Origin of the sequence: Marinomonas rhizomae, from assembly GCF_024397855.1 — a bacterium.
Lineage (GTDB): Bacteria > Pseudomonadota > Gammaproteobacteria > Pseudomonadales > Marinomonadaceae > Marinomonas > Marinomonas rhizomae_A.
This window is the reverse complement of record NZ_CP073343.1, coordinates 2,191,518-2,249,188: the sequence shown is the minus strand read 5'-3', so window position 1 is coordinate 2,249,188 and position 57,671 is coordinate 2,191,518. Positions and strand designations below refer to the sequence as shown.

Annotated in this window: 47 protein-coding genes and 8 tRNA genes (2 of these 55 cut by a window edge); 29 read left to right on the top strand and 26 right to left on the bottom strand. The window is 42.6% G+C overall.

The features are described from left to right. The 5 genes from KDW99_RS10690 to KDW99_RS10670 all read left to right on the top strand — a co-directional run. Nucleotides 1-71, top strand: the 3' end of a protein-coding gene (locus KDW99_RS10690) for a response regulator (RefSeq protein WP_255829273.1). The gene continues 595 nt to the left of window position 1, outside the view; the window shows 71 of its 666 coding nt (coding positions 596-666); its start codon lies beyond the left edge, outside the window; its stop codon occupies nucleotides 69-71. A gap of 61 nt (nucleotides 72-132) precedes the next feature. Beyond that, nucleotides 133-1,446 carry an ATP-binding protein gene (locus tag KDW99_RS10685; protein WP_255824722.1) on the top strand — a complete coding sequence of 438 codons (1,314 nt, stop codon included), beginning with the start codon at nucleotides 133-135 and terminating at the stop codon, nucleotides 1,444-1,446. Between the two features lie 187 nt (nucleotides 1,447-1,633). Then, a complete protein-coding gene (locus KDW99_RS10680; RefSeq protein WP_255824720.1) occupies nucleotides 1,634-2,347 on the top strand; it encodes a ZIP family metal transporter in 714 nt (237 codons plus the stop codon). Between the two features lie 74 nt (nucleotides 2,348-2,421). Then, complete coding sequence (locus tag KDW99_RS10675; RefSeq protein ID WP_255824718.1) at nucleotides 2,422-3,594, top strand: benzoate/H(+) symporter BenE family transporter; 1,173 nt, start codon at nucleotides 2,422-2,424, stop codon at nucleotides 3,592-3,594. Between the two features lie 11 nt (nucleotides 3,595-3,605). Next, on the top strand, nucleotides 3,606-4,229 hold the full coding sequence (locus tag KDW99_RS10670) for a GntR family transcriptional regulator (RefSeq protein ID WP_255824716.1): 624 nt from the start codon (nucleotides 3,606-3,608) through the stop codon (nucleotides 4,227-4,229). Between the two features lie 13 nt (nucleotides 4,230-4,242). Here the strand turns inward: KDW99_RS10670 and KDW99_RS10665 are convergent, their stop codons facing one another. From KDW99_RS10665 to nadC, 12 genes are all read right to left on the bottom strand, one after another. After that, entirely contained in the window at nucleotides 4,243-4,926 is a 684-nt protein-coding gene (locus KDW99_RS10665; protein WP_255824714.1) for a sensor histidine kinase, read from the bottom strand. 1 nt (nucleotide 4,927) lies between these two features. Then, nucleotides 4,928-6,139 carry a tetratricopeptide repeat-containing response regulator gene (locus KDW99_RS10660; protein ID WP_255824712.1) on the bottom strand — a complete coding sequence of 404 codons (1,212 nt, stop codon included), beginning with the start codon at nucleotides 6,137-6,139 and terminating at the stop codon, nucleotides 4,928-4,930. Nucleotides 6,140-6,165: 26 nt separating this feature from the next. Continuing rightward, nucleotides 6,166-6,390, bottom strand: coding sequence for a DNA gyrase inhibitor YacG (gene yacG, locus KDW99_RS10655; protein ID WP_255824710.1), 225 nt, complete (start codon nucleotides 6,388-6,390; stop codon nucleotides 6,166-6,168). Next, nucleotides 6,384-6,989, bottom strand: coding sequence for a dephospho-CoA kinase (coaE, locus tag KDW99_RS10650; RefSeq protein ID WP_255824708.1), 606 nt, complete (start codon nucleotides 6,987-6,989; stop codon nucleotides 6,384-6,386). The genes yacG and coaE overlap by 7 nt, the downstream gene beginning before the upstream one ends. Further along, nucleotides 6,986-7,777 (bottom strand): prepilin peptidase, encoded by a 792-nt coding sequence (locus tag KDW99_RS10645; protein WP_255824706.1) that lies wholly within the window; start codon nucleotides 7,775-7,777, stop codon nucleotides 6,986-6,988. Before KDW99_RS10645 ends, coaE begins: the two co-directional genes overlap by 4 nt. Next, entirely contained in the window at nucleotides 7,778-8,929 is a 1,152-nt protein-coding gene (locus KDW99_RS10640) for a type II secretion system F family protein (protein ID WP_255824704.1), read from the bottom strand. It abuts the gene before it with no gap. After that, nucleotides 8,829-9,779 (bottom strand): GspE/PulE family protein, encoded by a 951-nt coding sequence (locus tag KDW99_RS10635; protein ID WP_255824703.1) that lies wholly within the window; start codon nucleotides 9,777-9,779, stop codon nucleotides 8,829-8,831. The genes KDW99_RS10640 and KDW99_RS10635 overlap by 101 nt, the downstream gene beginning before the upstream one ends. Continuing rightward, the gene (locus KDW99_RS10630; RefSeq protein ID WP_255824701.1) at nucleotides 9,776-10,228 is read right to left on the bottom strand and encodes a type IV pilin protein; all 453 of its coding nucleotides are present in this window, start codon (nucleotides 10,226-10,228) and stop codon (nucleotides 9,776-9,778) included. The genes KDW99_RS10635 and KDW99_RS10630 overlap by 4 nt, the downstream gene beginning before the upstream one ends. Nucleotides 10,229-10,300: 72 nt before the next feature. Next, nucleotides 10,301-10,678: a hypothetical protein gene (locus tag KDW99_RS10625; protein ID WP_255824699.1), complete on the bottom strand. Its 378-nt coding sequence runs from the start codon at nucleotides 10,676-10,678 to the stop codon at nucleotides 10,301-10,303. 171 nt (nucleotides 10,679-10,849) lie between these two features. Continuing rightward, nucleotides 10,850-12,949: a phosphate acetyltransferase gene (gene pta / locus KDW99_RS10620; protein ID WP_255824697.1), complete on the bottom strand. Its 2,100-nt coding sequence runs from the start codon at nucleotides 12,947-12,949 to the stop codon at nucleotides 10,850-10,852. Between the two features lie 46 nt (nucleotides 12,950-12,995). Then, nucleotides 12,996-14,186 carry an acetate/propionate family kinase gene (locus KDW99_RS10615; RefSeq protein WP_255824695.1) on the bottom strand — a complete coding sequence of 397 codons (1,191 nt, stop codon included), beginning with the start codon at nucleotides 14,184-14,186 and terminating at the stop codon, nucleotides 12,996-12,998. Nucleotides 14,187-14,188: 2 nt separating this feature from the next. After that, nucleotides 14,189-15,037 (bottom strand): carboxylating nicotinate-nucleotide diphosphorylase, encoded by an 849-nt coding sequence (gene nadC / locus KDW99_RS10610; RefSeq protein ID WP_255824693.1) that lies wholly within the window; start codon nucleotides 15,035-15,037, stop codon nucleotides 14,189-14,191. A gap of 954 nt (nucleotides 15,038-15,991) precedes the next feature. Here nadC and aceE point away from each other — a divergent pair. Further along, the gene (gene aceE, locus KDW99_RS10605) at nucleotides 15,992-18,658 is read left to right on the top strand and encodes a pyruvate dehydrogenase (acetyl-transferring), homodimeric type (RefSeq protein WP_255824691.1); all 2,667 of its coding nucleotides are present in this window, start codon (nucleotides 15,992-15,994) and stop codon (nucleotides 18,656-18,658) included. Between the two features lie 96 nt (nucleotides 18,659-18,754). Beyond that, entirely contained in the window at nucleotides 18,755-20,677 is a 1,923-nt protein-coding gene (gene aceF, locus KDW99_RS10600) for a dihydrolipoyllysine-residue acetyltransferase (RefSeq protein WP_255824689.1), read from the top strand. Between the two features lie 85 nt (nucleotides 20,678-20,762). Here aceF and KDW99_RS10595 read toward each other — a convergent pair whose 3' ends face one another. Together KDW99_RS10595 and rne are read right to left on the bottom strand one after the other, a co-directional pair. Continuing rightward, nucleotides 20,763-22,415, bottom strand: a complete 1,653-nt coding sequence (locus KDW99_RS10595; RefSeq protein ID WP_255824687.1) for a SulP family inorganic anion transporter — start codon at nucleotides 22,413-22,415, stop codon at nucleotides 20,763-20,765. A gap of 124 nt (nucleotides 22,416-22,539) precedes the next feature. Then, nucleotides 22,540-25,746, bottom strand: a complete 3,207-nt coding sequence (rne, locus tag KDW99_RS10590) for a ribonuclease E (RefSeq protein ID WP_255824685.1) — start codon at nucleotides 25,744-25,746, stop codon at nucleotides 22,540-22,542. Between the two features lie 470 nt (nucleotides 25,747-26,216). Here rne and rluC point away from each other — a divergent pair, with 470 nt between their 5' ends. After that, nucleotides 26,217-27,188, top strand: coding sequence for a 23S rRNA pseudouridine(955/2504/2580) synthase RluC (gene rluC / locus KDW99_RS10585; protein WP_255824683.1), 972 nt, complete (start codon nucleotides 26,217-26,219; stop codon nucleotides 27,186-27,188). 219 nt (nucleotides 27,189-27,407) lie between these two features. Here the strand turns inward: rluC and KDW99_RS10580 are convergent, their stop codons facing one another. Together KDW99_RS10580 and KDW99_RS10575 are read right to left on the bottom strand one after the other, a co-directional pair. Then, complete coding sequence (locus tag KDW99_RS10580; protein WP_255824681.1) at nucleotides 27,408-29,306, bottom strand: HAMP domain-containing methyl-accepting chemotaxis protein; 1,899 nt, start codon at nucleotides 29,304-29,306, stop codon at nucleotides 27,408-27,410. Nucleotides 29,307-29,496: 190 nt separating this feature from the next. Beyond that, nucleotides 29,497-30,321, bottom strand: a complete 825-nt coding sequence (locus KDW99_RS10575; protein ID WP_255824679.1) for an AraC family transcriptional regulator — start codon at nucleotides 30,319-30,321, stop codon at nucleotides 29,497-29,499. Nucleotides 30,322-30,421: 100 nt separating this feature from the next. On the opposite strand from KDW99_RS10575, the gene KDW99_RS10570 reads away from it, so the two are divergent. Next, a complete protein-coding gene (locus tag KDW99_RS10570) occupies nucleotides 30,422-31,042 on the top strand; it encodes a LysE family translocator (RefSeq protein WP_255824677.1) in 621 nt (206 codons plus the stop codon). A 141-nt stretch (nucleotides 31,043-31,183) separates the two neighbouring features. Here the strand turns inward: KDW99_RS10570 and KDW99_RS10565 are convergent, their stop codons facing one another. Further along, nucleotides 31,184-31,369: a hypothetical protein gene (locus KDW99_RS10565; RefSeq protein WP_255824675.1), complete on the bottom strand. Its 186-nt coding sequence runs from the start codon at nucleotides 31,367-31,369 to the stop codon at nucleotides 31,184-31,186. Between the two features lie 153 nt (nucleotides 31,370-31,522). Between KDW99_RS10565 and KDW99_RS10560 the strand changes: the two genes are divergently transcribed. The 3 genes from KDW99_RS10560 to KDW99_RS10550 all read left to right on the top strand — a co-directional run bounded on the left by KDW99_RS10560 (nucleotide 31,523) and on the right by KDW99_RS10550 (nucleotide 33,599). Then, nucleotides 31,523-32,119: a DJ-1/PfpI family protein gene (locus KDW99_RS10560; protein ID WP_255824673.1), complete on the top strand. Its 597-nt coding sequence runs from the start codon at nucleotides 31,523-31,525 to the stop codon at nucleotides 32,117-32,119. Nucleotides 32,120-32,326: 207 nt separating this feature from the next. Then, nucleotides 32,327-32,794, top strand: coding sequence for a hypothetical protein (locus tag KDW99_RS10555; RefSeq protein WP_255824672.1), 468 nt, complete (start codon nucleotides 32,327-32,329; stop codon nucleotides 32,792-32,794). A 46-nt stretch (nucleotides 32,795-32,840) separates the two neighbouring features. Further along, on the top strand, nucleotides 32,841-33,599 hold the full coding sequence (locus KDW99_RS10550) for a CLCA_X family protein (protein ID WP_255824670.1): 759 nt from the start codon (nucleotides 32,841-32,843) through the stop codon (nucleotides 33,597-33,599). Here the strand turns inward: KDW99_RS10550 and KDW99_RS10545 are convergent. Then, entirely contained in the window at nucleotides 33,582-34,757 is a 1,176-nt protein-coding gene (locus tag KDW99_RS10545) for an MFS transporter (protein WP_255824668.1), read from the bottom strand. The two genes, KDW99_RS10550 and KDW99_RS10545, sit on opposite strands and share 18 nt — an antisense overlap. Before the next feature lie 93 nt (nucleotides 34,758-34,850). On the opposite strand from KDW99_RS10545, the gene KDW99_RS10540 reads away from it, so the two are divergent. Then, nucleotides 34,851-35,750, top strand: a complete 900-nt coding sequence (locus tag KDW99_RS10540; RefSeq protein ID WP_255824666.1) for a LysR family transcriptional regulator — start codon at nucleotides 34,851-34,853, stop codon at nucleotides 35,748-35,750. A gap of 154 nt (nucleotides 35,751-35,904) precedes the next feature. On the opposite strand, the gene gcvP is transcribed toward KDW99_RS10540, so the two are convergent. From gcvP to glyA, 3 genes are all read right to left on the bottom strand, one after another. After that, nucleotides 35,905-38,769, bottom strand: coding sequence for an aminomethyl-transferring glycine dehydrogenase (gcvP, locus tag KDW99_RS10535; protein ID WP_255824664.1), 2,865 nt, complete (start codon nucleotides 38,767-38,769; stop codon nucleotides 35,905-35,907). 75 nt (nucleotides 38,770-38,844) lie between these two features. Next, nucleotides 38,845-39,228, bottom strand: a complete 384-nt coding sequence (gene gcvH / locus KDW99_RS10530) for a glycine cleavage system protein GcvH (RefSeq protein ID WP_114412507.1) — start codon at nucleotides 39,226-39,228, stop codon at nucleotides 38,845-38,847. Nucleotides 39,229-39,286: 58 nt separating this feature from the next. Next, nucleotides 39,287-40,564 (bottom strand): serine hydroxymethyltransferase, encoded by a 1,278-nt coding sequence (gene glyA / locus KDW99_RS10525; protein WP_255824660.1) that lies wholly within the window; start codon nucleotides 40,562-40,564, stop codon nucleotides 39,287-39,289. Nucleotides 40,565-40,936: 372 nt separating this feature from the next. Here glyA and gcvT point away from each other — a divergent pair, with 372 nt between their 5' ends. From gcvT to KDW99_RS10505, 4 genes are all read left to right on the top strand, one after another. Beyond that, complete coding sequence (gene gcvT / locus KDW99_RS10520) at nucleotides 40,937-42,037, top strand: glycine cleavage system aminomethyltransferase GcvT (RefSeq protein ID WP_255824659.1); 1,101 nt, start codon at nucleotides 40,937-40,939, stop codon at nucleotides 42,035-42,037. 150 nt (nucleotides 42,038-42,187) lie between these two features. Then, the gene (locus KDW99_RS10515) at nucleotides 42,188-42,727 is read left to right on the top strand and encodes an elongation factor P hydroxylase (RefSeq protein WP_255824657.1); all 540 of its coding nucleotides are present in this window, start codon (nucleotides 42,188-42,190) and stop codon (nucleotides 42,725-42,727) included. Next, a complete protein-coding gene (locus KDW99_RS10510) occupies nucleotides 42,708-43,850 on the top strand; it encodes a 4-phosphoerythronate dehydrogenase (RefSeq protein WP_255824655.1) in 1,143 nt (380 codons plus the stop codon). Before KDW99_RS10515 ends, KDW99_RS10510 begins: the two co-directional genes overlap by 20 nt. A gap of 16 nt (nucleotides 43,851-43,866) precedes the next feature. Next, the gene (locus KDW99_RS10505) at nucleotides 43,867-44,589 is read left to right on the top strand and encodes a flagellar brake protein (RefSeq protein WP_255824653.1); all 723 of its coding nucleotides are present in this window, start codon (nucleotides 43,867-43,869) and stop codon (nucleotides 44,587-44,589) included. Nucleotides 44,590-44,663: 74 nt separating this feature from the next. Here KDW99_RS10505 and KDW99_RS10500 read toward each other — a convergent pair whose 3' ends face one another. Next, nucleotides 44,664-46,064 carry an NAD(P)(+) transhydrogenase (Re/Si-specific) subunit beta gene (locus tag KDW99_RS10500; RefSeq protein ID WP_255824651.1) on the bottom strand — a complete coding sequence of 467 codons (1,401 nt, stop codon included), beginning with the start codon at nucleotides 46,062-46,064 and terminating at the stop codon, nucleotides 44,664-44,666. Between the two features lie 10 nt (nucleotides 46,065-46,074). Continuing rightward, on the bottom strand, nucleotides 46,075-47,643 hold the full coding sequence (locus KDW99_RS10495; RefSeq protein WP_255824649.1) for a Re/Si-specific NAD(P)(+) transhydrogenase subunit alpha: 1,569 nt from the start codon (nucleotides 47,641-47,643) through the stop codon (nucleotides 46,075-46,077). Nucleotides 47,644-48,166: 523 nt separating this feature from the next. On the opposite strand from KDW99_RS10495, the gene KDW99_RS10490 reads away from it, so the two are divergent. The 4 genes from KDW99_RS10490 (at nucleotide 48,167) to KDW99_RS10475 (ending at nucleotide 53,457) form a co-directional block, all read left to right on the top strand. Beyond that, nucleotides 48,167-48,664 (top strand): formate dehydrogenase subunit gamma, encoded by a 498-nt coding sequence (locus KDW99_RS10490; protein ID WP_255824647.1) that lies wholly within the window; start codon nucleotides 48,167-48,169, stop codon nucleotides 48,662-48,664. Further along, complete coding sequence (locus KDW99_RS10485; protein WP_255824646.1) at nucleotides 48,664-50,238, top strand: formate dehydrogenase beta subunit; 1,575 nt, start codon at nucleotides 48,664-48,666, stop codon at nucleotides 50,236-50,238. Before KDW99_RS10490 ends, KDW99_RS10485 begins: the two co-directional genes overlap by 1 nt. A gap of 1 nt (nucleotide 50,239) precedes the next feature. Further along, nucleotides 50,240-53,110 (top strand): formate dehydrogenase subunit alpha, encoded by a 2,871-nt coding sequence (gene fdhF / locus KDW99_RS10480; RefSeq protein ID WP_255824644.1) that lies wholly within the window; start codon nucleotides 50,240-50,242, stop codon nucleotides 53,108-53,110. 113 nt (nucleotides 53,111-53,223) lie between these two features. After that, nucleotides 53,224-53,457 carry a formate dehydrogenase subunit delta gene (locus tag KDW99_RS10475; protein ID WP_255824642.1) on the top strand — a complete coding sequence of 78 codons (234 nt, stop codon included), beginning with the start codon at nucleotides 53,224-53,226 and terminating at the stop codon, nucleotides 53,455-53,457. Nucleotides 53,458-53,551: 94 nt separating this feature from the next. Here KDW99_RS10475 and htpX read toward each other — a convergent pair whose 3' ends face one another. The 3 genes from htpX to KDW99_RS10460 all read right to left on the bottom strand — a co-directional run bounded on the left by htpX (nucleotide 53,552) and on the right by KDW99_RS10460 (nucleotide 56,511). After that, nucleotides 53,552-54,433, bottom strand: coding sequence for a protease HtpX (htpX, locus tag KDW99_RS10470; protein WP_255824641.1), 882 nt, complete (start codon nucleotides 54,431-54,433; stop codon nucleotides 53,552-53,554). Nucleotides 54,434-54,496: 63 nt separating this feature from the next. Beyond that, the gene (locus KDW99_RS10465; protein ID WP_304941357.1) at nucleotides 54,497-55,714 is read right to left on the bottom strand and encodes a pyridoxal phosphate-dependent aminotransferase; all 1,218 of its coding nucleotides are present in this window, start codon (nucleotides 55,712-55,714) and stop codon (nucleotides 54,497-54,499) included. Nucleotides 55,715-55,941: 227 nt separating this feature from the next. Next, nucleotides 55,942-56,511, bottom strand: a complete 570-nt coding sequence (locus KDW99_RS10460) for a YajG family lipoprotein (protein WP_255824637.1) — start codon at nucleotides 56,509-56,511, stop codon at nucleotides 55,942-55,944. Nucleotides 56,512-56,641: 130 nt separating this feature from the next. Between KDW99_RS10460 and KDW99_RS10455 the strand changes: the two genes are divergently transcribed. From KDW99_RS10455 to KDW99_RS10420, 8 genes are all read left to right on the top strand, one after another. Then, nucleotides 56,642-56,717, top strand: a tRNA-Glu gene (locus tag KDW99_RS10455). A gap of 60 nt (nucleotides 56,718-56,777) precedes the next feature. Continuing rightward, a tRNA-Gly gene (locus KDW99_RS10450) sits at nucleotides 56,778-56,852 on the top strand. A 55-nt stretch (nucleotides 56,853-56,907) separates the two neighbouring features. Next, nucleotides 56,908-56,983: transfer RNA gene (locus tag KDW99_RS10445), tRNA-Glu, on the top strand. A gap of 83 nt (nucleotides 56,984-57,066) precedes the next feature. After that, nucleotides 57,067-57,141, top strand: a tRNA-Gly gene (locus KDW99_RS10440). A 55-nt stretch (nucleotides 57,142-57,196) separates the two neighbouring features. Further along, nucleotides 57,197-57,272: transfer RNA gene (locus KDW99_RS10435), tRNA-Glu, on the top strand. Between the two features lie 83 nt (nucleotides 57,273-57,355). Further along, nucleotides 57,356-57,430 (top strand) — tRNA-Gly (locus KDW99_RS10430). A 55-nt stretch (nucleotides 57,431-57,485) separates the two neighbouring features. Beyond that, nucleotides 57,486-57,561: transfer RNA gene (locus tag KDW99_RS10425), tRNA-Glu, on the top strand. Between the two features lie 83 nt (nucleotides 57,562-57,644). Next, nucleotides 57,645-57,671: transfer RNA gene (locus tag KDW99_RS10420), tRNA-Gly, on the top strand; it runs 48 nt beyond the window's last position.

The window sequence follows — 57,671 nt, the reverse complement described above, 5'->3', positions numbered from 1 at the left end:
AAAAACTCTTCCCAGAACTAGTTCGCACCATACGAGGCATTGGCTATGTGGTCGATCAAGAATTGGGCTAACGAAAAACTATTAAGTTCAATTCGTCGTAGAACCCTTTTTTTTGTAATGTGTATTTTTACCATGACAAGTATTCTTATCATGGTGATTGGTTTGCTATTTGCCAATCATGAAGTCGAAGAGTTATTTGATGCCAGACTGGCCCAACAAGCCCGTTTATTATTGACGTTGTCTGACAATATTGAAAAGCTTGGTTCGAGTAAAAATACGATATCACCGTTATTAATTGATGAAGCAAATACTGATGAATCAGTTGGCCATAAATACGAAAGTAAAATTTTCTATCAGATTTGGAGTGGTGATAAATTAAAAATAGCCTCTGATTCAATGATGCTGTCTTTTCAAAAAGAAGATGCATCAGGTTATGGGGACGCAATGGCCGATCAGTATCAATGGCGTACTTTTACCTTGAACCAACTGTCTGGAAATACCAAGGTTATTGTTGCAGAACGTGCTGATGTAAGAGGAGAGATTTCAGATCAAATTGTTTTCCAAACGCTTTTTCCTGAAATATTAGCTTGGCCCATTTTGGCTGTTCTTGTTTGGGCAGCTGTAGGGTTTGGGCTTGAGCCACTTCAACAACTTGCTCAGCGAATTCAAAAGATAGCCCCAACCAAGTTAGAACCCATCGAGATGTCTTATGTACCAGAAGAGTTGGCACCTGTTAAAACCGCATTGAATGGCTTGCTTTTAGAAATTGATGTATTGATGGAAAGAGAAAAGCGTTGGATAGCCGATGCGGCTCATGAACTAAGGACGCCATTAAGCATTCTACGAGTTCATGCTGAAAATGCGGCGTCGGCTGAAAATGATCAAGAGCGTAATCAATCGTTAACTCAGCTCACATCTGGCGTTGATAGATCCACTCGAATTGTTTCTCAGTTACTTGCACTTGCGCGTTTAGAGCATCAGAAAAAAGTCACAAGTGAAGAGGTCGATGTAATTGCGATTAGCCGATCCATGATTGCGGATATCCTTCCATTAGCTTGGAAGAATAATGTAGAGATTAGCTTAGATGTCGATGATAACTTACCTTGGTATTGTTATGTAGAGCCTAATCACATTGAGATATTACTGCAAAATTTGATGAGTAATGCGATTAAGTTTTCGCCTAAAGGCTCAACTATTCAAGTAATTTGGACGCAGACGGCGAATTTAGTTGAATTAAAAGTCCTAGATGCAGGCAAGGGTGTTAGTCAAGAAGAAAAACAGAGACTCAGTGAGCGATTTTTTCGGTCTGGTGAAGTTGAAGGTGCTGGTCTTGGGCTGTCTATCGTTAAAAATATTGTCGATAAGTATCAGGGTTCACTTTCGTTTGAAGACGCCATTCATCAAGGCTTTCTAGTGCGCGTTATAATGCCAATTAGAAAGATATAAGAAGTAAAAATTATTTTTTTAAGCTTATTTTTAGATTCAATACCAGATAACGTCTGGCATTTGATTTTGGCGGATTATAACGCCGTAAGTGTTAGTCAGCATACTTAGTGAAGTCTTACCTATTAGTCATGACAAGTAACGCTCTCAACACAGATAATCACATTATATCTTTTGGAGTATTGGTTTAATGGCACCTTTGTATAGCGTTATATTTCTAACTTTATGTGCTGGCTTAGCAATGCCATTAGGGGCTTTGATTGCCAATTTTGAGCGTATAAAGCCTCAGTGGTTAGAAACAGAATTAATGCATGGCATTACGGCCTTTGGCGGCGGTGCTTTGTTGTCGGCGATTGCTTTGGTTCTTGTTCCAGAAGGTATTTCTCAATTTTCTCCCTGGTCTGCAGCGGTATTATTTTTATCCGGTGGCGTGGCGTTTATGTGGCTTGATATTTGGTTATCTAAACAGCAGACCTCTATGAGTCAATTAGTCGCTATGCTAGCAGATTTTATTCCTGAGTCTCTGGCGTTGGGTGCTGCGTTTGCTTTAGGTACTATTAACGGCGTGTTGCTTGCAGGGCTGATTGCTATGCAAAACCTTCCTGAAGGTTTTAATGCTTTTCGTGAATTAAAAGCGTCATCACCTTATCGTTCACGGACAATTATTTTGTTGTTTGTGTTGCTTGCTTTGTGCGGACCGATAGCGGGTGTTATTGCGCATCTTTGGTTAGCTGAATGGCCTGTTATTATATCTGCTGTGATGTTGTTCGCATCGGGCGGTATTTTATATGCTGTATTCCAAGACATTGCTCCGCGAGTTGCCTTAGAGAAGCATTGGATGCCACCAATGGGGGCCGTAATGGGTTTTGTACTTGGTTTGGTTGGTTATATGTTAGTACATTAGTAAAAAATGTATACAAAAATAGTTGTTATGAAATATAGTGAGTGCTCTTTTTAAACCATACAGGTAGTAGGGTTGTGCTCAGAATAGTAAAAGATTTTAGTTTAAGTGCACTTGTTGCAGGATTTGTGGCCGTGCTTATAGGTTTTGCAAGCTCCGTTGCAATTGTATTTCAGGCCGCTCAAGCGGCTGGCGCTGATTCTAACATCATAGTGTCTTGGATTATGGCGTTAGGGCTTGGTATGGGGGCAACCTGCTTCTTCCTTTCTTTGTGGTACCGATCTCCTGTTATCACGGCTTGGTCTACGCCTGGCGCCGCATTGTTAGCGACGAGCCTAGGAACAATCAGTTATGCCGAGGCGATAGGTGTGTTCGTTTTTGCTGGCATACTCACTTTGCTAACCGGTGTTTCTGGGCTATTTGACAAAGTCATGCGTTTGGTTCCTTTACCCCTAGCTTGTGCCATGTTGGCTGGAGTACTTTTCAAGTTTGGGCTTTCTATTTTCGATTCTATGATGAGTGATGTTTTCCTTGTCGGAATAATGTTGATGACATATTTGGTGAGCAAACGGCTTTTACCTCGCTATGCTGTGTTGTTTGTCTTGGTTGCTGGTGTTGCATTTGTACTGGCTAGATCCGATGGCCAGTTAATGTCTGATGTTCCTTTCTCACTTGGCGCGTTTGTATGGGTTTGGCCTGAATGGAATATTGGTGCATTAATTGGTATTGGTATTCCGTTATATATTGTGACTATGACCTCTCAGAATATTCCAGGTGTAGCTGTGATGCGCAGTAGTGGCTACCAAACTCCTGTATCTCCACTCATTAGCTGGACAGGTTTTACTTCTATTATGTTGGCACCTTTAGGTGGCTTCGCTTTCAATTTAGCCGCGATTACGGCGGCTATTTGTTCTGGTGAAGAATGTCACAAAGACCCTAAGCGACGATATATAGCGGGATTATCTGCAGGCGTGTTTTATTGGTTTGCTGGTTTAGCTGGCACATCAGTAGTTGCTTTATTTTCGATTTTTCCTGCAACCATGATTGCGGCTTTAGCGGGTATTGCCTTACTAGGAACCATTGGTATGAATTTGAAAAATGCGATGGCGGATGATTCTAATCGAGAAGCGGCATTGATTACTTTTTTAGTAACAGTTTCTGGTGTGTCATTTGGTGGTATTGCGTCAGCTTTTTGGGGCATTTTGTTTGGTGTTATTTGTCTGTTGATAGGCAATATTAAGTTCAGATAAGAAGGTTCTTTATGGACATTAGCCATAGTATCAAAGAAGACATTTTAAAAAATCAGCTGCCAAGAGGTGTTCCTTTACGACAAGCGAACCTGTCAACTCGATATGGTGTGAGCAGAATTCCTATTAGGGATGCATTGCAGGTTTTGAAGTCTGAAGGTTGGCTTGTTTTACATGGTAAAGCTGGGGTTATGATTCCTGATTTGAATTGGAAGGAAGCAGAAGATCTTTATTTGATGCGAGCTGAATTAGAATGTTTGTTGTTTGAAAGGGCATTTGATCACATCGGTAAAGGTGATCTAGTTGAGGCTAGGCACTTCTTAGAGGAGCTAAATAAAGAGAGTTTAACATTGGTCTATAAAGGCGAGCTTAATTGGTTATTCCATCAAGTTTTGTACAGATCAGCTGAACGACCAACGTTGCAACGGGTAGTGGAAGGTCTTAATAAACAGGCAGTACGCTATCTCGGCTTTCAGTATGGACCATTAGGCTATCGAGATACTAGTCAGGCTCAGCATGAGCAGCTACTTTCATTAATTGAGTCAAAAGAAAAGAAGGCTGCACTCATTTTTCTGAGGCAGCATATAGAAAATGCAGGAATATTGTTAACTAAGTATTTAAAAAAACTGAATTTATAAGAGAACTTGCAAACTACAATGTTAAGTTGATCGGTTGGGGGAGACAAACGGTTAGGCTGGCCCCACCTAGGGTAGAAGAAGACTCTTTTTTAATAAACCCTCTGATATCATTAACGATATGTGCAGTGGCTGATAACTCAGCAAAATACAAACCTAAGCCAGTATTACCTTCTGGAAATTCCTCCGGCTGATCGTCAGTATCAATCTGTTTAAAACCATCGCCATCATCTTCAATTGATATAATTAGGAATCCATTCTCCATTTTTGCATTAATGAGGATTTTTGATTTTGCAAATCGTAGAGCATTATATACAGCAGTACTAACGACCGCTGTCATTAATCGTTCATCAAAAATCCCCGTTAGCTGTGCATCGCAGTTATATTCTAAATCTAGACTTTTTGCATTGGCGGACGGCTGCAAAGCAAATACTTGGTCATCTAAAAACTCATCCAGTAAAAAGGTGTCTACATGTAAGTCATAACCATCAGATGCTAGGCGGTAAAGGTATAAATATTCAACCCATTCATCATTGAGCTTTTTGAGAGACTCTTCAATCAAGACGATTCTTTTCAGGTTCGAATCGCTTTTACTTGTTGAATCTTTAAGACCTTGTAGCTGATAAAGTAACGTACCTACTTGGTTTTTACTTTCATGAATGGCGCTGGCCAAGATAGTGCTGATGTCGATTTTTTCCATCTTAGCCTCCAAATGCTTTTGTGTAATTTGCGCTTTGTTCTTTAGTTGGTGCTGTGGCACTTGCGGTTTTTACTTCGCTAAGCCAGCCTTCAAAAATTTGCTTAGCTGTGAGTGGATCATTATCAGCTAAATAAATGTCGATTTCGTAGCTATAGGCTTTTGATTTGTTGGTTGGGTCTTCAAAGAAAGACTCATGAACTTTTTTGAGGGTACTCTCAAAGTTATCTCGTTGTCTTGGTAAAAGTGGGCCGTTGTCAGAGATTCTAGCAAGAGATTCTAAATGCTTTAAGTAAACATCGGCGGTGTTGTAACATGAAAATTTCGCTAAAAATACAGCTCTGCGAAATGACATTTCTGCAGTCATGCTGTCGCCAATGGACAAACTTATGTTTCCTAGCTCCATTTGACGGAGAATATTTTTTGGTGAACGACCAATTGCTTCAACTAGTGTAGCTTGCGCTTCCTCAGGTTTATCTTGGAGAACTTGGATTTTGGCAAGCCAATCATAAGCACTCACAAAAAAACGGTTATCAAGCATTAGTTGACGAAAGTGTAGTTCGGCTTTTTCCAATTCTCCCATTAAAAAATAGGATTTGGCTTTGCCAAACAATGCCCAAGGCATTTTTCTGCTTTTAAGGGTTTTATTGAACAACGACAACGCTTTTTTATATTGTTCAATCTCTAAAAGACTTTCTCCAATTATTCTTTCGCATTTGCCTATGAGGGAAGGGTATTTTTTCATTACCCCTTTAGCTGCCTTAATTGCATCTTCAAAATTATTTGCATCAAGGGCAGCGTTCACGTCATAAAGCCTGTCTTTTGTCTCTAATAGCTTGCTAAGGCGTCGTTGAAGAACAGCTTGAGAAAAAGGTTTTGTAATATAGCCATCCGGCTGATATTCAATGGCTCCCATCACCATTTCAATGGACGTTTCTGCTGTTACCATTAAATAAGTGGCGGTATTTGGAATGAGTTTTGAGTGTCTGACTTCTTCTAAAAGCTGCTGACCGTCTTTGCCATTTCCGAGATTGTAATCGGATAGAATGACATCAAAGGATTTGTTCCTCAGAAGTTCGATGGCGGTTTCTGCTTTCATAGCAATATCTATCGAAGTAAAGCCAAAATCAGTCAGCATTTTTCGCTGCATGATTCTTGCTTCCGCCATATCTTCTATGAGTAGAGCTTTTTTCTTCGAAAAATCTTGTTGAGCCATAAATAATTACATTCCATATTAAGCAATTATAAAAAGGATTTATTTGGATCTATTACTAGATCTTCTGAAAAAATTTCATCCTCTTCAGAGGTTTGCTGTGGAATAGAATAAGATTCACTTGCCCAAGCACCCAAATCAATCAATTTACATCTTGGGCTGCAAAAAGGGCGATCTGGATTCTCTTTAGACCAAGGCGATTTTTTTTGACAAGTAGGGCAGGCAACCAAGGTTGCAGTATTACTATTTAACATGATTGTGACTCTAAAATTTTTTTGTGCAATTTGAAGACTTTAGCATTCATTTCATCAATATTACCAGAATTTTCCAAGACAAGATCGGCTCTCTTAATGCGTTCGCTATTGCTGAGTTGCGTCGCCATAATTTTACCTGCATTTTCTCTACTAATGTTGTCTCTACTCATGACGCGTTGTAGTTGTATGCTTTCAGGGACATCAATTGCTATAACGAGATCACATATAGCGTCTTGGTTTGTTTCAAACAGTAAAGGATGAACAAGCAATGCATAGGGTGAGGTAATGCTACTTAATTGCACTGATATTTCTTTTCGAATTGCAGGGTGAGTTAGTCCTTCAAGCCAGGACCTTTCTTCTGGATTGTCAAAAATAATACTGCGTAGGGATTTACGATTAAGGTTACCATCGTCCAAGAGTATGCTATCACCGTAACGCTGGTGGATTTGATCCAAGCAAGTTGAACCTAATTGGACAACAAGTCGCGCCACGTCATCGGCATCAACGCTTTGAATGCCTATGTTATTGAAGTATTTTGTAATTGTGCTTTTGCCAGAGCCTATGCCACCAGCAAGACCGATTATAGTTGGAGTTGTCATAGACTAAAATAAAACACCATCATGGCTGAAAATATAAGAAATGGGCCAAATGCCATGTACTTAGCTCTACTTCTGTTAATTAATACAGTGTATAGGATTCCACTTAAACTTGCACAAAGTAACAAGGGGGCTAAGCCTGAAAATCCTAACCATGCAGCGAGCGCGGCTATAATTTTCGCATCACCTAATCCTATCCCTTCTTGATTTCTGAACGTTAAATAAAACCAACGTAGAACATAGATAAGTCCATAGCCGATGATCATACCTAAGACACTGCTTTCTATTCTATTAGTAGGAAGATTAATTAAGAGCGCACAAGCTAATGCTATGGTGCTGCATTCATCAGGTATTAATTGATGTTCAAGATCAATTACTGCTGCCGTTATTAAAACACTCACCAATAGTGTATGCAGTATAAGCTGATAGGTATCGTCAAAGATAAAGAGTAACGGGAAGCTGCCTATTAGGTGAAGGAATTCTATGGCGGGATAGCGATATGAAATTCTAGATTGGCAGTAACGGCATTTTCCTTTAAGCATTATGTAGCTAAGTAGTGGTATAAGGTCTTGCCAAGACAGCGGGAAGTGGCAATCAAAACAGAAGGAGCGGTTATTATTTATGTTAGCTGGAAGGTGTTTACTAAAAGGAAGTTGCAATAAAGCATGCGCTTCCTTTTCCCATAAATAGATATTCTTAATCGGCCACCTTACTGTAAATGCAGCAGCATAACTGCCAATACTCAAGACCACTAATGTATATAAAAACCAATTGATTGAAGTGAGCCACATCTAGGACATCTCAATGAGTGGTGCATATAGTGCAATGAGTGCTGAGGCAACAAATCCACCTGCAATCATAAGGCAAGCGGCCGGGACCAATTTTTCAAGCAGAGCAATGAATTTTTGCCAACGTTTTGTGTGTTCATTTTCTGCAAGCAAAAGCGCTCTTTCTATATCCCCGTCCTGCTCAGCAGAATGAAGTGCAATAGCGGATTCATTAGGGAACCACTCGACTGGGAAGCTATTAGCGTAATTTTTACCGAGACGTAGGGTGTAATAGACTTGGTAAATATCTTTTTTAATAGGTGGATGCTGGAAGTACTCAGGCATAGTTTTCAACGCATGCTGCAATGTAATGCCTGCTTTTCTTGTTGTGCTTAATAAAGAAAAGAGTTTGGTTAATCGGAAGGTCCCACTGTATTTTTCAAGCCAATAGCAAGCCTGTCCTTGATATAAACTTCGTATGATGATGAGTTGAACGACGCTGCAAGCAAAGTAAATGCTCATATGCTTGATTAGCTCAAAAAGATAATTTTCATCGGTGCTCTTTTGCATTAGTTGATTGGCTATAAGAATAATGAGAGCAATCTGAATGATACTAAAAGGGTAAATAATGGCCTTTAATAAACGTTGGGAGCAATCTAGTAGAGTATTAAGTTGTGTGATTGACATGTTTAAACTTTTTTCACAGTCTTCTCTCGAACCCTGCGAGTTAAGGAGCTGGCAATAGGGAGCAGCAGAAGGCTTTACCAGCTTGCTTAATACGTCGTTGAAAATTGCCCCATTTTCTAATTCACTTAATATGACTTTGCTGGTAGTAGCGATTTTTTGATGGGTAGAAGAAAGTGCAAAATGAGAAATGGCTTGATTAAGTTGAAGCCCAGACTGCAAGGCACTCTGGATTTCAGTATAAAATGTCTGTAATGATTTATAGTCTAGCTCTTTGGGTTTCCATTCAGAAATGCTTACATACCAGCAGCCGCGGTTTATATAGCCAAATAATGCTCTGCTTTCAGAGGGTTCATAGCGGTAGTCTGTTTTGCCATTTTGATGTTGGATTTTATACCAAGGCATTTTGTGCCTCGCTGTTCTGATGGGAAAAAGCTTTCCATAAGGCAGGGGATGAAATAAGCGTATCGTAATCTCTTGGAAGCAATTCATTCCAAAGAGGTTGTAACCCGTTGAATATTGGCTGCTGCGATGAAATTTTATAATGCATGGATTGATGAATTATAAGTTTTAAGGAACTAACTAAAGAGAAAAAATCTACCTGCCAGCCATGACAACGATGCATGGCGTCAAGCGCTGAGTTTGTGTGTAATGTTGCTAAGACAAGGTGACCTGTCAGTGCCGCATTTACCGCAAGATTTGCTGTAACGGCATCCCGCACCTCTCCCACCATGATTACATCTGGATCTTGTCTTAAGAATGACTTTAAAAGAGAAGCGGAATCTAAGCCAATGGCCGGATTGGGTTCGCATTGAAATAAGCCTGGGATTTCGTATTCGACCGGGTCTTCGATGGTGAAAATCGTCTTTTTGCCATTGTTTAAGGTATCAAGGCATGAATACAGAGTGGTGCTTTTTCCAGCTCCAGTCGCGCCACAAACTAAAATTAAGCCGCTGGGAGTGTTTAATGTCGATGTTAGTGTTTTTAGCAGAGATGACTGTATGCCGATCTCATCCAATGCTAAACGGTTCTTTTCTGGCAAGAGCCTTAAGGCAATTTTTTCGCCCTTAATAGTTGATATAATGCTGACGCGAATAAAAGTGCTACGGCTTCTTTCTTCAAAAAGAAATTGGCCTTCTTGAGTTCGCCTTGTTTCAGATAAGTCTAGGTTGGCGCGCATTTTTATGCGGTTGAGTAAATTTGCTCCTTGCGTTAACTCGGTCACTTTATGAAGTAATCCATAGCAGCGTTGATATATTTTTATGCCAAGGCTTGAGTGTTCTATGTGAATGTCGGTAGCTCTATTGCTAACCGCATTGGAGATTATCTCTTCTAAAGTCATTCGTCCTCTCCAGCTAGGCTTTCACATTGAAGCGGGAGGATGTTGCTTTCCAAGTCAGAAAGACATGTCCAATTCCTATTTTCATCGCGAGAGTACTTCAGGTATTGGTTTTCACTAATGCCGGTGCTGTTGTTTAGGGCGAGAACAAGATCACCCATGCTTTTGTTTTGGCTCTGGACAGAAATGGATTTTGCAATGGAATCATCTGCTGGGGATTGTTTTATTAAGTTGAATTCTGTTTCGCTAGGAAAAGAGCCATGTAGAAGAATGAATTCTTCAACAAGTGCCTGATGTTGGGTGGCTAAATTTTGTGCCTCTATCAATTTTGCTTTGGCAATTTGACGAGTAAATGTAGGGGCTGAAAGGCTTGCTAAAATAGAAATAATAGCGATTACAACCATTAACTCTAGTAGCGTAAAACCACGTATGGTTAGACGGGTAAGTAACATTCTTCACTCCTTGAAGATTTTAAAATTGATGGCATCCTGCCGATATACTCAAATTAACGAGTATTTATTAGATTAAACAATTTGGTCGAGAAAGTCTCCTGTAGGCGTTTTTTCCTGGTAATTACTCGTTTTATGATCATTGTTTGATGAATGCATAGTGAGTTCTTCGTCATCTTCAATGAACTCTTCATCTAAAAGATCGAGTAATAGGTCTTGTTTTTTTGGGTCTTCAATTTCTTCAAATTTCTTCTGCTTTCTTTGGGACAGTGCTTGGCCCTGTTCTGAAATTGTGACAACAAGATCGCTGGATGCTTTGGCATTTCGAGCATTAAGAGCCGCCATGTTTGTATCTTCATCAGAGCGTAAATCAAACGTCGTGTAACCAGGAGTGTTTGTACTCGTGAGGGTATGATTTGAAAGTGCTATAGAATGAGGAAGGCTACCAGACATGCAGATCACCAACTTAACGTTTGTTAACAAAGGTTAATAAATATTAGATGGCATTGTATTAGTTGTCCACTACCCAGATAAATTTCGTTGAAGAAAATGTTTTTATAAGAGATAACCCGTCTTCGCTTGCTAATAAGTGAAGACGGGTTAGTGGTTAGTTAGGTCGATGATTTAATGGCTAGTTAATTGGCCTGACTGGATAGCTGTAATGGCTATAGTGTAGACAATATCGTCTACCAATGCGCCACGAGATAAATCGTTAACCGGTTTACGAATACCCTGTAGCATAGGACCAATACTCACAACATCCGCGCTTCTCTGTACGGCCTTGTATGTAGTGTTACCTGTATTTAAATCAGGGAAAATAAATACAGTCGCTTTGCCCGCCACTTTACTGTTTGGCGCTTTCTGCTTAGCTACTTTTTCCATGATGGCAGCGTCATACTGAAGAGGGCCGTCAATTAACAGGTCAGGTCGAAGGTTCTGGGCAATCGTTGTTGCTTCTCGTACTTTATCGACGTCGTTACCCGTTCCAGAGCCACCAGTACTGTAACTAATCATGGCGACTTTTGGCGTAATACCAAAAGCAGCGGCTGAATCGGCACTTTGAATCGCAATTTCTGCTAGCTGCTCAGCGCTCGGGTCTGGGTTTATTGCGCAATCACCATAGACCAGAACTTGATCTGGCAAACACATGAAGAAAATTGACGAGACAAGGTTTGAGTTCGGAGATGTTTTGATCAGTTGAAGGGCTGGACGAATAGTGTTTGCTGTGGTGTGAACAGCACCAGACACCAAGCCATCAACATCGCCAACTTGAAGCATCATGGTGCCTAAAACCACATTGTCTTCAAGTTGCTCGCGAGCCACTATATCAGTTAGTCCGCGAGCCTTTCTTAACTCAACCATTGGTGCAACATAGCGTTCACGAATGCTGCTTGGGTCGAGTATTTCGACCCCATGACTTAGCTCAATGCCATTGTTTTGAGCTATACGAAGAATTTCGGTTTCATTACCTAAAAGAGTACAACGAGCAATACCGCGCTCAGCACAAATAGACGCAGCCTGAATGGTACGTATCTCTTCACCTTCGGGAAGAATGATACGTTTATTCAATGAGCGAGCAAGCTCAATCAAGCGGAATCGGAATGCAGGAGGGGACAGTTTTCTCTCTTCTTGGTTCAATGCAAAAGAATTGATCCAATCGTGATCGATACAACGGGCGATGTGCTCTTTTACCATCAAGACGCGTTCTTTATCATCAAGTGGAATTTCTTGGTTGAAAGACTGCATGTTAATGACGGTTTCCCAGCTGTTGGATTCAACAGAGAGAACAGGCAAGCCTTTTGCCATTGCTTTACCGCAAAGTGCCATTAAAGCTTCGCTCGGCTGATAGCCGCCAGTGACCACTAAGGCTGCAATCTTGATATCGTTTAATGCAGCAATGGCGGTCGCCATGATGATGTCAGTACGATCGCCTGGAGTGAAAACCAATACTCCAGGTCGCAAGGCTTCAAGCATGTTTTCAACGCCGCGAGCACAAAGTGTATAAGATTGCACTCGACGAGATTCGATTTCACCAGCGTTGATGATTCGAGCACCAAGAAAATCAGCGACATCTTTGACACGAGGGTAAGTTAACTCGTCTGCTTTTGGAATTTGACCTAGTAGACTAAAGTTACGTTTGAAGATTCCTCTCTGTGCAAATAAATCTCCATAGGATTTAACGCCTAATGAGCCTGGTGTTGTTTTGTTTAATATACACCCAATCACATCATTGGCTTTAATTCCGCCATAAGAACCTGCCGCAATTTCAACATGGTGTTCAAGCTCGTTAACTCGCATGTTGTTCGGCGCTGTCACTAAAACCAAACCAGCATCAAGTGTACGAGCAATGGCTTTGTTTAGTCTTGTTGCATAAGGATGGCCTGCAATTTGAGCAAGACCTTCTACAATAACCGTTGAATCTGGCTCGACACTGGCTTGGAATCGACCAACAATTTCTTCCATCAGTTCATCAATATTGTCGTTATACAAATAACGCTCTGCTTCATGAAGCGGAATTGGCTCGGCTGGTGTAAGAGTAGAGCCTTGAGCAACCATGGCGGTTGACTTGTCAGGACCCTTGTCGCCTGGTTGAGGCTGGGCGATTGGCTTGAAAAAACTGGCCTTTAACCCTTGCTGCTCAAGCGCACGGACAAGACCGACAGAAACAGATGTTAATCCTACACCAGGGCCTGTAGGGACGGTCATGAGTACATTTATTGACATATCTGATGAATCCTAATTTAGTCCATTATGGGGTGTATGGTTTTGGTTATTGCTGAATTAAACTTATAGTATCCAGGGCAATCATTAGCTCTTCATTGGTCGGGATAACCCAAATGTTGGTGTTACTGCCTTTTGCACTAATGTTTAACGTCTCGCCACGAGGAGCATTATCATTCGCTTCTGAGTCTATACGGATATTCAGTGCTTTCAAATGATTGCAAATAGCTTGACGTAAATAGCTTGAATTTTCACCGATGCCGCCAGTAAATACCAAGTGATCAATACTTTCTAAAGAGGTTGCTACACTTGCTAAGTGCTTCGCTGTTCGCGCTGCAAACATATCTAAAGCCAATTTTGCTCTTTGATCTCCAGATTCCATGGCTTCTTCCAATGTTCGGCAGTCATTCGAAATTTCAGAGACACCGAGTAAGCCACTTTTTTTGTTAAGAATTTCAAGGGCTGCATTGGCAGAGATATTATCAGCTTGGCTAATGAAAGACAGAAGGCTTGGATCTAGGCTTCCAGAACGGGTTCCCATCATTAGACCTTCTAATGGTGTGATGCCCATACTGGTGTCAGAAGATAGCCCTTTGTTGATAGCGCATGTGCTGGCACCATTACCAAGGTGGGCAACAAGTACACCTTGTTGATCACTGCCTTGTGCAATTTGTGCTAAACGTTGGCTAATATAGCGATAGCTGGTGCCGTGGAAACCATACTTGCGAAAATGATGCTCTCTGTAAAAATGCATGGGAATAGGGTACAAGTATTGCTCTGGCGCTAGAGTTTGATGAAACGCAGTATCAAACACCGCAACTTGTGGTAATCCAGGGAAAAGTTCAAAAGCAACCTCAATCCCTTTGGCGTGAGCTGGGTTGTGGAGAGGGGCGAATTGAGCGCATTCGTTAATTCCATCAATCACATCTTGATTGATTAGAACCGATTTACTAAAGGTTTCTCCGCCATGAACTACGCGATGGCCAATTCCAGTAAGAGAGAGTTCAATGTCGGGATGGTTGCTTAGCCAATCTTTAATTTGAGCGACGGCATTTTTGTGGCTGCCATTTTCTAGTTCGATAATACGCTTTTGCCCTTCGAACTTAAACGTGATGCTGCTACCATCCGTACCAAGTCTGTCAGCAATGCCTTCAACCAGTGTTTTTTGTCCAGCGTTAGCAAGAATCGCAAATTTTAACGAAGAGCTTCCACAGTTGATGACTAAAATACTATCTTTCATAGTTATTCCTGAGATACTCGTAAAGAAAGGTCAATTGCTTGAATGTGTTTTGTTAGGGCACCGATGGAGACATAATCTACACCTGTTTCAGCCACTTGTAACAAGCGTTCTTTGTCCATGTTACCTGATGCTTCAAACTTTACTTGACCTTTAAAATCAGCAACTGCTTTGCTCATGTCTTCGTAAGAGAAATTATCTAGCATGATAATATCTGCCCCTGCAGCAACAGCCATGGAAACTTCTTCTAAGTTTTCAGTTTCGACTTCAATGGTTTTGCCAGGGGCAATTTTTTTCGCCATACTCACAGCGTTAGCAATCGACCCTGCCGCCATGATGTGATTTTCTTTGATTAGAAACGCATCGTATAAACCCATTCTGTGGTTCTTTCCACCACCAACAGCAACCGCATATTTTTGCGCTCGTCGCATGCCTGGTATGGTTTTTCTAGTGTCCAAAATGGTGAGTTGCGTGTTCGCTACAATTTGACTGTATTGATTAGTGACAGTGGCGGTATAAGAAAGTGATTGTAAAAAATTTAATGCGGTACGCTCACCCGTTAATATTGTTCTTGCATGGCCTTTGATCGTTAAAAAAGGCTTGTTGCTTTCCAGCATATCGCCTTCATTGTTATGCCATGAGAGCGTAACTCGACTGTCTAATTGAGAGAACACTTCGTTTACCCAAGCTTGACCGCATAGGACTGCTGGTTCCCGACTAATTACGGTGGCTGTTATTTCTTGATCATCAGGAATAAGTTGTGCGGTTATGTCTCCTGATCCAATGTCTTCTTTTAATGCAAACGCCACTTGCGATTGAATGTGCTCAGTTAATAGAGCGTTCAAAAGAGTCATGTACTATCCTAATCTTGCTAAGTAAATTATGGATATTGTAGCGCTATATTGGTAATGCGTCAGTGTTGATTTATTTATATTCATTGATTTGCATGATCTTTCTACATGAAAAAGAGCGACAGTGTAGCTTTTTCGCACACGCGATCAGCCTTTCACTTTAGATATACTTAGAGTGGCTGATTATTTTTCATAGTCATTGTGTCAGTTGGGTCTTGATAAGCGAATAAAATAATACGGATCATCGTTTTTTGAATGGTACTTTGGAGCGGATGCTGTGTATTCTTCATTGATTGAAGTGTGGTCGTGGATTCATGGTGTTTATACGCCTCATGATTTCTGTGAATTTTGGTGAGGCTGGCTGACGCTTTAACGCTTTTGTCTTAGGCTTTTTCACTACTTCTAAACAAATTTTAGGGTATTTAAAAGCTTCAAAAGTTCTGTGAGCACCTCAATCTTCATGTGGGTGGCTAGGCGATCTCTTGATTAGGTGTTAATCTAACGCCCAAATTAGATGCTTCTGATATGTAAAAAAGCCCTGTTTAATGTAAGGGTTTAGTAAAATATCTAGAATGCAAAAGTATTAGAAGCAGTTTATCTATGCGGTTTCTAAGTATATAGCTTTGATTTTTTACATGCATTAGTAAGGCTATATGCATGTGGAAATTTAATGTTGGGTTTGATGAACCAAACCCAAATTGGAAGCGAACTGACTAGATTTTTAGTGGTCGATGCAATGGAAATAAAATTAAAACAATAATAATTGCCATTGGAACGGATAAAAACGACGCGTTTTAAAGCTTATTAAACAGTGTGTCGTTTTATCCTAGGTCGGCTGGAACTTTGTGGCTATTCATATAAGTTCCGACGGTTCGTTTAAGTAGCCTCCAAGGCTTAAATACACATAATGTCCTTGGTAGGTTAGTATCTGTTCTAATAGCGGGAGTTATTAACACGATGACTGAGCAGCATATTCTCGAAGACATCGATCCAATTGAAACTAAAGAGTGGGTCGATGCGCTTGAGTCTGTCCTTCGCGAAGAAGGTCCTGATCGCGCGCAATACATTTTAAATCGTTTGACGAATGGAGCTTCAAAAGCAGGTTCGTCTTTACCGTCGTCTATCACGACAGCATACCGAAACACAATCGCTCCTGAAAATGAGAAGCCATTGCCGGGTGATGTATTTATGGAGCGTCGTATACGCTCTATAATACGTTGGAATGCATTGGCTATGGTAATGAAGGCAAACCGTGTTGATTCAACACTTGGTGGCCACATTACAAGCTTTTCTTCTGCGGCAACGCTTTATGATATCGGTTTTAACCACTTTTTCCGTGGTAATGACGGTAAACAGCAAGCGGATATGGTTTTTTTCCAAGGTCATATATCCCCAGGTATTTACGCTCGTTCATACATTGAAGGGCGTTTGACAGACGAGCAGCTAGATAACTTCCGTCGTGAAGTCGATGGTAAAGGTATTTCCTCTTACCCGCACCCTTGGTTGATGCCTGATTACTGGCAGTTCCCAACTGTATCTATGGGTCTTGGGCCTTTGCAGGCTATTTACCAAGCACACGTAATGAAGTATCAGCATAGCCGTGGTCTTATCGATCAAGGTGATCGTAAGGTATGGGCTTTCTTAGGTGATGGTGAGTGTGATGAGCCAGAATCCTTAGGTGCTATTGCCCTTGCTGGTCGTGAAAATCTAGACAACCTTATTTTCGTAATTAACTGTAACCTACAGCGCCTTGATGGTCCTGTACGTGGTAACAGTAAAATTGTTCAGGAACTTGAAGGTGTCTTCCGTGGTGCTGGCTGGAATGTCATTAAGTGCCTATGGGGTCGTCATTGGGATCCTCTTTTTGCGAAAGATCACAACGGTTTGCTAGTTAAACGTATGAATGAAGTTTGCGATGGCGAACTACAGAACTACAAAGCAAATGGTGGTGCTTATACTCGTGAACATTTCTTCGGCAAATATCCAGAATTGCTAGAAATGGTTAAAGACATGACTGACGATGAGATTATGAATCTTAATCGTGGCGGACATGATCCTTACAAAGTTTACGCGGCGTACTCCGAAGCAACTTCTCATAAAGGTCAACCGACTGTTATCTTGGCGCAAACCGTTAAAGGTTACGGCATGTTTAAAGCGGCTGAAGCGCAAAACACAGCGCACCAGACGAAGAAGTTGGATGAAGAATCCCTTGCTCAGTTCCGTGATAAATTCGGTATCCCAATTAGCGATGAAGAGCTAAAAGATTTACCGTACTATAAACCGGCTGAAGATAGCCCAGAAATGCAATACATGCGCTCTCGTCGCAAAGAATTGCATGGCGCTTTCCCTATCCGTAACCATGATTGCGAAGCGCTTGAAGTTCCTTCTTTGGAAGCCTTTAAGTCTCAAATCGCGGGAACGAATGGCCGTGAAATCTCTACGACTATGGCGTTTGTGCGTGCACTGAATGTTATGGTTAAAGATAAAGAAATTGGTAAACGTGTTGTGCCAATTGTTGCCGATGAAGCTCGTACCTTTGGTATGGAAGGTATGTTCCGCCAGCTGGGTATATACTCATCTGAAGGTCAGCGTTATACGCCTCATGACCATACTCAGATTATGTATTACAAAGAATCTGCTGATGGTCAAATCCTTCAAGAAGGCATCAATGAGCCAGGGGCATTCTCTGCTTGGTTAGCATTGGCTACATCTTATGCAAACAGCGCTCTTCCAATGATTCCTGTTTACATTTATTACTCAATGTTTGGTTTCCAGCGTATTGGTGACTTAGCTTGGGCGGCAGGTGATTCTCAGGCTCGTGGATTCTTGATTGGTGCTACTGCAGGTCGTACTACGCTAAATGGTGAAGGTTTGCAGCACGAAGATGGTCATTCCCATATTCAAGCAGGTCTAATTCCTAACTGTGTGTCTTATGACCCTACTTATTCATACGAAGTCGCTGTTATCATGCAAGATGGCTTACGTCGTATGTATAAAGAGAAAGAAAGTGTTTTCTATTACTTAACTGTAATGAATGAAAACTATACGCACGAAGATATGCCTGAAGGTGTTGAAGAAGGCATTATCAAGGGGATGTATAAGCTTAAGTCTCATGCTAAGAAAGCCAATAAGAAACAAGTTCAATTGCTTGGTTCTGGCGTTATTCTGCGTGAAGTTGAAGCCGCTGCAGAGATTCTATTTAATGATTTCGGTGTTAACTCTGATATATGGAGTGTAACGTCTTTCAATGAATTGCGTCGTGAAGGTCTTGATGCAAGTCGCTGGAACATGCTTCACCCTGAATCAGAAGCGCGCCTTTCTTACGTAGAGTCTTGCCTGAACGACAATGGCCCTGTGATTGCATCTACCGACCATATTAAATTGTTCGCAGATCAAATTCGTCCATTCGTAAAAGGTACTTACAATGTACTTGGTACTGATGGTTTTGGCCGCAGTGATACTCGCGCTCAATTGCGTCACTTCTTTGAAGTTAACCGTTATTGGGTAGTGGTTTCTGCTTTAAGTGCACTGGCAAAAGACGGTGTAATTGATGCATCTGTAGTTAGTGAGGCAATTGCTAAGTTTGGTCTAGATCCTGAGAAGCCAAACCCTGTAATGTGCTAATTACCTGACAAGCTAGGTATCTGGCTTAGTGTATGTTTTTAACTAAGTCAGATAAGTTTTTAAGTTTGATGCGTCTATAAGACAAAGGAGATTTCTGTGAGTACTGAAATCATTCGAGTACCGGATATTGGTGGTGCGACTGATGTCGAAATTATCGAGATCAGTATTGCGGTTGGTGACACAATTGAAGTGGATCAATCAATTATTGTTTTAGAAACAGATAAAGCTTCTATGGATGTTCCATCTTCCATGGCAGGTAAAGTAAAAAGTATTTCTGTGAAAGAAGGCGAAAAAGTTTCTGAAGGTGATGAGATTCTTATTATTGAGGTTGAAGGTGCGGAAGAGTCTGCTCCTGAGGCACCTGTAGAAGATCCTGCACCAGAGAAGTCCGCTGAGAAAGCTCCAGCTTCTTCATCTTCCAGCGAAGAAAAAGTTTCAGTGCCAGATATTGGTGGTGCAACTGACGTTGAAGTTATAGAGGTTTGTGTTGCTGAAGGTGATATGGTTGAAGAGGGTGATTCAATTATCGTTCTTGAAACTGATAAGGCTTCTATGGACATACCTTCACCATTTACAGGTAAGATCGCCAAGATTTCTATTAAAGTTGGTGACACTGTATCCGAAGGTGCTGATATTCTTGTGCTGACAACTGAGTCATCTTCAGTGGCGCCTGCCGCTAAAGAAGAAAAAGCTGAAGAGCCAAAATCATCTGCTCCTGCTGCAGCACCAGCTTCTGGTGGTGTTGAGTCGGTTAAAGTGCCTGACATTGGCGGTGCTGAAGGCGTTGAAGTTATCGAGGTTGCTGTTGCAGCCGGAGATAAAGTTCAAGAAGGTGATTCTATCATTGTTCTTGAGACTGATAAGGCCTCTATGGAGATTCCTGCGCCGAAATCAGGAACAGTGAAGTCTGTTTCTATTAAGGTTGGTGATAAGGTTTCTGAAGGTGATCTTGTTCTTGAGCTTGAAGTAGAAGGTGGTTCTGAAGTGCCTGCGCCTGCGCCGGCTGCTGAAAAAGCAACTTCTGCACCAACTGAAAAGCCTAAAGCAAGTGCCGAAAAGTCAGCTCCTGCAGTAGATCAATCTGCTGTACTGTCTGAACCTTCTAAGAAAGTTCATGCTGGTCCAGCTGTTCGTATGCTCGCTCGCGAGTTAGGTGTTGATCTGTCTCTTGTTCGTCCTACTGGCCCTCGTGGTCGTATTACGAAAGAAGATTTGCATGCTTATGTGAAAGCAGCTGTGCAAAAGGTGGCTTCTGCTCCGGCTGGTGGTGTTGCAACAGGTTCCGGTCTGCCAACTGTGCCAGATCAAGACTTTAGCAAGTTTGGTGAAGTTGACGTTGTTAAGATGAGCAAGATCCAGCGTCTAACTGCTCAGAACATGGTTCGCAACGCGCTTGTTGTGCCTCAAGTTACTCAGTTTGATAAAGCTGATATTTCTGATCTTGAAGCATTCCGTAAAGGCTTAAAAGGCGAAATGGAGAAACAAGGTGTTAAATTAACGCCGCTTCCATTCCTGATTAAAGCAGTTGCGCAAGCAATGGTTGCTAATCCAAGCTTTAATGTGTCGCTAATGGCCGATGGCGAAAGCTACGTTCAAAAGCATTATGTACACATTGGTATTGCTGTGGATTCGCCTGCTGGTTTGGTTGTTCCTGTTTTGCGTGATGCAGATAAGAAATCTGTCGTTCAAATTGCAAAAGAAGCGGGAGAGCTAATTAAGAAAGCACTAGATAAACAACTTAAGCCAGCTGACATGCAGGGTGGTTGTTTCACTATTTCTAGTTTGGGTGCAATTGGCGGAACAGGATTTACTCCTATCGTTAACTGTCCTGAAGTGGGTATTTTGGGTGTTTCTAAAGCGGACGTTGAGCCACGCTGGAATGGTAAAGAGTTTGAGCCTCGTACAATGTTGCCATTGTGCTTGTCTTACGATCACAGAGCTGTGAATGGTGGTGATGCAGGTCGCTTTATGACATTCTTAAACTCCTTGCTGAGTGATGTACGTCGCTTGTCTCTTTAATCAGATTCTTTGATTAACAGCTAAGCAAATAAAAAAGCCGCTTTATAAGCGGCTTTTTTTTATCTAATGTTTTTGCATTGCTTTATTACGAAGTGGGTAAGTTTTTAACCGCTTGCTGCAAAGCGGATTTACGAGAATCACAAAACGCATTGTGCGGCAGTCTATTTGATACGCCCAGCTTTTCAAGTCGTTCTGTGGTTTGTCCATTAGGGCTAAAGATATAAACGGCACAGTTAGCTTCTATCGCGTCTTTTATGGCGTTTTCTAGTGCAAGCCCTATGGTAAGGTCCATCATAGGAACGGCGCTCAGATCTAACACTACAGCTTTGTAGTTGTGTATGCGGTTGTGATGCTTTGCGATGGCTTTGCTTGCACCAAAAATCATTGGGCCAGATAGATAGAAAAGCAATACGTTTCCATCAGCCTGGTCTAGTAATGATTTTTCCTCTTCTGATAGTGGAATATCGTCGTCAGCATCACTGATGGCTTTTACATTCCCTGACTGTAATCGGCTGAGTTTTTCTATTGTCATGATATTGGCTATAAAAACTCCAATTCCAACCGCAACCATTAGGTCAACAAATACGGTTAGCGCCATCACTCCGTACATTATAATGGTGGGAGAAAGGGCTACTTTGTGTGCTCGTTTCAAGAAGCTCCAGTCGAGTATGTTGATCCCCACATACAAGGCAATACCAGCCAGTACAGCCATTGGAATTGGGCTAATTAAGTCAGATGCACCAAGAACAACCAATAAAAGAATTAACGCTCTTGTTATGCCTGCAAGCGGTGATTTGCCGCCAGATTGTATATTGACGACGGTTCCCATGGTTGCGCCAGCACCAGGAAGCCCACCAAGAAGGCCGGAGAAAAAATTAGCGGTGCCTTGGCCAATAAGTTCGCGATTGGAATCATGCTCTTTGCGCGTAAGGCTGTCGGCAATAACCGCTGTAAGTAAGGTGTCTATGCAGCCCAAAGTCCCCAGCACGAGGCCGTTTATGATCATTTCTATAAATACAGACTGTTCAAAGGTGGGCCAATGAATTGATGGTAGGCCAGATGGAATAACACCTATGCGGCGCACATCTGAGTCGTTAAATAATAGAATAGAAATAAGCGTGATTGCGACCAAAGCAACAAGTTGAGGAGGAACGTATCGACGCCAGTGTTTGGGAAGATAAAAAAGCACCCCCAGTGTTAGCAGCCCTAGAAATAATTCTGAGAATTTCAAGTTAACAATAAGATTGGGGAGGGCGCTTAATGTTCCTATTACTCCACCAGGTGGAGATGAGTGCCCTAGAAAAGGAGCGATTTGCAAGATAATCAATATAATGCCAATGCCAGACATAAAGCCTGAAATAACGCTGTATGGCATTAGAGTGATGTATTTGCCTAACTTTAGATAGCCTAATGTAATTTGAAACAGCCCCGCGATCATCACCACTGTAAAAGCCATGGCGACACCACCTTCCGGGCTGCTGGCCATCATGCTCGTTAGTACCGCTGTCATTATGACGGTCATTGGGCCGGTTGGTTCTGAGATTAAGCTGGTTGAGCCGCCAAATAGTGCAGCAAAAAGGCCAACTAGGATGGCTCCCCATAAGCCTGCTTCTGCACCAGCTCCTGATGCCACGCCAAATGCTAGTGCAAGTGGTAGCGAAACAATGGCTGTCGTTGCGCCACCAAATAAATCGCCCACAAGAGTCCAATCTTTAAAGCGAGAAAAATCAATGATCATTGTTTTTTTCCTGTCCGTTATTTATGTTCAAATCAATCCTTTGAAATAATCCATAGTGCTCTTGTTGCAAAAGAGCCCGCATAAATGCGGGCTCTTTGTATTATCTAAATAGACACCGCAGTGTTTATTCTACGTTAGCTTCCGAAGTTGATTCTGATTTTTCTTCTCTTGCAATTCTCGGGTCGTTTTTAACTCTTCCAGGGGATGCGCGACGACGAGATGTCGCAGCATTGCGTTTTTCTTCCTGTTCTAAGCGTAGCTTTTCTTGTTGGGCTAAAATGGCAGCAGGTAATTCTACAGGCGCTTTAGCTTCTGTATTTGCCTGTTTGGTAGCCGGTTTGCCACGTCCGCGACGAGGAGTACGAGTGGAAGGACTAGATGTCTCTTCTGATTTTACTTCTTTCGCCTCTTCTGTTTTAGCGTTTTCTTCAGTTATCTCAGAAGTGTTGTCAGTAGACTCGGTCTCTTTCTGATTTGTCGTCACTATAACAGCGTCAGCATCTTGTGTTTCAGTAGATACTTCTTCTGTCACATTGACTGGTTCTGCAGTAACAGTCTTAGCTTCTTCTGCTTCAGGTATTGGCTTATCCGTGGCATTGGCTTCTTCTGTAGCTTCTGTAGCAGTTGTTTGAGTCTCTTCTGATTTGGAAGTCATGTTTGACTCTTCTTCAGTTTGCTCTGTTGCTGCTTCAGTTGTCTGTTGCTCAATTTTTCGCATCTGAGCTTTTACAGACATCTTAGGTTTTGTTGGTTTTGCTTCAGGAGACTCGTTTTTAACGGTTTCTACTGTTGTTTCTTTTGAATCTGCAGGTGATGCTTCAACAGCTTCAACAGCTTCAACAGTTTTCTCAGTCTGAACATTTTGCTCAGTTTTGTATTTGTCTTCCGAAATGGTTTCTGTTGTCACATCTTCTTCTGATTTAACTTCACTTTCTGTTTCAGTCTGCTTAACTTCTGGAGTGGTTGGTTTTACTTCTTCAGTTTTTGCAGCTGCAGTCTCTGTCGCTTGATCATTTTCAGATTCAACATTCTCTTGTTGTGTGCTGTTTTCTTCTTTTTGTGGGCGACGCGAACGACGTGAGCGACGTGAACGACGTTGAGGTTCATCGCCATTTTCGTTGCTTTCCACTTCGGCATTTTGAGCTGCTTCTACTAGAGCGGCATCTTCTTGCTCTTGTAGTTTAGTTGCTTCCAATGCTTCGTCTTTTAATTTGCCGTTGCGGCGACGGTTGTCATTACGATCGCGTTTGCGTTCTTTGACTTCAGGAACCTCTTTCTGAGGTTGGCGAGGAGCTGCTTTTACAGCCGCTTCTTGCTTTTCAGCTCTCGGTTCTTGAGCGTCTTGCTTGTTGCCACGGTTATTACGACGGTTGTTGTTATTGCCTTTCGTGCCAGCTTCAGCCTGTTCACGGCGTGATTGACGAGTAGAGCGATTTTTTTCAGTCGTATTGCTGTCGTCACGATCCGCATTTTGATGCTTAACGTTACGTTTGTTTCTGTTTACACGCTTATCGTTAGGCTTGCTTGATGCACTAGTGTCACGATCACGGTCATTTTGTGAAGGTGTTGTAGCGCTAGTCTTGTTAACGGTTTTAGGTTTTGCTTTGGTTTGAGTCTCACCAAATAGTGCCGTCATAATACGTTTAAGCAAACTTGGCTTGCTTTGTGTATTCTGCGTGCTCTTGGTTACCTTTGGTGTCGCTACTGGTGCGGTGTGCTCTGGAGCTGGCGCTTTAGGAGCAATGCTAGTTACCGCTGCTTGTGGGCGAACATTTTCATTTGCTTTACGTGGTTCGTAAGGCGGTTGTTCAGGTGTTTCCACCAAGTTGTAGCTATTTTCGTTTTGCGTAACAACTGTGCTGTCATCGCGAATACGTTCTACTTCAAAATGCGGTGTTTCCATATGTGGATTTGGCACAAGAATAATGTGAACGCTGTTACGTTTTTCAATTTTCGCAATATTGGTACGTTTTTCATTAAGTAGGAAAGTCGCAACTGATACCGGTAATACAGCACGGATCTGAGCGGTACGTTCTTTGGAGCATTCTTCTTCAATAAGGCGAAGTACAGAAAGTGCCAGAGACTCCACGTCACGAATAAATCCTTGGCCATTACAGCGAGGACAAACGATGCCGCTGGTTTCGCCAAGAGAAGGGCGCAGACGCTGGCGTGACATTTCTAATAGGCCAAAGCGAGAAATACGACCAAGTTGAACACGAGCACGATCCGCCTCTAGAGCGTTTTTCATGCGGTTTTCAACTTCTTTTTGGTTGCGTACTGGTGTCATATCGATGAAATCGATAACAACCAATCCACCGATGTCGCGGAGACGCAATTGACGAGCTATTTCATCGGCCGCTTCTAAATTGGTCTGTAGTGCTGTTTCTTCTATATCTCCGCCTTTCGTTGCGCGGGCTGAGTTGATATCGATAGACACTAGTGCTTCTGTAGGGTCAATAACAATTGAGCCACCAGAAGGTAGGCGAACCTCACGCTGGAAAGCCGTTTCGATCTGAGTTTCGATCTGGAAGCGGTTAAACAGCGGTGTGGAGTCAGTATACATTTTAATGCGCGACTTAAAGTGCGGCATAACTTGCATAACGAAGTTTATCGCGTCTTGGTAAGCGCTTTTCTCATCAATCAATACTTCGCCAATGTCTTCGCGTAGATAATCGCGAATGGCGCGGATGACGATGTTGCTTTCTTGATAGATTAAGAAAGGAGCAGGCTTTTCAGATGCAGCCTTAGTAATAGAAGACCATAAAGTATCAAGGTAATCCAAGTCCCACTGAAGCTCTTCAGTTGAACGACCAACGCCTGCAGTACGAACAATCAATCCACCATTTTCTGGTGTGTTCAGGCCTGACATAGCTTCTTTAAGGTGTGATCTATCGTCGCCGTCGATACGACGAGATATACCGCCAGCACGTGGGTTATTAGGCATTAAAACCAAATAACGACCCGCCAAGCTAACAAAAGTAGTCAAAGCAGCGCCTTTGTTGCCACGCTCTTCTTTGTCCACTTGAACAATCACTTCTTGACCTTCACTTAACACATCTTTGATGTTAATTCGGCCTTCGTGATTGGACTTTTTGGAGAAGTAGGTTTTAGAAATTTCTTTGAGAGGTAGAAAACCGTGGCGATCTGCACCGAAGTCAACAAAAGCAGCTTCAAGACTCGGCTCAATGCGAGTGATGCGACCTTTGTATATATTCGACTTCTTCTGTTCGCGTGAACCGGATTCGATGTCTAGATCATATAGACGTTGTCCGTCTACTAGGGCGACGCGCAACTCTTCTTGTTGAGTTGCATTAATAAGCATTCTAATCATTATATGTGTGAACTCTGTGGGCTGATACGAAAGAGTCACAACAGTGATAGGGTAAACATTAATAAATCTGACTCAGAATTAGAGCAAGTCATTTAGTGTTCTCTGGCGAGAGGAGTACGCGATTCGTTTATTTATGTTAAACGCTTTTATGCGGTCGCTGCCGTGATCAATACCAAATAGTCTCTTTAACCGGTCTCGTTTCTTTGCTTTTACGAAACAACGCGAACGCGTGGCCTAGCAATTTAATGAGAGTTCCTTCCACTGAAGCGGATTTTTCCGAATCATGCGGTTTATTATTTAAGATTAACTGTTACAGAGGTAAGATAGGGGGCCAAAGTGTCGCTTCGGCAATTGTCATTCAATTCTTGCATCTTATCTTCGAGGTGTTTTGTTGCCTCTTACCCTTTGCGAATGTGAATATAACAGTAAAAACTAAGTGCTTCAATTATAAAGGAAACCAATCTTAGCTTATGTCGGACTCAGAACTAAAATCAGCAGAGCGTCCAGCGGTTCGTTACGTCACTATTGACGACAATAATACGGGTCAGCGAATTGATAATTTTTTGGTTACCTTTTTAAAGGGTGTTCCGAAAGGTAAGATTTACAACTTACTTAGGAAAGGTGAAATACGCGTTAATAAGAAGCGAACTAAGCCTGATTACCGCCTTCAAAATGAAGATGTTGTGCGTATTGCGCCGATAGTACTTGCACCAGAATCAGACAAGCCAGTTTTGTCTGATCGTTTGAAAAGCGAGATAGAATCTCGCATTGTCTATGAAGATAAAGGGTTGATCGTTGTTAACAAGCCGTCAGGCTTAGCCGTTCATGGTGGCAGTGGCTTGAGCTTCGGCTTGGTTGAAGTTATTCGCCAAATGCGGCCGTTAGAGAAGTTTATTGAGCTTGTTCATCGACTCGATCGCGATACATCGGGTCTTATCATGATCGCTAAAAAACGTGCAGTACTAAAAGAGCTGCATACGGCGTTACGTGAAAAAGAAGGTGTGCAAAAAACATATTTGGCTTTGGTTTATGGCAGCTGGCCTAAGCGAAAATTGCAAGTTAATGCGCCTTTATTAAAGAATGAACTCAAATCTGGCGAACGTGTGGTGAAGGTTCACACAGACGGTAAAGAAAGTTTAACTCGCTTTAAATTAGTTCGTCAGTTTGAAGGCTATAGTTTGGTCGAGTGTGAGCCAGTAACAGGGCGTACGCATCAGATTCGCGTTCATACGCTGCATGCGGGCTATCCGATTGTTGGTGATGATAAATACTCGCCAGCTGAATCCTTAAAAGAAACAAAAGCCCTTGGCTTTAAGCGCTTATGTCTTCATGCGACACGATTAGACATTATGTTGAATGGGGAGCGTATGCTGTTTGAGGCGCCGCTGGATAAAGAGTGGCAAGCTTTGATGAATGACAGTTTGACCGGAATTTTCCCATAGATATTTGTCGCTTTTGAATAGAAAAATAAAAAAGGCTTGCTAAGGTAGGTCTTTTTTTTCGCTTCTTGCTAGTGGGAGTTGTCTTTGCTGTTCGTTGTGGGTATCGCGGACTTTACGTGTGTGTGATTAGTAGCAACTTATTATGTAAATAAAAACAGCCACCTATAACCGTTTAGATTAGGTGGCTGTTTTAAATACTAATACATTATGATGCCATCACTAGATTTTAAAGCGATCCGTTAATGATTTGAGCTGATTGCTTAATGTTCTTAAGTTGCTGACAGCACGGACAGATTCAATAGATCCTTCGGTTGTTTGGTCTGCTAATTGACGAACATTTTCAACGCTGCGATTTATTTCATCAGATACTTGAGATTGCTCTTCAGCAGCAGTAGCTATTTGGTTATTCATATCTTGCACATAACCAACTTGCTCACTTATGTTGGCAAAAAGAGCCAATACTTCTTTTGCTTGTTCGGCATTTTTAGTAGATAAGTCTCTGCTTCTTAGCATTTTATCCAGAGATTCTTGGGCGCCATTTTGTAATTCGACAATCAAGTCCTCTATCTCTTTAGCGGAGCTTTGAGTTCTACTTGCCAGTCCGCGGACTTCGTCAGCCACTACGGCAAAGCCTCGTCCTGCTTCACCCGCTCGCGCCGCTTCGATTGCAGCGTTAAGTGCTAGTAAGTTGGTTTGTTCAGCAACGGCTTTGATAACTTCTAATACGTTACCGACATTGTCGGTGCGAGTTTTAAGTTGTTCCATTGCTTTACTTGTTACGGTCAAGTCGCTGGCTAATGATTCGATTGATGATGCTGTATCGGATACTTTCAAGTTACCTTGGTTAACGATATTGTCTGTTTTCGTGGTCGCTTCTGCTGCTGTTTCTGCGTTACGAGCTACTTCGGCAACCGTTGAGGACATTTCGTTAATAGCCGTGGCAACTTGATCCGTCTCATCTTTTTGAGACTGCATCATAGTTTGGCCTTGTTTTGAAATGGTTTCTAATTGCTCACTGGTTGAGCTTAAATTTAGAACACCATTAATGACCTCGGAAATGAGCGTATTAAGAGTACGGCTCATGGTTCCGATATTGTTATACAGTTGGCCAAGTTCGTCTTTACGGTCAGTTTTTAATATCTGGGTTAAGTCACCATTAGATATTTTTTCAACAGCGGCCTTAACGTCATTCATTGGATTGACAATCATATGGCGAATTAACAAAGCAAAGAAAATGCCTATTAGTATAGCGATGATAGTGACAGTAATTAGAACCGTTGATACTCTATCACCATCACTTTTGCTCTTTTCTTCTTGAAGTAGTGTGATTGAATCGATCTTATCATTCATCTTAGTGGACAGAGCCATTAGATTTTTTTGTGCTTTTACAAGCTCAGCATTAACCGCGGGATTTCTTTTCCCAAGGTCTTCATATTGGTTTAAAAGAGATAGGATTGCTTGTTGCTTGCTTTGAAGATCACTTGATAATTGTAGATTTTTTGTTTTGTTGATAATGGCTTGGAATCTCGTTGTAACAAGCTCTATAGGTATATTTTCTTTTTTGATGACGTGGTCATTTATCTCTGATGTCAAAGCATACCAGCTGTTTGCGACATCTAAAGCTGTATTCAAATTTTCCATGTCATTTTTCTGACGTAGCTGTTTAATGATTTGGTCATATTGGTTAAATATATTAAGGCGTATTCCAGTAGCCTCATTGTCAATCGCTTCCCAGTTTTTTCGGGCATCAGTCAGAATGGTTAATGCCTTTTTATACTCTAAAAGGTTTTGATCTGTTTGTATTACCAGCTCTCTCACATCTGAGCCATTATAGATTTTTTCACCTTCTTTCAAGAAATCGGCTAGAACTTCTGTGCGACGAACTAGTTCCTCTTTATCCTTTGAAGATCCTGACTCGACGAAAAGCACTCTGGCTCTTTGCATTTCAACAACGGCATCGTCTAAGTCATTGGACAGTCGTACTTTATCCGCTCTGTTAAGCAAAGTATTGACACCTGATATACCGACTATACCAACTATAAGCGCAAGTAATAATACAGAGCCAAAGCCTAAACCAAGTTTAGTACCTATTAGCCTATTTTCGAGAAATTTTTTCATGAGAATGCTTCCTTAGCTATTCTGAAAAGGGTTGGGACGGCTAGATTCTTCTCTTGTGTTTGTAGTTGATATAACCGTTTTCCAATGCCTATCATAACGGCTATGGTAGAGCTCAAGAAATAGTAAAACTGTGTATGAAATGTGATGTTTTTAAGTGTTTGAAATTGCGCTTATAGGAAATGGGGCATTTTTAAGCGTTAATATTTGTTTGGTACTGATAGGGTGTTGTTCCTAATGCTTTTTTGAAATGTGAGTTCATATGGCTTTGGTCAAAAAAACCACACTCCAACGCCACATTGCTTGGCTGTTCGCCACTTTTGAGTAAACATTTTGCCTTTTGTATTCGAGACTGGATTTGATATTGATGCGGTGTAATGCCAAAAGATGCTTGGAATTGACGTATGAGGTGATATTTACTCATGCCAATTACTTTCGATAGGTGTTCTAGGCTAATTTCCTTGCTGGCGTAAGCGTTAATGAACTCTTTCGCACTTAGTAATGATTTCTTTGCTTTTTTTGTTTGAATAACGGATTGATTGATTTTGCTATTGAGCGTCAATTGCATGAGAAAATTATAAACGATGGTCTCTAGGGTGAGTCTTGATGATTTATCGGAAAGAGAGCTGAATATTAAGTTAAATTGTTTGATAAGCTTTTCATCGTTAATAATCGGGTTATGGAAATAAGGCGCGTTTTTATGCTTACCTGTAAAGTCGCTTAATAGCTCATCGAATAATTCTGGAGTTGGATACATAGCTCGATATCCCCATCCATTTTGTGAGGCTGCGCTACCAGTATGGGCGGAATCAGCATTGACTATTACTAAACTGCCAGCCCCAGAGGTATGATTTTCACCTTCATTAAAAAAGCGCTGTACGCCATGTTCTATAACACCTATTGCATAACCTTCGTGCACGTGTTTTGAGAAGTGCTGGTCTTTGAAATCAGCCCGAACACATTCAATCCCTTCATAGCAATCTAGATTAAAGAAGTGTGAGCCGATTTTCGAGTTCATGATGTGTCCTGTAAATTGTTTGTGAGACATAAAAGCGCAATTTTATCCTATAAGCAAATTTCTCCAAGACGATAATGAAGGCTTATTTAAAGGAGAGTTTATGTTTGGTCTTGGTAGCGACACGGTTTTGTATTATATAGCGATTTGTTTAATTGCGGCAGGCACACCTGGCCCAGGAACCCTTGCTGTATTGAATTCTGCGTTGCTTTTTGGTGTTCGGAGAACGTTACCAGTCATGTTTGGGATTTTGTTTGGGATGGGCGTTGTGTCCGTAGCAACAGTGACAGGTTTAAGTGCTCTGATTCTGCACTCTGAACTGGCTTTTATGGTAATCAAATACATTGGTGGATTGTATATTGGCTATTTGGGTGTGCGTATTTTATGGCCTTTATTTAACAGTAAACAAGAAGCTATGAAGTCTCAAAAATCAGAGAGAAAAATGACATTCGTAACGGGTGTTATTTTGTCTATTTTTAATCCAAAAACCTTGATGTTTTTCACAGCTTTACTTCCAGCTTTTATCCACCAACATAGCAGTCTTGTATCGCAGACTTTTACTCTCACTTTAATATTATTGCTCTGTACTTTTGCTGTACATTTAGCTTATAGCAAACTCTGTACTTATGTGTCTGATTTCTTTGTTCGGCACATGAGGTGGGTGGATGCCATTACTGGTTTGATGTTTGTCTGTTTTTCGATTGTTGTTTTGTGGTTGTCTTAATAATCAGATGAAGAAAAGGGCAGTCAGATGGTTGCCCTTTTCGTTTTTACAGATTTAAAGTTTTAGCTTTTAAATCTTAGCTCTTAAACTTTAGAGATTTCTATAATGTAACCAACAGCAGCTCCGTAACGGTTTTTGTAGTTATAGCAGATGTACGGGTCTAATGTGTCTTTCACTTTCATTCAGTGCAAGCAAACCAGTTGATTCTGCGCCAGCAGGGCAATACATGATGAGAGATAGCTCTCCGCTAATTAAGCTAGCTGGGGTATGCATGTTAACGAATGCTGATTCGCTGTCGATTGCTGCCAGTATGGACTTTTTGTCCACAAGCTAGCTGGTGCTCTTATACAGCCCCCGCTTTTGGATCTTCAACATAGTTACTGGGTTGTGTTGTTTATGTATGAATAATTCAGGATAGTCACTTTGGTGTCATGAGTTAATAGAATATATTAATGATCAGGCCTCGAGGAAAATTAAATTATGAACATATCTATCTTAACTTTTGATGATTTCAACGAACTGGACTCATTTATAGCGCTTGGTATTTTGAACCGAGTGAAGAGTAAAGGTTGGAAGGTGTCCATTGCTAGCCCAACTAAACAAGTTAAGTCGATGAATGGTGTCGTGATTGAAAGGCAGGAGTCGCTTGATGGACTCGCTTCTGCCGATGCTGTCATCGTGGGAAGTGGCTTAAAAACACGAGACGTGGTGGCCGACCCATCTATTATGGCGCAATTACAACTTGATCCAAGTCGTCAGGTTATTGGTGCGCAATGCTCTGGCACCTTGGTTTTAGCTAAACTAGGTTTATTAGATGGTGTGCCTGCTTGTACAGATTTAACAACATTACCATGGGTGAGAGAAGCTGGCGTTGAGGTGCTAAATCAAGCTTTTTTTGCGAAAGGGAATGTAGCGACAGCGGGAGGCTGTTTGGCATCGCATTATCTTGCTGCATGGGTTATTGCCCGACTAGGCGGTATTGACGAAGCAAAAAATGCGATCGACTACGTTGCTCCTGTCGGTGAAAAAGAAGAATACGTAAGTCGTGTTATGCATAATATTTCACCGTACCTGTAGTGATCAGAGGCTCCAGTGCTAGGTAGATGAATCTAATGCTGTAAAGATAAGATTAAAATGTGCATCTGTGTTTTGGCTGTTGTTCTTGTTGTTTCGTCCCAATAGAATCAAATGTCACTATTATTTGTCTAGTGGTTACTTTGTACTTTGGTCGAAATTCAAAGCCACGAGATTTGATCTACATTTTTATAGAACAAGAAGGTCCGCATGAAGAAAGTTTTCTTGAAAAAACTGCAGTCTCTTACTGCGATTCTTGTGTTGAATACGGTACCTGTTAGCTTTGCACAGACTGGCGGTGTTAATTATGAAGCCGAAGTTATGCAGGCTAGGGTGCTTTCTGACGATAGAAAAAGCACGCTTAAAAGCGTAGATTCGCAAACTGATTCACTAAAGCAGCTGTATTTTGATAATTCACTGACTTACATTCAAAAGCACACGGAAAAAGCGGCTAGCTATCAGCATCAAATCGCTTTGGCGCTGGTGGAAGAGGCTTACCAGGATGATTATGACACTCTATTAGATCAGTATGAGCGTGAATTAGAAGAAGCAGCGGCACATAGTAATCCAGAAAGTATTAAGATTGCCAAGCGTAGAGTTGAAGAACAGTTGCAGGATTTGAAAGAGATGCGCCGATCAAAAATTGCAGAATTTGATCAGCAATTTGGTATAACATAAACCGTAATAGTGTTTTGAATCTAGCCTAGTCAACGAGCGATTTTGCATGTCCTTTAGCCAAGCCCCCATTAATTTCGTCATAATACGTCGGCAGTTTGATTTTCGTGGTATTGAAATGGGGCGTTGGGTAACGCCAGAAGAAAGAGATCGAGCTGCGGTGAATTTCTATCGAGCATTAGAGGATCTCATGTCTGTGCTGCAAGGTCCAGAGCTCTTGGTGTCTTTACGAGGTACTCTTGGACTTCAATATGGCAAAGGCGGAAGGCCTGGTGTGGCTGCTCACTACGTTCCTGCGACAAGACAATTATCTTTAGCGAAAAACGCCGGTGCTGGCAGTCTCGCACACGAGTGGTTTCATGCTTTTGACCATTACATGGGCGAAAAAATGTTTTACCAAATATCCTCGGCTCGTTTTGCTTCCGAAAGTTGGTTGAATGACGCTAAATTGCAATTATCCCGTAACAAACAACCTCATCCACTGAGCTTATTATTAGTCGAATGCTTTAAAGCCATTATGCTAAACGAGCAGGGAGATCAGCCAAGTGATATGTTTCAAATATCTCGCCTTACTGATCAAAAGCTAAAAGTCATCTATTACGCTAAGCCAGAAGAGATGGCTGCAAGAGCTTTCGAAGCCTTCGTTGAGGACTCAAAACCTACCAGTAGCTTTTTGGTAAAAGGAACTCGCCATTCAGAAGAGGCCAAAATAGGCCTTTATCCTCAAGGTGAACAGCGACATCGTATTAATCAAGCCTTTCAGAATTATTTCAGCTTACTTGGTCGGGCGCTATTTAGGGCAAGTTAGTCTTGCCTCTAACTTGAGTGTTGGGCTGAGTGCTAGAGTTAATAAGCCGAAAAATGCAATGGCAGCACCAACCCAAATTGTCACTGTTAGAGGGTAGTTGTATGATAATGCCATTCCAGCAATAAAGCTGCCAAACATGATACCTAACGTTATCATTGAAGCATGTAGCGTATTTACAAATGCACGTTCACCCTGAGGTAGTTCCATCAATCTGCTTACCATTGCAGGATTTAAACTTACGCCGCATAAACCAAGCAGTAATGTACATGTAACCGATATCCAAAGGTGATTGCTAAAAAGGGCAAATAAACACAAATTTATAATAAGTATTGATATTCCAGTTAATAGCGTCAGCTTTGCATCCTTGGTGGCCATTTTGGCTACTAAGCTGTTTCCAATAAGCATGATGCCACCGTATGCAAATAGAATTAGTGTGATGCTGTTCTGGGGCATTCCTGATGTTTGATTGAGAATAGGGACGATATAGCTAAACGGAGCGTATACGGCACCAATAATGCAGAAACTGGTAAAAAACACCCACCAAAGCCGAGCATCAAAGACAGCACCTAATTCTTTTCTAAGAGATTGTGGTGGTTCGGGCGAAAGATCGGGTAGGGTCAGGTATGTCAATAAAGCGCTGATACTTGCCAGACCAACAACAAGAAAAAAACTGCTTTGCCAGTTGCTGTATTCAGACACTACTTTAGCCAACGGCAAGCCTATGATGGTGCCAAGCATAATACCTGCTAATACCGTTGATATGGCGTTGAGTTTGCTATCTGAGTTGACGAGTCGAGCTGATAAGCCAATAGCAATACCAAAAAACGCACCTGAAACCATGCCTGTTATAGATCGGGCGATGACTAGTTGGCCAAAAGTATTCGAAAAACCGCCTAGCAGTTCACCTAAAATGAAGATGATGTAGAGCATCATTAAGGCTTTTTTAACGGCTAGTCTAGAAACTAAGATCGCCAATATGGGGCCACCAATAGCCATGCTGACAGCAAAAATAGAGACCAAATATCCTGCCTGAGCGATGCTGATCGTCAACGCTGCTGATAATTGTTCCATCATCCCTAATACTTGTAGTTCGCAACTGATCATAATGAAAATGCCAAAACTCAGCATATAAACACTAATGGGTAGTGGTGTTCGCATTTCTCTCTCCAACAAAGTTTTAAGTTGTGAGATTATCTTTGATGATTTAAGTTTAATAAATGTAATTAAATCATTTGAGTAATGAATAAAATCATGGAATACGATCTCAATGCCGTAAGGCAATTTATTAAAGTGGCAGAAAATCTGAGTTTTACGGTTGCCGCTCAACAATTAGATGTAACTCAATCTGGTATCTCTAGAGCAGTCAATCGGTTGGAGTCCCAGTTAGGTCTTCGCTTATTGCACCGTAATACACGTAATTTGAAATTGACGGTAGATGGCGAGTTATTTTTAAAACGTGTTAAGCCATTAGTTGGCGGCCTTGAAGAGGCGCATCAAGAGTTACTAGAGCATGGACTTGAACCTAAAGGTAGTTTGAAGATTAGTGCGCCATCAGCATTTGGCCGGGTTGTTGTTATGCCTATTGTCGCTAAATTATTGGATGAGTACCCACAGCTCACCATAGAGTTGGTATTAACTGATCGAGTGGTTGATCTGGTAGGCGAAGGGTTTGATGCTGTCATTCGTAGCGGAAATATTCTGGATAGTCGAATAATTGCGCGGCCTCTTAAGGCGGCTGATTGGGTGACGGTTGCATCACCAAAATATCTTGAATCTTATGGTTTCCCAAAGGCGTTAGAGGAATTGACTGCGCATAATTGCATGCAAGTTAGAAATCCAGCTACTGGGCAATTATTTCCTTGGACATTTCGAAATAATGAGAAGAATACTGACTTTCCCATTAGAGGAAGCTTAGTTGTTGATCATGGGGATCCTTTAGTAGAAGCCGCGTTATTGAGTATTGGTATGGCACAATTGATGACTTTCTTCGTAGAGGATTATTTGAGAGACGGGTTGCTGACGCCAGTTTTAAATGAACATGCTCGATCATCGACGCCTTTAACGCTTCTTTATCCATCTGCTCGACATCGATCTGCCAAATTAATGGTGTTTCGTGATGCGTTGCTGGCACACTGGGGAGGCCATGAATAAATAAAAATAAACTTATATAATAAATATGATCATAAAATTGTGATATTTATCTTTAGTTTGGAGTTTCCCTTGATTGCTTTGTACGTAGCTAAAAAAGGCGAATCATTGCTGATTCGCCTTTTTCGTTTCTAGTGCTTTTAAGGAGCTTCGAAGATTAGTCTTCGTAGCTCTCTATTGGTGGGCATTCGCAAAATAGGTTGCGATCGCCGTAGACGTTGTCGATACGGCCAACAGGAGGCCAGTATTTACGAGCTTTGATCCAGTTTAATGGGTAGGCGCCTTCTTTACGTGAATAAGCGTGATTCCATTCCATATCTAAAAGGCTGTCTGCTGTGTGTGGCGCATTGACTAGCGGGTTGTCTTCTAGAGGCCATTCACCGGCTTGCACCTTGCTAATTTCTTTGCGAATTTGAATCATGGAATCACAGAAGCGGTCTAGCTCTTCTAGGTTTTCTGATTCTGTTGGTTCGATCATCAATGTGCCAGCAACAGGGAAGGACATAGTGGGTGCGTGGAAGCCAAAATCCATCAAACGTTTAGCGATGTCTTCTTCGCTAATACCTGATTCCGCTTTCAATGGGCGAATATCGATAATGCATTCATGTGCAACTGTGCCATTTTTGCCAGTGTAAAGTACTGGATAGTGTTCGCCTAAGCGCTTAGCAATGTAGTTTGCATTCAAAATTGCGTTGAAGGTTGCATCACGCAAGCCTTTGTCACCCATCATTTTGATGTACATCCAAGTGATCACAAGAATACTTGCACTACCGTATGGTGCGGCTGAAACCGCGCCGTGTTGCTCAAGCATGCCCATCACAGGGGAAACCGCGTGGCCAGGTAAGAAAGGCGCAAGGTGAGATTTAACACCGATTGGGCCCATGCCTGGACCGCCACCACCATGTGGGATGCAGAATGTTTTATGTAGGTTAAGATGCGAAACGTCACCACCAAATGAGCCAGGAGGCGCAACACCCACTAGAGCGTTTAGGTTGGCACCATCAATGTACACTTGGCCACCAAATTTGTGAACAATGCCACAGACTTCACGAATGTGTTCTTCAAATACACCGTGAGTAGATGGGTATGTTGCCATGATGCAACTCAGTTCAGCAGCATGCTTTTCAGCTTTTTCAGCAAGGTCAACTAAATCAATGTTGCCGTCTTCGTCGCATTTCACGATGACAACTTTCATGCCGGCTAACGCAGCAGAAGCTGGGTTTGTTCCATGAGCTGAGCTTGGAATCAAACAGACATCACGATCATGGTCGCCGCGAGATTTGTGGTACTTATCGATAGCGATAAGGCCTGCGTACTCACCTTGTGCGCCAGAGTTTGGTTGCAAAGAAACGGTGTCATATCCCGTTGCTTTGGAAAGCATGTCGATCAGCTCTTGCAATAATGCATGATAGCCAGCAACTTGAGTGCTTGGTGCAAACGGATGAATGCGACCAAATTCAGCCCAAGTAACCGGAATCATTTCGGATGCCGCATTTAGTTTCATTGTGCAAGATCCAAGAGGGATCATGCTTTGGTTAAGCGCAATGTCTTTGACTTCCAGTTGGTGCATATAGCGCATCAATTCGGTTTCGCTGTGATGACTATTAAATACTGGGTGAGTCAGTATGTCATCTTGACGCAATAGGGCATCATCAAAGCCATAAGCGCTTTCCGTGTTTGTAATGTCTTCTAGTGATAGCTCTGCGCCGAAGCATTCAGCCAAGTCGATAAGATCATTCGGGGTGATTGTCTCGTTTAACGCGATAGACACTTGGCTGTCAGACGCTTTGTGGAAGTTCATTAACTTCTCAGCGCCTTTAGCCATGATGCTATCAGTTTGTTCACCAGTGTTAACGATAACGGTATCAAAGTAACTTGAGTTAGTGGTGAAGCCTTTTACTTGGATGGCGTTGGCAAAACAGTTGGTAAGCGCCGCAACGCGGTTCGCTATCTTTTTAAGGCCAGCAGGGCCGTGATAAACCGCGTAGAAGCCAGCCATCATCGCTAGTAGTGCTTGAGCGGTACAGATGTTCGATGTCGCTTTTTCACGGCGAATATGTTGCTCGCGTGTTTGCATTGCCATGCGTAGCGCTGGTTTGCCATGACTGTCTTTCGATACGCCGATAACACGACCTGGCATAGAGCGTTTGAATGCATCTTTGGTTGCTAGGAATGCAGCGTGTGGGCCACCAAAGCCCATTGGTACACCAAAGCGCTGAGCGGAGCCGAAAACGATATCAGCACCCATATCACCTGGTGATTTCAATAGAACAAGAGACAGTAGGTCGACGGCAATGCTGACAAGTGCGCCTTGCTCATGTGCTTGGGCAATAACAGGGGTTAAATCAGTCACTGTGCCATCAATGCCTGGGTATTGAATAATGGCGCCGAATACATCGTGTTGTGCGAAATTTGCGATATCATCAACGATGACTTCAATTTCAAGCAGTTCTGCTCGAGTTTTAACGACGTCTATTGTTTGTGGCAAGCAGTGGCTTGCAACGAATAATTTATCGCTCTTCTTGCGGTTGGAGCGTTTCATGAGTGTCATCGCTTCGGCTGCGGCCGTCGCTTCATCTAATAAAGAGGCGTTGGAAATTTCCATGCCTGTTAGGTCGATAATGACTTGTTGGAAGTTTAATAGTGCTTCCAAGCGACCTTGAGATATTTCTGGTTGGTAAGGCGTGTAAGCCGTATACCAGCCTGGGTTTTCTAGTAGGTTGCGCAGAATTGGTGAGGGCACATGTGTGTCGTGGTAACCCATGCCGATAAAAGAACGCGCTACTTTGTTTTGATTGGCGATGGCCTTTAGTTGAACAAGTGCTTCGTTTTCACTAACAGGGTTAGCTGAAAGGTCTAGATTTGCTTGACGAATGGCTTCCGGGACTGTTTTTTCGATTAGTTCTGGAAGGCTGTTGATGCCAATTGTAGATAGCATTTTTGCCTGCTCTGAAGCGTCAGGGCCAATGTGGCGAGCAATAAATTCATCACTGTTTAACAAATCGCGAATGCACGAGGTCATGGTTTAATTACCTATTAAGATTAGATCGAGGAGTTAGGCTCTCAATACGGATAGAGGGAGAGCCTAGATTTGAGGCTATTCGATTGTGGCTGAATAGCCTGCAGCATCAAGTAATTTGTCAAGGTCAGCAGGGTCGCTGAGCTTGATTTTAGCAATCCATGCATCTTTAAAAGGTGCTTCATTGATAAGCTCTGGTGAGTCATTTAGAGCTTCGTTAACTTCAATTACTTCGCCATTAACAGGGGCATAAATATCGGAAGCGGCTTTCACAGACTCAACTAAAGAGAATTGCTCTGTAGCAGTTACGTCGGCGCCAACTTCAGGTAGTTCAACGTAAACTACATCGCCTAGTAGGTCTTGTGCGTGATCGGTAATGCCAACAGTAACTGTTCCATCGCCGTTATCTAACACCCATTCATGGGAGTCAGCGTACTTTAGGTTTTCTGGGATAGTGCTCATAGTATTTATGCCTCTTTAAAAAAATACCCAAGGAGGGTTACCCCTTGGGTACGTGATCTTAGCGGTAAAGTGGGAAGCGTTTACAAAGCTCTTTAACTTCTGCAAGTACGCGAGCTTCAACTTCTGGGTTGCCTTCTGGCATCTCAACTAAACCGTCAAGTACGTCACTGATAAGATGACCTACTTTTTGGAACTCTTCAATACCAAAACCACGAGATGTTGCTGCTGGAGTACCTAGACGGATACCAGAAGTCACCATTGGTTTTTCTGTGTCGAACGGAATGCCGTTTTTGTTACATGTGATGCCAGCGCGTTCAAGAGCGGCATCGGCTGCGTTACCTTTAAGTCCTTTAGGACGAAGGTCAACTAGCATTAGATGCGTATCAGTACCACCAGTAACGATATCACAACCACGTTCAACCATTACTTCTGCAAGTGCTTTAGCGTTAGCAACGACTTGTTTAATGTAATCAGTAAACTCTGGTTTCAATGCTTCGCCGAAAGCGACTGCTTTACCAGCAATAACGTGCATCAATGGACCACCTTGGTAGCCAGGGAATACCGCAGAGTTGATTTTTTTACCAAGATCTAGATCATTGGAAAGAATCATGCCACCACGTGGGCCGCGAAGTGTTTTGTGTGTTGTTGTGGTAACAACGTGTGCATGTGGAAGTGGAGATGGGTGAACACCAGTCGCAACAAGTCCAGCAATGTGAGCCATGTCGACGAAAAGGTAAGCACCAACTTTGTCTGCAATTTCACGGAAGCGCTTGAAGTCGATTTGACGTGGAATGGCAGAACCACCCGCGATAATCATCTTTGGCTTGCACTCTAGTGCTTGCGCTTCGATAGCATCGTAATCAATCAATAATGTTTCTGGGCTAACTTCGTACTGAACAGCGTTAAACCATTTACCAGATTGAGCTGGTGCAGCGCCGTGAGTTAAGTGACCACCAGAAGACAATGACATACCCATGATAGTGTCGCCAGGCTGAAGCAGTGCTAGCATTACAGCACCGTTAGCTTGTGCGCCAGAATGAGGCTGAACGTTTACAAACTCACAGTTGAAAAGTTTTTTAGCACGGTCAATGGCAAGCTGTTCCGTTACGTCAACTGCTTCACAGCCACCGTAGTAGCGACGATGTGGGTAACCTTCTGCATATTTGTTGGTTAGTACAGAGCCTTGGGCTTCTAAAACGGCTTTTGAAGTGATGTTTTCAGAAGCAATCAATTCAATGCCAGTTTCTTGGCGTTCTTGCTCTTCAACGATTGTCGCAAAAAGTTCTTGATCTCGCTCAGCTAAAGTTTGGCTGAAAAAAGCTTCGGTATTCGCCATGGGGAAATTCCTCTTAAATAAACATGTATGCCAAAAAGACAATGAGTCGTGCGTATAATAACACTAAGGCAGTCTATGATGATGAAAAAAGATCATCTTTCTAGGAGCGTCAGTCATTGTTCGGTTTACGTCATTTTCACCTATGATAATGAAAAAGTTTCCAATTGGAAACACTAATTGGAATGGAATTTTGAAGTTTGTTTATTAATATGTTTGACCGTTCGTTTAAAAATTTCCGTCTAAAATATGAGGATTGGGTTGGAATCTGTATGAATAAATGCTGCTTAGGGCTTGTCAAGGTCGACTGAATTTGGATACTCTGTTTCCGATTGGAAACAGACACTATTACTACTTTAATAAAAGGTTTTCGTTATGAAACGTACTGCACTATGTGATCTACATGTCGCTTCTGGCGCTAGAATGGTTGAATTTGCTGGTTATGAGATGCCTGTTCAATATCCATTGGGTGTCATGAAGGAGCATTTATGGGCTCGTGAAAATGCGGGGCTGTTTGATGTGTCGCACATGGGGCAGGTAATACTTCGAGGTAAAAATGTAAAAGCTGCGCTTGAAGCCATTTTACCTGTTGATGTGCTTGGTTTGGCGGAAGGTACACAGCGTTACGGTATGTTTACCACTGATAGTGGTGGTATTACGGACGACTTAATGTTCGCTAATTGGGGCGATGAAATATTTATGGTTGTTAATGCTGGCTGTAAGGATCAAGACTTTGCTTATTTAAAGGCTACTTTGGTTGATTGTGATGTTGACGTTATAGAAGATCGTTCACTACTAGCTATTCAAGGACCAAAAGCACGTGACGTATTTGCGCGTATGGTTCCAGATGCTGCCAGTATGACATTCATGCAAAGTTTAAAACTTGAATGGCAGGGTGTTGAACTATGGGTGAGTTGTTCTGGTTATACCGGTGAAGACGGTTATGAGGTTTCTGTACCAAATGACAAAGCTCAAGCCTTTGCTGATGCTTTATTGGCGTTTGATGAGGTGGAGTGGATTGGTCTAGGTGCGCGTGACTCTTTGCGTCTGGAAGCTGGTTTGTGTTTGTATGGCCATGATATTGACACGACAACAACACCAATTGAAGCGTCGCTTAATTGGGCAATACAAAAAGTTCGTCGCTTAGAAGGTGATCGTGCAGGTGGCTTCACCGGTGCTGATATTATATTGCCACAATTTGCGAACAAACCTGCTAGAAAACGTGTTGGTTTTTTGGTTGATGGTCGAGCGCCTGTTCGTGAAGGTGTCGATATAGTTGATGCTTATGGAGAGGTTAAAGGGTCTGTAACTAGTGGTGGCTTTTCGCCAAGTCTTGCTCAACCGATTGTAATGGCTTACGTCTCAACTCAAGCTTTAGATGCTGCCGAACCTTTGTTCGCCAGTGTGAGAGGGAAGAGTATCCCATTAAAACAAGCGGCGATGCCGTTTGTACCTTCCCGTTATTATCGCGGATAATGCATTGGTGGTTTTTGAGTCTTAACCCTCAATATAGGTAAAACCACAACCACTATAGAGTTAAATATAGTGCGTTACGTGAAGCTTGATTCTTTGCGTAGCGCCTGATTATTTCTTATGTAATAATTTCTTATTTTATGAGGTCTACCGTTGGCAAGTGCAACTCAGCTCGTGGAAGCCTTCAGCGCCTGTTTCCTTTCAAGTTTTAACACCCGCCTTATTGGTGGTGCAGATGAGCCTCTTTATCTGCCAGCTGAACCAAATAGTTCGGCGACTGTGTATTTTCGTTTTGATTATCCTTCAAGTGCGCTGCATGAAGTGAGTCATTGGTGTATTGCTGGACATGAGAGGCGATTACTAGAAGATTATGGCTATTGGTATGAATCGGATTCTCGTAACCTGCAAACACAAAAAGAGTTTGAGAAAGTTGAAATAAAGCCTCAGGCAATCGAGTGCATTTTGCATTGGGCGGCAGGATTATCCTTTCGCGTCAGTGTGGATAATTTGTCTATGCCAGATTATGACGCAAAACATTTTGAACAGGCCGTTATGTCTCAGGTCGCTAAGTATATTGCTTCTGGCTTACCCAAAAGGGCTGAGATCTTTTCTAAGTATTTATTGGTTCAGCGACTTCCTGACCAAGTATTGAATGAGTTTTTAAAGCGACAGTATGAAAATTATTGCAGATGAGAATATGCCAAATGCGAAAGCTTTGTTTTCACATTTAGGTAGCGTTGAGTTGGTAAATGGTCGAACCTTAACTCATGAACAAGTGAAAAATGTAGATGTGCTTTTGGTGCGTTCGGTGACAAAGGTAACCAGAGAACTGCTTGAAGGAAGTACTGTTCGTTTTGTCGGTAGCGCTACAATTGGTGTAGATCATATTGATTTGGATTACCTGGCCAAATCAAATATTGCTTTTAGTAGTGCGCCTGGTTGCAATGCAGACGCAGTTGCTGATTATGTTTTTAGTGGCCTGAGCCACCTTTATATGACAAAAAAAATCAGCTGGTTAGGTAAAAAAGTTGGCATTATTGGCTATGGTAATGTTGGCAAAACTGTTTATGACCGCTTTGCCAGTATGGGTTGTCAGGTATGCGTTTATGACCCTTTTAAAATAGATAACAGTGGTGCAGCTAACTTTGTTACTTTGGATGAGATTCTCTCTTGTGATGTGATTTCTCTTCATGCACCTTTGACTCGTTCGGGGCCGTTCCCAACAAAAGGAATGATTGGAAGAAAAGAACTGGCACGATTGTCATCGGGCGTTGCTATTATTTCAGCTGGACGTGGTGGTGTTATTGAAGAAAGTGCATTGCTTGAACGCTATAAACAATTGGACGGTAATATTCATTTAGTGCTTGATGTTTGGGATGGTGAGCCAGCTATTAATCAAGAGCTGGCTTCTGTTGCTGATATTGCTACGCCGCACATTGCCGGTTATAGCAAGCAAGGACGAGAAAAAGGTACATGGATGGTGTATCAGGCTCTGTGTGAGTTTCTGCAGTTAAATTCGGATGTTGTGACGAAGCATGATGCTATTAGTGCTGGATGGTTTTCATCGGTTAATATCAACAGTTCCTCCCCTCACGAAGAAATGCTGGCCCGAAGTGTGCAAGCCATCTATGATGTAGCAAGAGATGACGCTAGATTGCGCTATAAATACCGTGAGAATAAAGAAAAAAATGTCTTTGATTGGTTGCGAAAGCATTACGTAGAAAGGGATGAATTAAATACATGTATAATTCATGCTCATAATAACGATGCTTGTAACCTTTTGAGTGCCGCTGGTTTTTCAGTAGAAAATAAATAATAACTAAGGTAGTTGCATGGCTGGAGTAATGCAGGTTGATCTAGGCGATCTTGATGTTCCAATAGGTACGAATGTACAGGTTGAGTTTATTTCTCCGCCTGGGCGTTTCATGGTAAAAGTCCTAGGTAATATTCCAAAACACTCATTAATTGTTTCTTGCCCAAAACTAAATGGAAAAAACATACTTGTTAGAGAGAGTCAGGTGGTTAATGTCCGCTTGATGTTGAGCACGCATGTTTGTGCATTCTCAAGCAAAATTGCGAAAAGTTACATGGAGCCTTCAGCGCATCTACATATTGCTTATCCAGGTTACGTGGAAACATCTGAAGTTAGACAAGCCGCTCGTGTTGAGACGCGCCTTATTTCTAATATAGAGCCAAATACGTCGTCAAGTTCAATTAGTGAGTCTTCCTCAGCAATTGTTATCGATCTTAGTCTTGGCGGGGCTAAATTGGTCTCTAAAGAGGATTTCGGCTCAGTAAATCAAACGATGCGTTTGGTTTGTAATATCAAGATTGGGCCTTATAGCCATATTCTTAAACTGGACTGTGAAATTAGGTCTCAAGAAATTCAAATGCTCGAGCAAGTTCAGGCGACTTTAGTTGATAATGATTTCTTAAGTCGTATGGGGGTTGAGTATTTCTACGTTTATGGCATTCGTTTTTTGGATGTATCCAAAGAAGCTGGTATACCGCTCATGGCTTTTATTCTAGAAACGATTCGTAATAAAACAAAGTAAGTGTTTCGCCTCATAAAAAAACGCCAGCATATGCTGGCGTTTTTTTTAACGGGCAGAAATAAAAGCGCTGTTCATTAAGATAAGTGTTTTAACAGTGCATCCAAACTTTGCTTGGCGTCACCAAATAGCATTCGAGTGTTGTCTTTGAAGAATAGTGGGTTTTCAACTCCAGCATAACCTCGACTCATACCGCGCTTAAGTACGATCGTTTGTTTTCCATGCCAAGGCTCTAATACAGGCATTCCTGCAATAGGGCTGTCCGGTTCTTCATTGGCTGCTGGGTTAACGATATCATTGGCTCCAATCACGATAGATACGTCAATGTTTTTGAAATCGTCGTTTATTTCATCCATTTCATAAACGATATCATAAGGAACTTTTGCTTCAGCTAAGAGGACGTTCATATGCCCTGGCATGCGGCCAGCAACAGGGTGAATGCCAAAACGAACATTTACACCTTGCTCTCTGAGTTTCTTTGTAATTTCATAAACCGTGTGTTGAGCTTGAGCAACGGCCATACCGTAACCTGGCAAGATCATCACTTCTTTTGCATCAGCTAGAGCTTGAGCTGCTTCTTCTACTTGAATTTCGATAATATTACCTTGAGCTTCTGTAGAAGCATTAGCGGGCGCACTAGTTGGCTTTCCGCCGCCGATACCACCAAGGATGACGTGAAGAAACTTGCGATTCATTGCTTTACACATGATGTAGCTTAAAATAGCACCACTGCTACCGACTAGTGCACCAACTACGATAAGTAGGTCGTTACCTAGCATGAAGCCCATCGCTGCTGCCGCCCATCCTGAATAGCTGTTAAGCATAGAAACAACAACAGGCATATCTGCGCCGCCAATCGCGATGACTAAATGCGCACCAAACAGCAAAGCAAGTACGGTGATAATGGCTAAATAATTCATGCCTTCTGCAGCACCCACTTGGGCAAACTGCACTACTAAGTATACTTCAACAATACATATTATTAAGTTGATGAGGTGGCGCGCAGGTAAACGAAGAGGCTTGCCTGACACTTTGCCGCTTAATTTTAGGTAAGCAACCAGTGATCCAGTGAAGGTTACAGCGCCAATAAATATGCCCAATGCTGTTTCAACGTCATGAATGCGTTGAGCAACCAGTGAGTCGTACTCGCCATGGCCTAAAGCGTTTGCAAACCCTACAAATACGGCAGCTAAACCGACAAGGCTGTGCAATACGGCTACGAGCTCCGGCATTTGAGTCATTCCAACGCGCTTTGCAAGAATCCACCCGATTAAGCTGCCAGGTATCATACCTAGTAACAATAGTTGGTAATTGTCAGTTACGGCTCCTGCAATGGTAACGGCAATAGCAAGTGCCATTCCAAGCATTCCATAGATGTTGCCTCGTCTCGCACTTTCTTGGTGGCTTAATCCGCCTAAGGCCATGATAAACAAAGCACTTGCTCCAATATAGGAGGCAGTCATTACTCCGAAGTCCATTGTATATCTCCTATTTACGAAACATTTTAAGCATGCGATGAGTGACGGCAAAGCCACCCACAATATTGATACTGGTGATGAATATTGCCAGTGTCGCGAGAATGGAAACGGTAGTGCTTTGGCTGGATACTTGCGTTATCGCACCAATAACAATAATACTACTAATGGCATTGGTTACACTCATCAGTGGTGTATGTAGAGAGTGACTGACACCCCAAACAACCATATAGCCAACAAAACAAGATAAGACAAAAACAGTTAAATGACCCATGAATTCAGCAGGGGCAATCGAACCTAAACCGAGAAGTAACGCCCCAGTAATAACAACAGGAACGAGGAAGCCAAACGCACTGGGCTTTTTTTCTTTCGCTGCAGGTTGTTTAGTTTCTTTTGGTAGTTGTTCGCTGACATCCATTTTTGGTGCCGCTGAAATACGAGGTGCTGGTGGTGGCCATGTAATCTTTCCTTGCTTAACAACCGTGGCACCACGAATTACTTCGTCTTCCATATTAAGTACGATTTGACCGTCTTTTTCTGGGCATAACTCAGTTAGCAAGTGGAAAATATTTGTCGCAAATAATTGGCTAGATTGGGCAGCCATGCGGCTAGGCAAATTGGTGTAGCCGATGATAGAAACGTCGTGAGCCTTAATAACCTTGTTGGCTTGAGTCAAACGACAGTTACCACCTGTTTCAGCCGCAAGATCGACAATGACACTGCCTGGCTTCATTGAGCGGACCATTTCTTCCGTAATAAGTTCTGGGGCTGTCTTACCGGGAATTAATGCAGTCGTAATGATAATATCGACATCTTTGGCTTGCTCAGCAAATAGCGCCATTTCAGCGGCTATGAATTCGGCGCTCATGGTTTTGGCGTAACCGCCTTCACCTGTGCCATCTTCATCAGAGAAGTCCAAAAGTAAGAATTCTGCATTCATACTCTCAACTTGCTCTTTTACTTCAGGGCGAGTATCGAATGCACGAACAATCGCTCCCATGCTCTTAGCAGCACCAATGGCTGCTAGACCAGCAACGCCTGCGCCTATAACTAATACTTTAGCTGGTGGTACTTTACCTGCTGCCGTTATTTGGCCTGTAAAAAAACGTCCAAAATGTTGGGCGGCCTCCACAACGGCACGATAGCCTGCAATGTTTGCCATGGAGCTGAGTACATCCATTTTTTGAGCTCGAGAAATGCGAGGTACTGCATCGAGCGCAACAACATTTGTTCCGCGTTCAGATAGTTGTTGAAGTTTGGTTGCATTTTGAGCGGGATGTATAAGGCTAATTAGGGTTTGGTCCTTGCCTAACAGCTCAATACCATAAAAACCAAGTTCTGGGTGCTCGACGGGAGGGCGGACTTTTACCAAGACGTCAGCGTCATGCCATAGTTGCTTGGTATCATGAACGACTTCAACCCCAGCTTCAATGTACGCTTCGTCGGAATAGGATGCAGCAACACCAGCACCGCTCTCTATCATGATATTAAAACCTAATTGCTTCACTCTGGAAGCAACGGACGGGGTCATGGCGACTCTCAATTCGCCTTCTTCAATCTCTTTTGGTATTCCGATTTTCATATTGATGCCGTTATTGTTTTTAGACTAAGTCTGTGCATTCTTTTATTTAAAAATAAAGAATGCTGCCCGTGGTTTCTGCTTAGATGCTGCTTTAGAAACGCAAGTAATTAAAAACCAGCTGTATATTGTTATATTGCATGCTAGCGTCAACAGCTGTTGTTTTCGCGACGTTTTCGTCTTCCTAAGTGGTTTCTGGGTGATTCGATCTTTGTCTTTTTTTTGTTTGTAGTGCGGGCAGGGTATCTGGCATTAGAAAATGTCGTAATAAGATAAGTTAGAGGTTGACGGATATGCGATGCTGCGCCATTCAACGCTGTAACTGGCGTAGGATGACGTGTCTAAATTTCGATGTTTTTACGATTGTAAATAAACGACAGCATTGTTCAGAAATTATTATTTATTGGTTTTTGATTCAAGTGCTAATGTATGATCTGTATCAATAGATACTAAAAAATAAAAAGTAACACTCCCGCCTGAATATGATTTTTCAATAGATAGGGCGGTGGTAGGAGGAATTACAATAATGACTACGCCGAGATTCGTGACTTGGGAGCCTTCCATCGCGCAAGCAATCATTGATGAGTATAAGTCAAAGCCAGGAGCATTATTGCCGCTTCTGCACGCGATTCAAGATCGCTTTTCATATATCCCAGAAGACGCTGTAGCGTTAATTGCTAAGGCATTAAAACTAAGCCGTGCGGAAGTGCATGGTGTTATCAGCTTTTACCACCATTTTCGAACTAAACAGCCAGGACGTCATGTTGTGGAAATCTGCCGAGCCGAAGCTTGTCAGGCCGTTGGTGCTCGTGGATTGGAATCCTATGCAAAGAGTTCCTTAGGTGTGCAATATCATCAAACTACAGCGGATAACAATATTACCTTAGAGCCTGTTTATTGCTTAGGAAATTGCAGTTGCGGACCTTCGGTTCGCGTTGGCAATGAAGTATACGCAGAAGTTGATTCGCAGCGCTTTGATGCGTTAGTAGATAGCCTTAAAACTGAGCGAGTGGAGATTCTTTGATGACTTATCGTATCCATATTCCTTCTGATACAACCGCGAAAGCGCTCGGTGCAGACCGAGTCGCTCGTTTGGTTGATATTGTTGCCAAAGAGCAAAAGCTTGATGTTGAAATACGTCGCAACGGTACTCGTGGCCTGTATTGGATCGAACCACTTCTTGAGGTGGACACTGATGAGGGTCGATATGGCTTTGGCCCAGTAAAAGAAGCTGATATAGAATCTTTGTTTGACGCTGAGTTTTGGAAGGGTAATGTCGACCACCCTTTAGCTTTAGGTTTGGTAGAGGAAATTCCTTATTTAAAACGCCAAGAGCGCTTCACATTCTCTCGCCTTGGTATCACTGATCCACTGTCATTAGACGACTATCAAGCAAATGATGGTTTTAAAGGATTAGAAAACGCCATCAAGCTGTCATCACAAGAGATCGTTGATGCTGTGAAAGAGTCCGGCCTGCGTGGTCGTGGTGGTGCAGCTTTCCCTACAGGTATTAAATGGCAAACAGTATTAAATGTAGAGTCGCCTAAAAATCAAAAATATATCGTATGTAATGCCGACGAAGGTGACTCTGGAACATTTGCGGATCGCTTGGTCATGGAGTGTGACCCATTCATGCTGATTGAAGGTATGATTATAGCGGGTCTTGCTGTTGGTGCTACGCAAGGTTATATCTACTGCCGCTCTGAATATCCGCTTTCCATTGAAAATCTTAATCAAGCGATTAAGACATCTTACGAAAACAATTTACTAGGTGCGAACATTTTGGGAAGTGGTAATCACTTTGACCTAGAAGTGCGCATGGGAGCTGGTGCGTATATCTGCGGCGAAGAAACCTCACTACTAGAAAGTCTTGAAGGTAAGCGCGGTTTAGTACGAGCGAAACCGCCATTGCCAGCGATTGTTGGTTTATTTGGTCAGCCCACAGTCGTTAACAATGTTCTGTCTTTAGCTGCTATCCCATTTATCATGGATAAAGGCGCTAAAGCCTATGCGGATGTTGGTGTTGGCCGTTCACGAGGCACCTTACCTTTCCAAGTGGCCGGTAACGTGAAGTTTGGTGGTTTGGTAGAATTGGCATTTGGTCCTACACTTAATGAATTGATGTTCGGTTTTGGTGGCGGTACACGAAGTGGCCGTCCATTGCGAGCAGTACAAGTGGGCGGCCCATTAGGCGCGTACTTGCATGAAAGTCAGTGGGATACGTCATTAGGCTATGAAGAGTTTAGTCAAAAAGAGGCCGTTCTCGGTCACGGCGGTGTGGTCATGTTTGATGATACTGTTGATATGAGTGAGCAAGCTCGATTTTCAATGGAGTTTTGTGTAGCGGAATCTTGTGGTAAATGTACCCCTTGCCGTATCGGTTCCACTCGCGGTGTTGAAGTTATTGACCGTATTCGTTCTGGTGAAAACGTGGATGGCAATCTAAATCTATTAGTCGATCTGTGTGAAACCATGGTTGACGGATCGTTATGCGCCATGGGTGGCATGACACCGTTCCCAGTACAAAGTGCGATGAAATTTTTTAAAGAAGACTTTGTTAAGAGCGCGGTTTCAACTAACAATGTAGAGGAGGTCTGATATGTTGCAATATTTTGATCCGAGTAAAGATTATGGTACGCCTGCCTCACTTAGTGAGAAGCTTGTTACGCTAGAAATTGATGGTGTTGAAGTCAATGTGCCGGAGGGTACATCTGTAATGCGCGCCGCTGCACTTTTTGACATCAACATTCCAAAGTTGTGTGCAACCGATAATTTAGAAGCATTTGGTTCTTGCCGATTGTGTGCTGTGCAAATTGAAGGGCGTCGTGGTATGCCGGCTTCATGTACAACACCGGCTGAACAAGGTATGAAAGTTACGACTCAGAACGATAAGTTAGCGAAGCTACGTCGTAATATTATGGAGTTATATATTTCCGATCACCCGCTAGACTGTCTAACTTGCCCTGCTAATGGGGACTGTGAGTTACAGGATATGGCGGGGGCTGTAGGCCTTAGAGAAGTGCGCTATGGTTTTGACGGTGAAAATCACCTAGACGCTCCTAAAGATACCTCAAACCCTTATTTTACTTTTGATGCGAGCAAGTGCATTGTTTGTTCTCGTTGTGTACGTGCCTGTGAAGAGGTTCAAGGTACATTCGCCCTGACCATTGATGGGCGTGGTTTTGACTCAAAAGTTGCTGCAGGTCAGAATGAAAACTTTCTGGAATCTGACTGTGTGTCATGTGGTGCTTGTGTACAGGCTTGTCCTACAGCGACCTTGTCTGAAAATTCTATTATAGAATTAGGGCAGCCTGAACATAGTGTTGTAACTACATGCGCTTATTGCGGTGTTGGTTGTTCATTCCGTGCAGAGATGAAAGGGGATCAATTAGTTCGTATGGTTCCTGATAAAGGTGGCGATGCAAACCATGGTCACTCTTGTGTGAAAGGGCGCTTTGCATTTGGCTACGCGACACATAAAGATCGTATTAGAACACCTATGATTCGTGATTCAATCGATCAGCCTTGGAAAGAAGTTAGCTGGGAAGAAGCAATGAGCTTCGCAGCCGGTCGTTTAAAAGGCATCCAGGCTGAGCATGGTCGTGAAAGTATTGGTGGTATCACGTCTTCTCGTTGTACTAACGAAGAAACTTACTTGGTACAAAAACTTATTCGTGCAGCGTTCGGAAATAATAATACGGATACCTGTGCTCGTGTTTGTCACAGTCCAACCGGTTATGGTTTGAAGCAGACTCTTGGTGAATCAGCAGGTACGCAAACATTTGACTCAGTTCTAAAGTCTGATTGTGTATTGGTTATTGGTGCTAACCCAACGGATGCCCATCCGGTATTTGGCTCGCTAATGCGTCGCCGTTTACGTGAAGGTGCAAGTTTGATAGTGGCTGATCCGCGTCAAATTGACCTGCTGCAAACCCCACACTTAGGTGATGCTGTGCATTTGCCTTTGCGTCCAGGATCTAACGTTGCCATGGTCAATGCAATGGCACATGTGGTTATTACCGAAGGTTTGGAAGATACGGACTTTATTGCGAAACGTTGTGAGTCTGATGCTTATGCGAAATGGAGAGCATTTATTTCTGATCCTCGCCATGCACCAGAAGCCGTAGAAGAAATTACAGGCGTTAGTGCTGAATTAGTGCGTCAATCTGCTCGCATGTTTGCTAAAGCACCTAATGCAGCCATTTATTACGGTTTGGGCGTTACTGAGCATAGTCAAGGTTCAACCATGGTAATGGGTATTGCCAACCTAGCATTAGCGACAGGCAATATTGGTCGTGACGGTGTTGGTGTTAACCCACTACGTGGACAGAATAACGTGCAAGGTTCTTGTGATATGGGTTCATTCCCTCATGAGTTACCAGGTTACCAGCATGTTTCTGATCCGATTGCTCGTGGGCGTTTTGAAGCGGCTTGGGGTGTTAAGCTTGACGATGAGCCAGGTTTACGTATCCCAAACATGTTTGACGCGGCGATTGCTGGGCAGTTCCGAGCTTTGTATGTCCAAGGTGAAGATATTGCTCAGTCCGACCCTAACACTCAACATGTTGAAGCCGCACTAAGAGCTTTAGATTGCTTGATTGTTCAGGATATCTTTCTGAATGAAACTGCTAAGTTTGCCCATGTTCTTTTGCCTGGTTCAACTTTCTTAGAGAAAAACGGTACTTTTACGAACGCCGAGCGTCGTATTAACCGCGTACGTAAAGTGATGCCACCTATTGCTGGTAAAGAAGACTGGCAAGTCACTGTTGAGCTTGCAAATGCGCTGGGTTATCCAATGGATTACAGCCATCCATCTGAAATTATGGATGAAATAGCATCACTGACGCCAAGTTTTGCTGGTGTTAACTATGACAAGTTAGACAAGCACGGAAGTTTGCAGTGGCCTTGTAATGCTGAATTTCCTGTTGGCTCTCCAATTATGCATGTTGATAGCTTTCCAACGATTGAAGGTAAAGGGCACTTTGCTATTACCGAATTTGTGCCGACAACTGAGCGAGCGAATCGTCGATTCCCATTGTTGTTAACAACCGGTCGTATCCTTAGCCAATATAATGTTGGGGCGCAAACGCGACGCACGGAAAACCAAGCATGGCATGATGAGGACATTTTAGAGCTTCACCCACATGATGCGGAAGAACGTGGTGTTAATGACGGTGATTGGCTTGGTATCAGTAGTCGCGCTGGTCAAACCGTGCTTCGCGCTCGTATTAGCGATCGTATGCAGCCTGGTGTCGTATATACGACCTTCCACCATCCTGGTAGTGGTGCGAACGTGATAACTACCAACAACTCTGACTGGGCTACTAACTGTCCTGAATATAAAGTAACGGCAGTGCAGGTTGAGAAAGTCTCTCAACCGTCTGAGTGGCAAAAAGGTTTTGTGGAAAATCATCATCGCCAACAAAAATTCCTCTCAGAAGCGACGTTGTCAGTCTCTGTTGAGGAGTGATGAATAGGTCTATCATGGCCGGCTTTTTTATTGTGATGGTGAGGACCTATCACTTTGATAAGCCGGTTCTGATATGGCTATTACTAACTGGTTTCTTGTTGTGAGAATAAGATATGCACCAAACTGAAGAAGAACATTTAATCGAAATGATTAATCAGATTGCCGTCAATAATATAAGCGCTGGAGATGATTCAGCTGTCGCCGATGTCATTGCAGGGCATGTTAAAAAGTTTTGGCCGCGACGTATGAAAACTATGTTGAACGATTGCATCGTTCAAGGTGGAAGTCAGCTTCACCCTGCAGCTTTATTAGCAGGTAAAAAGCTTTTTAGTCTTGATGCTCAATAGTGTGAAAGTCTTACTCTAAATGTTTCTTTGAAGACATTATTCATGAAAACGCCAGCATAAGCTGGCGTTTTTTATTGCTCATGAGATCTAGATACTAAAGGTCTTGAAGTGCTTTGATGCGGACTTCGATAGGAGGGTGGCTTGAGAATAGTTCGCCCAACGTCGGTGTTTTTCCGCGACGAATACCGAAAGCAAGCATAGAGTCAGGCATGCGACTTTCTTCATGTTCTTGCTGTAATCTCGCGAGGGCCGCAATCATGGCACCTTTACCTGCAAGTCTAGCGCCTGCTTCGTCTGCTCTGAACTCACGGAAACGAGAGAACCACATAACAATCATGGATGCCAAAATACCAAAGATAATTTCAAATACGAATGTCGCTATGTAATAGCCCCAGCCAACGGAACCTTCGTTATCGTCTTTGCGTAGGAACTGATCGACGGCGTAAGCAGCGATACGAGCAAAAAACATTACGAATGTGTTTACCACGCCTTGAATGAGAGACAGTGTGATCATATCGCCATTGGCAACGTGTCCAATTTCATGCCCTAGGACTGCTTTAATTTCATCTGGGGAAAATCGATCTAACATGCCGCTTGATACGGCAACCAGTGCATCGTTTTTATTCCAGCCCGTTGCGAATGCGTTGGCTTCATGCGCAGGAAATATCGCCACTTCTGGCATTTTAATGCCCGCTTTATGGGAAAGCTCTTTGACAGTATCAAGTAACCATACTTCTTTGTGATTACGAGGCTGTTCAATAACAACCGCGCCCGATCCACGTTTCGCCATCCATTTTGAAAGAAGAAGTGAAATTAAGCTGCCAGTAAAACCAAATACACCACAGAAAATTAGCAGTGATGTGAAGTCTAGACCGTTGCTGGTCATGTAACCGTTAACGCCTAAAAGACTTAAGACAATACCCGCTACCACCATGACAGCTAGGTTTGTCAGTAAAAACAGAATAATACGCATCACTATGCTCCTTAAAAGACTGTTAAGGAGCATAGTAGGGCTTTATTGGATTATTTCAAGAGAGGATTAGCGCTTTCTTAATCGACTAAGAAATGCTGCAAATCTATCCATTGCAGGTGTGAGCTCCTCAACATGAGGAAGAAAGACAAATCGGACATGGTCTGGAGTTGGCCAATTGAATCCTGTGCCTTGAACTATCAGTACTTTCTCTTCACGCAGGAATTGTAAAACTAGATCCATATCATTTTTGATTTTGTAGATTTTAGGATCTAATCGAGGGAATAAATACAACGCCCCCTCTGGCTTGTGACAATGAACGCCCGGGATAGAGTCGAGCGCCTCCCATGCCACCTTGCGCTGCTCATAGAAGCGACCACCAGGGACAATAAGCTCATTTATGCTCTGGTAACCGCCTAAAGCAGTTTGTACAGCGTGTTGAGCAGGTACGTTGGCGCACAGTCGCATTGAGCTAAGAATGTCTAAGCCTTCTATATAGTCGCTTATACCGCTTCGATCGCCCGTAATCACCATCCAGCCTGATCGAAAACCCGCTGTTCGATACACTTTTGAGAGTCCGCCAAAGGTAATGCAGGGCGCCCGACCTTCTGTAAGGGTGGCTGTCGGTATGTGCTTAGCTTCGTCATATAGAATTTTGTCGTAAATTTCATCAGAGAAAATTAGCAGATTGTGTTCTTCTGCAAGTTCAATAATTGCTTCAAGAATGCCTTTTTCATAAACCGCACCCGTTGGGTTGTTTGGGTTAATGATGACAATGGCTTTTGTTTTGTTTGAAATCTTAGAGCGAATATCGTTGATATCAGGTTGCCAGCCAGAGCCTTCATCGCACAAATAGTGCTTTACATAACCGCCAGCCAATGTAGCGGCGGCCGTCCAAAGAGGGTAGTCAGGAGCGGGGATTAATATTTCGTCACAGTCGTTTAATAGGCCTTGCATAGCCATGACGATAAGTTCACTAACACCGTTACCCATCCATACGTGGTTTACGTCGGCAGATTTAATTCCCATGGCTTGGTATTTCTGCATAACAGCTTTACGGGCAGAAAAAAGACCCTTGGATTCACAGTAGCCTTGAGAGGTTGGTAGGTTACGAATCACATCAACAAGAATTTCATCAGGCGCTTCAAACCCAAATGGAGCAGGGTTGCCTATATTTAATTTGAGTATGCGTTGACCTTCCTCTTCCATGCGAACGGCTTCTTTTAGGACTGGACCACGGATTTCATAACATATGTTGGCGAGTTTGTTTGATTTGCGAATTTGCACCACTTTATCCTTACTGAAGCTGGGCGGAGTAAAGTGCTAACTTTACTCCTTACTTCAGCGCATTCAAGGTAGAGAGTGAATTTATAAGCAATAAAATTGTTTAGATAAAACCAGTGGTGTGTTGAAGTAAAGTGCTAGCGTATAACGGAAGGAATAGCGGAGGGAATAAAAAGAGTCAAACTGCACTGGTACTTATAAAGTTTGACCCTTTTTTTATTGACTAAATCTTATTTGAGTAGGGCGATGATGTTTGGATCGCTCAATAAGCGATTGACTGTTTGGCTAGCAAGCGCATTCATGTCATCTTCAATGGCCTTTTGATAAGGCATGGTGCCATACTCATTTACCTTTTGTGATCCATAGTTAGCTTTATAGGTTTGGCCTTTGGCAGCAAGTGTTGTTTTTAGTTCAAACTCTAAAGTGGCCACTGTTTTTAATGTTTCTACTTTAGTTGTGTAGCTCATCTTAGTTATTTCGATTTGCAGATCTGCTGCAGGCATTACGCCTTGATCTGGAGTGAAGCCCATTTTGCGTAAACCTTCTAGTACACTTTCCCTAACGCTTTGCTTGACGTCATTGGTTGTGAAAATGTCAGCTCGTTCATTAAGGCCTGTTTTAATTGAGCCAACGGCATTGGTTAGGTTTGTACTGGTGGTTACGTCTATGACTCTCTCATTAGAGAGGGTTGCGGCTTTAACATCTTCTTGTGGAGTGATGCTTATATAGTGCGTTGTGGAGCAGCCTGCTAATAAAAGCGTCGATAGGGACAGGGATAAAAATAGTTGTTTCTTTAGCATAATAGCTCCGATCAGATTGATTTCTAAAGCGACTTTTTTCTAAGTTGCTTAAATTAATGAAAAAAACTGTTGATTTTAAGATTGGTAACAGTAATATACGCACCCGCTCACACAGCAAGATTAAAACGTTGTCCCGTTCGTCTAGAGGCCTAGGACACCGCCCTTTCACGGCGGTAACAGGGGTTCGAACCCCCTACGGGACGCCATCCTTTCATACGGTTGGCTGTATAGTCTACATAAAATATGTGTTGAGTGAGAAGTTTTTTGCGGGAATAGCTCAGTGGTAGAGCACAACCTTGCCAAGGTTGGGGTCGCGAGTTCGAGCCTCGTTTCCCGCTCCACTTTCTGAAACTAGAAAGTGAGTGATTAGTTGTAGCTCTATAAAAGCTAGATTGTGTCCCGTTCGTCTAGAGGCCTAGGACACCGCCCTTTCACGGCGGTAACAGGGGTTCGAACCCCCTACGGGACGCCACTTTTAAGTTTGTCTTGCAAATTGGCAAGGTGAACAAGACAGCCCACTGCTTTATGCGAATAAAGAGTAGGGGTGTTGATAATGCGGGAATAGCTCAGTGGTAGAGCACAACCTTGCCAAGGTTGGGGTCGCGAGTTCGAGCCTCGTTTCCCGCTCCACTTTCTTAAACTAGAAAGTGAGTGATTAGTTGTAGCTCTATAAAAGCTAGATTGTGTCCCGTTCGTCTAGAGGCCTAGGACACCGCCCTTTCACGGCGGTAACAGGGGTTCGAACCCCCTACGGGACGCCACTTTTAAGTTTGTCTTGCAAATTGGCAAGGTGAACAAGACAGCCCACTGCTTTATGCAAATAAAGAGTAGGGGTGTTGATAATGCGGGAATAGCTCAGTGGTAGAGCACAACCTTGCCAAGGTTGGGGTCGCGAGTTCGAGCCTCGTTTCCCGCTCCACTTTCTTAAACTAGAAAGTGAGTGATTAGTTGTAGCTCTATAAAAGCTAAATTGTGTCCCGTTCGTCTAGAGGCCTAGGACACCGCCCTTTCACGGCGGTAACAGGGGTTCGAACCCCCTACGGGACGCCACTTTTAAGTTTGTCTTGCAAATTGGCAAGGTGAACAAGACAGCCCACTGCTTTATGCGAATAAAGAGTAGGGGTGTTGATAATGCGGGAATAGCTCAGTGGTAGAGCACA

Bases quoted from the DNA above. Each gene is read 5' to 3' on its own strand.
- KDW99_RS10685 (WP_255824722.1), top strand. From the start codon at position 133: ATGACAAGTATTCTTATCATGGTGATTGGTTTGCTATTTGCCAATCAT.
- KDW99_RS10680 (WP_255824720.1), top strand. From the start codon at position 1,634: ATGGCACCTTTGTATAGCGTTATATTTCTAACTTTATGTGCTGGCTTA.
- KDW99_RS10670 (WP_255824716.1), top strand. From the start codon at position 3,606: ATGGACATTAGCCATAGTATCAAAGAAGACATTTTAAAAAATCAGCTG.
- KDW99_RS10665 (WP_255824714.1), bottom strand. From the start codon at position 4,926: ATGGAAAAAATCGACATCAGCACTATCTTGGCCAGCGCCATTCATGAA.
- KDW99_RS10660 (WP_255824712.1), bottom strand. From the start codon at position 6,139: ATGGCTCAACAAGATTTTTCGAAGAAAAAAGCTCTACTCATAGAAGAT.
- yacG (WP_255824710.1), bottom strand. From the start codon at position 6,390: ATGTTAAATAGTAATACTGCAACCTTGGTTGCCTGCCCTACTTGTCAA.
- coaE (WP_255824708.1), bottom strand. From the start codon at position 6,989: ATGACAACTCCAACTATAATCGGTCTTGCTGGTGGCATAGGCTCTGGC.
- KDW99_RS10645 (WP_255824706.1), bottom strand. From the start codon at position 7,777: ATGTGGCTCACTTCAATCAATTGGTTTTTATATACATTAGTGGTCTTG.
- KDW99_RS10640 (WP_255824704.1), bottom strand. From the start codon at position 8,929: ATGAATTGCTTCCAAGAGATTACGATACGCTTATTTCATCCCCTGCCT.
- KDW99_RS10635 (WP_255824703.1), bottom strand. From the start codon at position 9,779: ATGACTTTAGAAGAGATAATCTCCAATGCGGTTAGCAATAGAGCTACC.
- KDW99_RS10630 (WP_255824701.1), bottom strand. From the start codon at position 10,228: ATGTTACTTACCCGTCTAACCATACGTGGTTTTACGCTACTAGAGTTA.
- KDW99_RS10625 (WP_255824699.1), bottom strand. From the start codon at position 10,678: ATGTCTGGTAGCCTTCCTCATTCTATAGCACTTTCAAATCATACCCTC.
- pta (WP_255824697.1), bottom strand. From the start codon at position 12,949: ATGTCAATAAATGTACTCATGACCGTCCCTACAGGCCCTGGTGTAGGA.
- KDW99_RS10615 (WP_255824695.1), bottom strand. From the start codon at position 14,186: ATGAAAGATAGTATTTTAGTCATCAACTGTGGAAGCTCTTCGTTAAAA.
- nadC (WP_255824693.1), bottom strand. From the start codon at position 15,037: ATGACTCTTTTGAACGCTCTATTAACTGAGCACATTCAATCGCAAGTG.
- aceE (WP_255824691.1), top strand. From the start codon at position 15,992: ATGACTGAGCAGCATATTCTCGAAGACATCGATCCAATTGAAACTAAA.
- KDW99_RS10595 (WP_255824687.1), bottom strand. From the start codon at position 22,415: ATGATCATTGATTTTTCTCGCTTTAAAGATTGGACTCTTGTGGGCGAT.
- rne (WP_255824685.1), bottom strand. From the start codon at position 25,746: ATGATTAGAATGCTTATTAATGCAACTCAACAAGAAGAGTTGCGCGTC.
- rluC (WP_255824683.1), top strand. From the start codon at position 26,217: ATGTCGGACTCAGAACTAAAATCAGCAGAGCGTCCAGCGGTTCGTTAC.
- KDW99_RS10580 (WP_255824681.1), bottom strand. From the start codon at position 29,306: ATGAAAAAATTTCTCGAAAATAGGCTAATAGGTACTAAACTTGGTTTA.
- KDW99_RS10575 (WP_255824679.1), bottom strand. From the start codon at position 30,321: ATGAACTCGAAAATCGGCTCACACTTCTTTAATCTAGATTGCTATGAA.
- KDW99_RS10570 (WP_255824677.1), top strand. From the start codon at position 30,422: ATGTTTGGTCTTGGTAGCGACACGGTTTTGTATTATATAGCGATTTGT.
- KDW99_RS10560 (WP_255824673.1), top strand. From the start codon at position 31,523: ATGAACATATCTATCTTAACTTTTGATGATTTCAACGAACTGGACTCA.
- KDW99_RS10555 (WP_255824672.1), top strand. From the start codon at position 32,327: ATGAAGAAAGTTTTCTTGAAAAAACTGCAGTCTCTTACTGCGATTCTT.
- KDW99_RS10550 (WP_255824670.1), top strand. From the start codon at position 32,841: ATGTCCTTTAGCCAAGCCCCCATTAATTTCGTCATAATACGTCGGCAG.
- KDW99_RS10545 (WP_255824668.1), bottom strand. From the start codon at position 34,757: ATGCGAACACCACTACCCATTAGTGTTTATATGCTGAGTTTTGGCATT.
- KDW99_RS10540 (WP_255824666.1), top strand. From the start codon at position 34,851: ATGGAATACGATCTCAATGCCGTAAGGCAATTTATTAAAGTGGCAGAA.
- gcvP (WP_255824664.1), bottom strand. From the start codon at position 38,769: ATGACCTCGTGCATTCGCGATTTGTTAAACAGTGATGAATTTATTGCT.
- gcvH (WP_114412507.1), bottom strand. From the start codon at position 39,228: ATGAGCACTATCCCAGAAAACCTAAAGTACGCTGACTCCCATGAATGG.
- glyA (WP_255824660.1), bottom strand. From the start codon at position 40,564: ATGGCGAATACCGAAGCTTTTTTCAGCCAAACTTTAGCTGAGCGAGAT.
- gcvT (WP_255824659.1), top strand. From the start codon at position 40,937: ATGAAACGTACTGCACTATGTGATCTACATGTCGCTTCTGGCGCTAGA.
- KDW99_RS10510 (WP_255824655.1), top strand. From the start codon at position 42,708: ATGAAAATTATTGCAGATGAGAATATGCCAAATGCGAAAGCTTTGTTT.
- KDW99_RS10505 (WP_255824653.1), top strand. From the start codon at position 43,867: ATGGCTGGAGTAATGCAGGTTGATCTAGGCGATCTTGATGTTCCAATA.
- KDW99_RS10500 (WP_255824651.1), bottom strand. From the start codon at position 46,064: ATGGACTTCGGAGTAATGACTGCCTCCTATATTGGAGCAAGTGCTTTG.
- KDW99_RS10495 (WP_255824649.1), bottom strand. From the start codon at position 47,643: ATGAAAATCGGAATACCAAAAGAGATTGAAGAAGGCGAATTGAGAGTC.
- KDW99_RS10490 (WP_255824647.1), top strand. From the start codon at position 48,167: ATGACTACGCCGAGATTCGTGACTTGGGAGCCTTCCATCGCGCAAGCA.
- KDW99_RS10485 (WP_255824646.1), top strand. From the start codon at position 48,664: ATGACTTATCGTATCCATATTCCTTCTGATACAACCGCGAAAGCGCTC.
- fdhF (WP_255824644.1), top strand. From the start codon at position 50,240: ATGTTGCAATATTTTGATCCGAGTAAAGATTATGGTACGCCTGCCTCA.
- KDW99_RS10475 (WP_255824642.1), top strand. From the start codon at position 53,224: ATGCACCAAACTGAAGAAGAACATTTAATCGAAATGATTAATCAGATT.
- KDW99_RS10460 (WP_255824637.1), bottom strand. From the start codon at position 56,511: ATGCTAAAGAAACAACTATTTTTATCCCTGTCCCTATCGACGCTTTTA.